Annotated in this window: 40 protein-coding genes, 2 tRNA genes and 1 pseudogene (1 of these 43 running past the window's edge); 28 read left to right on the plus strand and 15 right to left on the minus strand. The window is 71.7% G+C overall.

The window, feature by feature from the left end; genetic code table 11:
• Nucleotides 1-2,376, minus strand: a pseudogene (locus STSP_RS10585) (DEAD/DEAH box helicase); the annotation flags it as partial.
• Nucleotides 2,377-2,626: 250 nt separating this feature from the next.
• Between STSP_RS10585 and STSP_RS10590 the strand changes: the two are divergent.
• Nucleotides 2,627-3,376 carry a ferritin-like fold-containing protein gene (locus tag STSP_RS10590; RefSeq protein WP_067275231.1) on the plus strand — a complete coding sequence of 250 codons (750 nt, stop codon included), beginning with the start codon at nucleotides 2,627-2,629 and terminating at the stop codon, nucleotides 3,374-3,376.
• 110 nt (nucleotides 3,377-3,486) lie between these two features.
• Here STSP_RS10590 and STSP_RS10595 read toward each other — a convergent pair whose 3' ends face one another.
• The 4 genes from STSP_RS10595 to STSP_RS10610 form a co-directional block, all read right to left on the minus strand.
• Nucleotides 3,487-3,750: a hypothetical protein gene (locus tag STSP_RS10595; RefSeq protein WP_067275233.1), complete on the minus strand. Its 264-nt coding sequence runs from the start codon at nucleotides 3,748-3,750 to the stop codon at nucleotides 3,487-3,489.
• Nucleotides 3,751-4,070: 320 nt separating this feature from the next.
• On the minus strand, nucleotides 4,071-4,298 hold the full coding sequence (locus STSP_RS10600) for a DUF3107 domain-containing protein (protein WP_067275236.1): 228 nt from the start codon (nucleotides 4,296-4,298) through the stop codon (nucleotides 4,071-4,073).
• Between the two features lie 177 nt (nucleotides 4,299-4,475).
• A complete protein-coding gene (locus tag STSP_RS10605; RefSeq protein WP_067275238.1) occupies nucleotides 4,476-5,117 on the minus strand; it encodes a TetR/AcrR family transcriptional regulator in 642 nt (213 codons plus the stop codon).
• 221 nt (nucleotides 5,118-5,338) lie between these two features.
• Nucleotides 5,339-5,560, minus strand: coding sequence for a hypothetical protein (locus STSP_RS10610; RefSeq protein WP_067275240.1), 222 nt, complete (start codon nucleotides 5,558-5,560; stop codon nucleotides 5,339-5,341).
• Between the two features lie 142 nt (nucleotides 5,561-5,702).
• Here STSP_RS10610 and STSP_RS10615 point away from each other — a divergent pair, with 142 nt between their 5' ends.
• The 7 genes from STSP_RS10615 to moeZ all read left to right on the plus strand — a co-directional run bounded on the left by STSP_RS10615 (nucleotide 5,703) and on the right by moeZ (nucleotide 15,735).
• A complete protein-coding gene (locus STSP_RS10615) occupies nucleotides 5,703-6,683 on the plus strand; it encodes an alpha/beta fold hydrolase (protein WP_067275244.1) in 981 nt (326 codons plus the stop codon).
• Nucleotides 6,684-7,273: 590 nt separating this feature from the next.
• Nucleotides 7,274-8,770: a DUF3152 domain-containing protein gene (locus STSP_RS10620; RefSeq protein ID WP_107441258.1), complete on the plus strand. Its 1,497-nt coding sequence runs from the start codon at nucleotides 7,274-7,276 to the stop codon at nucleotides 8,768-8,770.
• Between the two features lie 306 nt (nucleotides 8,771-9,076).
• Nucleotides 9,077-11,020, plus strand: coding sequence for a DUF3492 domain-containing protein (locus STSP_RS10625; protein WP_078067057.1), 1,944 nt, complete (start codon nucleotides 9,077-9,079; stop codon nucleotides 11,018-11,020).
• A complete protein-coding gene (locus tag STSP_RS10630) occupies nucleotides 11,017-12,252 on the plus strand; it encodes a hypothetical protein (protein ID WP_232789583.1) in 1,236 nt (411 codons plus the stop codon). The genes STSP_RS10625 and STSP_RS10630 overlap by 4 nt, the downstream gene beginning before the upstream one ends.
• Nucleotides 12,253-12,740: 488 nt before the next feature.
• Nucleotides 12,741-13,706 carry an NAD-dependent epimerase/dehydratase family protein gene (locus STSP_RS10635; RefSeq protein WP_067275249.1) on the plus strand — a complete coding sequence of 322 codons (966 nt, stop codon included), beginning with the start codon at nucleotides 12,741-12,743 and terminating at the stop codon, nucleotides 13,704-13,706.
• Nucleotides 13,694-14,494: a spherulation-specific family 4 protein gene (locus STSP_RS10640; protein ID WP_067275252.1), complete on the plus strand. Its 801-nt coding sequence runs from the start codon at nucleotides 13,694-13,696 to the stop codon at nucleotides 14,492-14,494. Before STSP_RS10635 ends, STSP_RS10640 begins: the two co-directional genes overlap by 13 nt.
• A 62-nt stretch (nucleotides 14,495-14,556) precedes the next feature.
• Nucleotides 14,557-15,735 carry an adenylyltransferase/sulfurtransferase MoeZ gene (gene moeZ / locus STSP_RS10645; protein ID WP_067275253.1) on the plus strand — a complete coding sequence of 393 codons (1,179 nt, stop codon included), beginning with the start codon at nucleotides 14,557-14,559 and terminating at the stop codon, nucleotides 15,733-15,735.
• A 223-nt stretch (nucleotides 15,736-15,958) separates the two neighbouring features.
• Here the strand turns inward: moeZ and STSP_RS10650 are convergent, their stop codons facing one another.
• From STSP_RS10650 to STSP_RS10660, 3 genes are all read right to left on the minus strand, one after another.
• A complete protein-coding gene (locus STSP_RS10650) occupies nucleotides 15,959-17,503 on the minus strand; it encodes an alpha/beta hydrolase (protein ID WP_067275256.1) in 1,545 nt (514 codons plus the stop codon).
• Nucleotides 17,504-17,631: 128 nt separating this feature from the next.
• Complete coding sequence (locus STSP_RS10655) at nucleotides 17,632-19,179, minus strand: alpha/beta hydrolase (RefSeq protein WP_067275257.1); 1,548 nt, start codon at nucleotides 19,177-19,179, stop codon at nucleotides 17,632-17,634.
• Nucleotides 19,180-19,291: 112 nt separating this feature from the next.
• Nucleotides 19,292-22,318 (minus strand): lysylphosphatidylglycerol synthase transmembrane domain-containing protein, encoded by a 3,027-nt coding sequence (locus tag STSP_RS10660; protein WP_067275259.1) that lies wholly within the window; start codon nucleotides 22,316-22,318, stop codon nucleotides 19,292-19,294.
• A gap of 149 nt (nucleotides 22,319-22,467) precedes the next feature.
• Between STSP_RS10660 and STSP_RS10665 the strand changes: the two genes are divergently transcribed.
• The 5 genes from STSP_RS10665 to nudC all read left to right on the plus strand — a co-directional run bounded on the left by STSP_RS10665 (nucleotide 22,468) and on the right by nudC (nucleotide 33,700).
• On the plus strand, nucleotides 22,468-22,830 hold the full coding sequence (locus tag STSP_RS10665) for an MGMT family protein (RefSeq protein ID WP_332835360.1): 363 nt from the start codon (nucleotides 22,468-22,470) through the stop codon (nucleotides 22,828-22,830).
• Between the two features lie 525 nt (nucleotides 22,831-23,355).
• A complete protein-coding gene (locus STSP_RS10670; RefSeq protein WP_078067060.1) occupies nucleotides 23,356-27,279 on the plus strand; it encodes a UvrD-helicase domain-containing protein in 3,924 nt (1,307 codons plus the stop codon).
• A gap of 124 nt (nucleotides 27,280-27,403) precedes the next feature.
• Nucleotides 27,404-31,120, plus strand: a complete 3,717-nt coding sequence (locus STSP_RS10675) for an ATP-dependent DNA helicase (protein WP_067275266.1) — start codon at nucleotides 27,404-27,406, stop codon at nucleotides 31,118-31,120.
• Between the two features lie 27 nt (nucleotides 31,121-31,147).
• Nucleotides 31,148-32,560 carry a dipeptidase gene (locus tag STSP_RS10680; RefSeq protein ID WP_067275329.1) on the plus strand — a complete coding sequence of 471 codons (1,413 nt, stop codon included), beginning with the start codon at nucleotides 31,148-31,150 and terminating at the stop codon, nucleotides 32,558-32,560.
• Between the two features lie 192 nt (nucleotides 32,561-32,752).
• Nucleotides 32,753-33,700, plus strand: coding sequence for an NAD(+) diphosphatase (nudC, locus tag STSP_RS10685; protein ID WP_067275268.1), 948 nt, complete (start codon nucleotides 32,753-32,755; stop codon nucleotides 33,698-33,700).
• A gap of 36 nt (nucleotides 33,701-33,736) precedes the next feature.
• Here the strand turns inward: nudC and STSP_RS10690 are convergent, their stop codons facing one another.
• A complete protein-coding gene (locus tag STSP_RS10690) occupies nucleotides 33,737-33,994 on the minus strand; it encodes a mycoredoxin (protein WP_067275270.1) in 258 nt (85 codons plus the stop codon).
• A 264-nt stretch (nucleotides 33,995-34,258) separates the two neighbouring features.
• Between STSP_RS10690 and STSP_RS10695 the strand changes: the two genes are divergently transcribed.
• From STSP_RS10695 to STSP_RS10710, 4 genes are all read left to right on the plus strand, one after another.
• Complete coding sequence (locus STSP_RS10695; RefSeq protein ID WP_232789584.1) at nucleotides 34,259-36,466, plus strand: ATP-dependent DNA helicase UvrD2; 2,208 nt, start codon at nucleotides 34,259-34,261, stop codon at nucleotides 36,464-36,466.
• 160 nt (nucleotides 36,467-36,626) lie between these two features.
• Nucleotides 36,627-36,950 (plus strand): hypothetical protein, encoded by a 324-nt coding sequence (locus STSP_RS10700; protein WP_067275273.1) that lies wholly within the window; start codon nucleotides 36,627-36,629, stop codon nucleotides 36,948-36,950.
• 173 nt (nucleotides 36,951-37,123) lie between these two features.
• Nucleotides 37,124-37,492 (plus strand): WhiB family transcriptional regulator, encoded by a 369-nt coding sequence (locus tag STSP_RS10705; protein ID WP_067275275.1) that lies wholly within the window; start codon nucleotides 37,124-37,126, stop codon nucleotides 37,490-37,492.
• Nucleotides 37,489-37,812 carry a hypothetical protein gene (locus tag STSP_RS10710; protein WP_067275277.1) on the plus strand — a complete coding sequence of 108 codons (324 nt, stop codon included), beginning with the start codon at nucleotides 37,489-37,491 and terminating at the stop codon, nucleotides 37,810-37,812. The genes STSP_RS10705 and STSP_RS10710 overlap by 4 nt, the downstream gene beginning before the upstream one ends.
• 156 nt (nucleotides 37,813-37,968) lie before the next feature.
• On the opposite strand, the gene STSP_RS10715 is transcribed toward STSP_RS10710, so the two are convergent.
• The gene (locus STSP_RS10715) at nucleotides 37,969-39,369 is read right to left on the minus strand and encodes an ABC1 kinase family protein (protein ID WP_067275331.1); all 1,401 of its coding nucleotides are present in this window, start codon (nucleotides 39,367-39,369) and stop codon (nucleotides 37,969-37,971) included.
• Between the two features lie 41 nt (nucleotides 39,370-39,410).
• Nucleotides 39,411-40,553: a TOMM precursor leader peptide-binding protein gene (locus STSP_RS10720; protein WP_067275278.1), complete on the minus strand. Its 1,143-nt coding sequence runs from the start codon at nucleotides 40,551-40,553 to the stop codon at nucleotides 39,411-39,413.
• Between the two features lie 202 nt (nucleotides 40,554-40,755).
• Here STSP_RS10720 and STSP_RS10725 point away from each other — a divergent pair, with 202 nt between their 5' ends.
• From STSP_RS10725 to STSP_RS10740, 4 genes are all read left to right on the plus strand, one after another.
• The gene (locus STSP_RS10725) at nucleotides 40,756-41,352 is read left to right on the plus strand and encodes a M48 metallopeptidase family protein (protein ID WP_067275281.1); all 597 of its coding nucleotides are present in this window, start codon (nucleotides 40,756-40,758) and stop codon (nucleotides 41,350-41,352) included.
• 271 nt (nucleotides 41,353-41,623) lie between these two features.
• Nucleotides 41,624-43,324, plus strand: a complete 1,701-nt coding sequence (locus STSP_RS10730) for a TerD family protein (protein ID WP_067275283.1) — start codon at nucleotides 41,624-41,626, stop codon at nucleotides 43,322-43,324.
• Nucleotides 43,325-43,335: 11 nt separating this feature from the next.
• Nucleotides 43,336-44,016 (plus strand): AIM24 family protein, encoded by a 681-nt coding sequence (locus STSP_RS10735; RefSeq protein WP_067275286.1) that lies wholly within the window; start codon nucleotides 43,336-43,338, stop codon nucleotides 44,014-44,016.
• 17 nt (nucleotides 44,017-44,033) lie between these two features.
• Nucleotides 44,034-44,789: an AIM24 family protein gene (locus STSP_RS10740; RefSeq protein ID WP_067275288.1), complete on the plus strand. Its 756-nt coding sequence runs from the start codon at nucleotides 44,034-44,036 to the stop codon at nucleotides 44,787-44,789.
• Nucleotides 44,790-44,893: 104 nt separating this feature from the next.
• Here the strand turns inward: STSP_RS10740 and STSP_RS10745 are convergent, their stop codons facing one another.
• Nucleotides 44,894-45,433 carry an NUDIX hydrolase gene (locus STSP_RS10745; protein WP_067275291.1) on the minus strand — a complete coding sequence of 180 codons (540 nt, stop codon included), beginning with the start codon at nucleotides 45,431-45,433 and terminating at the stop codon, nucleotides 44,894-44,896.
• A complete protein-coding gene (locus tag STSP_RS10750; protein WP_067275295.1) occupies nucleotides 45,430-46,905 on the minus strand; it encodes a zinc-dependent metalloprotease in 1,476 nt (491 codons plus the stop codon). Before STSP_RS10750 ends, STSP_RS10745 begins: the two co-directional genes overlap by 4 nt.
• 192 nt (nucleotides 46,906-47,097) lie before the next feature.
• On the opposite strand from STSP_RS10750, the gene STSP_RS10755 reads away from it, so the two are divergent.
• The 3 genes from STSP_RS10755 to STSP_RS10765 all read left to right on the plus strand — a co-directional run bounded on the left by STSP_RS10755 (nucleotide 47,098) and on the right by STSP_RS10765 (nucleotide 50,512).
• Nucleotides 47,098-48,261 (plus strand): SDR family oxidoreductase, encoded by a 1,164-nt coding sequence (locus tag STSP_RS10755; protein WP_078067061.1) that lies wholly within the window; start codon nucleotides 47,098-47,100, stop codon nucleotides 48,259-48,261.
• A 281-nt stretch (nucleotides 48,262-48,542) separates the two neighbouring features.
• Nucleotides 48,543-49,001: a molybdenum cofactor biosynthesis protein MoaE gene (locus STSP_RS10760; protein ID WP_067275298.1), complete on the plus strand. Its 459-nt coding sequence runs from the start codon at nucleotides 48,543-48,545 to the stop codon at nucleotides 48,999-49,001.
• Between the two features lie 419 nt (nucleotides 49,002-49,420).
• Nucleotides 49,421-50,512: a YlbL family protein gene (locus tag STSP_RS10765; protein WP_067275299.1), complete on the plus strand. Its 1,092-nt coding sequence runs from the start codon at nucleotides 49,421-49,423 to the stop codon at nucleotides 50,510-50,512.
• A 49-nt stretch (nucleotides 50,513-50,561) separates the two neighbouring features.
• On the opposite strand, the gene STSP_RS10770 is transcribed toward STSP_RS10765, so the two are convergent.
• Nucleotides 50,562-51,119 (minus strand): PPA1309 family protein, encoded by a 558-nt coding sequence (locus STSP_RS10770; RefSeq protein WP_067275303.1) that lies wholly within the window; start codon nucleotides 51,117-51,119, stop codon nucleotides 50,562-50,564.
• Nucleotides 51,120-51,253: 134 nt separating this feature from the next.
• On the opposite strand from STSP_RS10770, the gene STSP_RS10775 reads away from it, so the two are divergent.
• The 4 genes from STSP_RS10775 (at nucleotide 51,254) to STSP_RS10790 (ending at nucleotide 56,680) form a co-directional block, all read left to right on the plus strand.
• Nucleotides 51,254-54,163 (plus strand): UPF0182 family membrane protein, encoded by a 2,910-nt coding sequence (locus STSP_RS10775; RefSeq protein WP_067275333.1) that lies wholly within the window; start codon nucleotides 51,254-51,256, stop codon nucleotides 54,161-54,163.
• A gap of 46 nt (nucleotides 54,164-54,209) precedes the next feature.
• Nucleotides 54,210-54,283: transfer RNA gene (locus tag STSP_RS10780), tRNA-Met, on the plus strand.
• A 282-nt stretch (nucleotides 54,284-54,565) separates the two neighbouring features.
• Nucleotides 54,566-56,473 (plus strand): SEL1-like repeat protein, encoded by a 1,908-nt coding sequence (locus STSP_RS10785; protein WP_067275305.1) that lies wholly within the window; start codon nucleotides 54,566-54,568, stop codon nucleotides 56,471-56,473.
• A gap of 133 nt (nucleotides 56,474-56,606) precedes the next feature.
• Nucleotides 56,607-56,680 (plus strand) — tRNA-Met (locus tag STSP_RS10790).
• A 63-nt stretch (nucleotides 56,681-56,743) separates the two neighbouring features.
• Here STSP_RS10790 and STSP_RS10795 read toward each other — a convergent pair.
• Nucleotides 56,744-57,671: the 3' portion of an ABC transporter substrate-binding protein gene (locus STSP_RS10795; RefSeq protein WP_067275306.1), read on the minus strand. 209 nt of this gene lie beyond the right edge of the window; only the last 928 of its 1,137 coding nucleotides appear in the window; its start codon lies beyond the right edge, outside the window — the gene reads right to left on this strand; its stop codon occupies nucleotides 56,744-56,746.

The following is a 57,671-nucleotide window of genomic DNA, read 5'->3' on the forward strand; positions in this document are numbered from 1 at the left end:
TCCGCCGTGGTGACCGCTGCCTCCGCGGCCTTGCGGGTGCGGCGCTTCGGTTTGGCCTCCGCCTCCTCGGCGGTTGCCGTGCCGTCCGCCGTGGTGACCGCTGCCTCCGCGGCCTTGCGGGTGCGGCGCTTCGGTTTGGTCTCGTTCGCCTCGGCAGCCGTGGCGCCTTCGGCCGTGGCCACCGTGGCTTCGGCGGCCGCGACGCTCTTGCGGGTGCGGCGCTTCGGCTTGGCCTCCGCCTCCTCGGCGGTTGCCGTGCCGTCCGTCGTGGTCACCGCTGCTTCCGCCGCCTTGCGGGTGCGACGGCGCGACTTCGGCTGGGGCTCGTCCGTCGCCTGGGCGGGGATTCCGGCCTCGACCGTCGCAACCGCATCCGCCGCCGGGGCGGCCTCGGACGCCGTCGCGGTCGCCGGTGCCGTGCCCGCGGCCTTGCGGGTGCGGCGGCGCCGCGGCGTCTCGGTGCTCTCAGACGTCGGCGCGACAGTAGCCGCCGTCGCATCCGACGCAGTGGACTCGGCCGGAGCGGTCGTGTCCACAACCGGCGCCGTCTGCTCGTGCAGCGGCGTGACCGGGGAATCCGCCGCGTCGACACCGACCGCGGCAGCCGACGCCTCGGCCTTCACACCACCGCGGGTACGGCGACGACGGCGCGGCGTACGCGCCACACCCGACGTCGGCTCAGACTCGGTCGCGGAAACCGAAGCGGGAGCCGTCAGGGACGGCTCGGCCGCCTCCGCAGCCGTGGTAGTCGCGGCAGCCGTGGCATCGACCGTGCCGGCAGAAGCGCCGTCCACCGCTGCTCCGCCACGCGTACGGCGGCGCCGCCGCGGCGTACGTGCCGGGCGCTCCCGCTCCCGCTCCCGCTCGGGCTCGCGGTCCGCGGACTGTGCGACTCGGCCGCCGCGCCCTCCGCGCCCACGCGCCCCGCGGCCGCCGGTCTCGCCGAGGTCCTCGATCTCCTCGGCCGCCAGCCCGGCGCGGGTGCGCTCGGAGCGGGGGAGGACACCCTTCGTACCCTCGGGGATCCGCAGCTCCTCGAAGAGGTGCGGCGAGGTCGAGTACGTCTCGGGCGGGTCGTTGAAAGGCAGGTCAAGGGCCTTGTTGATCAGCTGCCAGCGCGGGATGTCGTCCCAGTCGACCAGCGTGATCGCCGTACCGGAGTTGCCCGCGCGGCCCGTGCGGCCGATGCGGTGCAGGTACGTTTTCTCTTCTTCCGGCGACTGGTAGTTGATGACGTGCGTGACGCCCTCGACGTCGATGCCGCGGGCGGCGACGTCGGTGCAGACGAGCACGTCCACCTTGCCGTTGCGGAAGGCGCGCAGCGCCTGCTCGCGGGCGCCCTGTCCGAGGTCGCCGTGCACGGCGCCGGAGGCGAACCCGCGGCGCTGGAGCTGCTCTGCGATGTCGGCCGCCGTCCGCTTCGTACGGCAGAAGATCATGGCGAGGCCACGGCCTTCGGCCTGCAGTATGCGCGCGACCATCTCCGGCTTGTCCATGGAGTGCGCGCGGTACACGTGCTGCGAGATGTTGGCGACCGTCGCGCCCTCGTCGTCCGGCGCGGTGGCGCGGATGTGCGTGGGCTGCGACATGTAGCGGCGGGCGAGGCCGATGACGGCGCCCGGCATGGTCGCGGAGAAGAGCATCGTCTGGCGGCGGGCCGGCAGCATGTTGATGATCTTCTCGACGTCGGGCAGGAAGCCCAGGTCGAGCATCTCGTCGGCCTCGTCGAGGACCAGGCACTTGACGTGGCCCAGGTTGAGCTTCTTCTGGCCTGCGAGGTCGAGGAGCCGTCCCGGGGTTCCGACGACGACGTCGACGCCCTTCTTCAGGGCGTCGACCTGCGGTTCGTAGGCCCGGCCGCCGTAGATCGCGAGGACGCGGACGTTGCGGACCTTGCCCGCGGTAAGCAGGTCGTTGGTGACCTGCGTGCACAGCTCGCGGGTGGGGACGACGACGAGCGCCTGCGGGGCGTCGGTCAGCTGCTCGGGCTGTGCCCGGCCGGCCTCGACGTCCGCCGGAACGGTGACGCGCTCGAGGAGGGGGAGACCGAAGCCCAGCGTCTTGCCGGTACCGGTCTTGGCCTGGCCGATGACGTCGGTGCCGGAGAGCGCGACAGGGAGCGTCATCTCCTGGATGGGGAAGGGGTTGATGATGCCGACGGCCTCGAGGGCTTCGGCGGTCTCGGGAAGGATTCCGAGCTCTCGGAAAGTCGTACGCTGCGTAGTCAGGGTGTTGCCTCTTCTGTGTGGTGCGGTGCGAGGCGAACGCGGGGGTCGTGACCGTGCCGTCTGACGCCGGCCGCCTTTGTGTCGCGGGGCGGACGGCGCGGGACCACTGCCGACGCTCTAGCGCTCGAACCGCTGAGGGCCCCTCCATGGGAAGCCGTACGCACTCTGGCGTACGGCTTGGAGGGCTGTCGGGTCGGAGCCGATCGGGCCACCGACCGGGCATCCTCATGCGTGCAGCCCGTCTGTTTACCGTCAAGATGCGGCGATGAACTCGACGAGCGCATTACCACCATACCCCGGAACGGCGCACACTCGATGGCCGAATTCGTCACGTAGTCGTCATCACAGTGATTGACCAGGGACTTCCGCGCGACGGAAGGCGGACTATTGTGCGCTGCATGACCACGCCTGACAACGCCTCTGACAAAGCCGCCGACGCAGCCGCCGAGCCGACCGGAATCGCAGCCCAGGACTGGGCCCAGGCCTCCGCCGACCCCCAGTACCGCGCCGCGGTCGTCGACCTGCTCGGCGCCCTCGCGTACGGCGAGCTGGCGGCCTTCGAGCGGCTCGCGGAGGACGCGAAGCTGGCGCCGACGCTCGCCGACAAGGCGGAGCTGGCGAAGATGGCATCGGCCGAGTTCCACCACTTCGAGCAGCTCAGGGACCGGCTCGCGTCCATCGGCGAGGAGCCGACCGGGGCGATGGAGCCGTTCGTGGCCGCGTACGAGGGCTTCCACAAGCAGACGGCGCCGTCGGACTGGCTGGAGGGCCTGGTCAAGGCCTATGTCGGCGACTCGATCGCGAGCGACTTCTACCGCGAGGTGGCCGCGCGTCTGGACTCTGACACGCGTGCCCTGGTGCTGGGCGTCCTCGACGACACCGGGCATGCGACCTTCGCCGTGGAGAAGGTGCGCGCCGCCATCGAGGCCGACCCGCGCGTGGGCGGGCGGCTCGCGCTGTGGGCGCGGCGGCTGATGGGCGAGGCCCTCTCGCAGTCCCAGCGGGTGGTCGCGGAGCGCGACGCGCTGTCGACGATGCTGGTGGGCGGCGTCGCGGACGGGTTCGACCTCGCGGAGGTCGGGCGGATGTTCTCGCGTATCACCGAGGCGCACACGAAGCGGATGGCTGCGCTGGGGCTGGCGGCGTAGTCGGTTTCCGGCGCCTAGGGACCGGTCGCTACCGCGCCGGTCCCTAGGCCCTGTCGTCAAACTCCCGTCGTCCGCCCGAAGGGCGGGCCCCGGGAGTTTGACGACAGGGCCTAGGCCGTGGCTGATCGGCGCAGTCCCGACGGGCGGATCAACAGGGAGAGCAGGGCCCCCGCGACGGCCAGTGCGCCGAGGAGCGTGAGCGGCGTGTGGCCCGGGCCCAGGGCGCTGTGCGTGACGAACGCACCGAACAGCGCGGCCACGACACCCGTCGGCAGGACGAGAGTGCGGGCGGGGAGGCGGTGCGGCAGGAGCCGTGTCGCCGCCCAGGCGAGTGCAAGACCGATGACTGCGGAGCCGAGCGCTTCCAACACCATCTGTGGTTCCCTCCCGCGCAGCCATGTCGTGTCGGTCGTAGCCCGTCCTACCCGGGGCGTCCGGAACGCAATCCTCCGCTGAGATGAACATATGGCGCAACCGTGAAGGCGTCGTCGCATATCCGCCGCGCACGCGGCTGCACCCACGGGTGAATCCGTACTCCGTCCGCAGTGTGCGCACCACGAGTCTGCAGCGCACATGACCGAGCGGCCCTCAGTGCAGGCGACACAGGGGTCAGTGCACGCAACACAGGGGTGCGGCCCGGCAGTTGACTGCCGGGCCGCACCCCTGAACTGGTCGCGTTCGCGCCTGTTCGCGCCTAGAGGGCGCTGAAGCCGACCCTGCGGGCGGTCGGCTCGCCGATCTCCACGTACGCGAGGCGGTCGGCCGGCACCAGGACCTTGCGGCCGTGGTCGTCCACGAGGGTCAGCAGCTGGGACTTCCCGGACAGCGCCTCGGACACCGCCTTCTCGACCTCCTCGGCGGTCTGACCGCTCTCCAGAACGATCTCGCGGGGCGCGTACTGCACGCCGATCTTGACCTCCACGGCTATGTCCCTCCGACGGTCAGTGATGTGCGCGGCCGTCCGCGCCGTACCAGCACACATTAGCCCGGTGAGGGGAAGGTCAGCCGCCGGGCGTGCACGCCGGTAGCGAACAGCGGACGGGAACAAAAGCGCGGGCCGGTCGGCGGCGCCGTCAGGAGCGGTCGGCGGGCGGTGCCGTCAGTGGTGCTCGCTGCCGTGCAGCGGGAAACCCGCGATGCCGCGCCACGCCAGCGAGGTCAGCAGCTGCACCGCCTGGTCGCGCGACACGCTGCGGTCGCTGTGCAGCCAGTACCGCGCGACGACCTGCGCCAGGCCACCGAGGCCGGACGCCAGGAGCATGGACTCTCCCCTGGACAAGCCGGTGTCCTCCGCGATGACGTCGGAGATCGCCTCCGCGCACTGCAGCGTGACCCTGTCCACGCGCTCGCGTACCGCGGCCTCGTTCGTCAGATCGGACTCGAAGACGAGCCGGAACGCGCCGCCCTCGTCCTCGACGTAGGCGAAATAGGCGTCCATCGTGGCCGCAACGCGCTGCTTGTTGTCGGTCGTCGACGCGAGCGCGGTGCGCACCGACTCCAGCAGGGACTCGCAGTGCTGGTCCAGCAGCGCCAGATACAGGTCCAGCTTGCCGGGGAAGTGCTGGTAGAGGACGGGCTTGCTGACGCCCGCGCGCTCGGCGATGTCGTCCATCGCCGCCGCGTGGTAGCCCTGCGCGACGAAGACCTCCTGTGCCGCGCCCAGCAGCTGGTTCCGTCGGGCACGGCGCGGCAGGCGCGTACCCCGCGGGCGTGCCGCCTCTGTCTGCTCGATGGCTGTCACGCCGCCTCCCAAGATCGTCCAAGTGCGGTGTGCGCCGCGCCCGCCATCGTACTTTTCGGTAACCCTGGTGTGCGCGGTGCGCGTGCAGAATTTCACGGACCGGACAGGGTCGGAACGGAACATAAACGGCCGGACGGGGGCAAGATCCCCAGAGGACCGGACGCCGGGGGTCTGTCAGCGGCTGTCCGACGGCCGTACCGGTACCGGTCCATGGGCACCGGTCATCGGTAGTCGTCCTCGTCGAGGGCGACCACGCGTGCCTGTTCCACCCGGTCCGCCTCGTTGGCCTGGGCCGGGTCCGAGCCCTGCAGTGAGTCGTCGCGTTCCGGCGCGAGATCCGCGTGCTGCTCGGCGGCGTCCGCCTCCGGAGCCTCGACGTCGATCTCGGGCACGGGTTCCGCGGCGTCCTCGAACGTCTCGGGGTCGGTGGGGTCGACGGTCATGTGTCCTCTTCCCGAGCGGTGCGAGCGCGCTCGTTGTCCGAGTGCTCTCCCTAAGAGCGTAGGAAACACCCGATCTCAGCGCTACGCGATCTGTGACGGCGAACACACAAACAGGTGCGTGATCGTCTCGTAACATTGCCGCATGTCTTCGACCGAGCTGCCGCCTGCCCTCGCCGCCACTGTCACACCGAGAGTGGGCGCTGTCAGGGTCGCGGCCGGCGAGCGGCTCCGCTCGGTGGCTCTCTCGGGGCTCACGCTGAACGTACGCTCGCGGCCGCCGGCCCGCGAGGGACTGCCGCCGGCGCTGTACGTCCACGGACTGGGCGGCTCCTCGCAGAACTGGTCCGACCTGATGCCGCTCCTCGAGGACGTCGTGGACAGCGAAGCCGTCGACCTGCCCGGCTTCGGGGACTCCCCGCCGCCGGACGACGGCGACTACTCGGTCACCGGGCACGCCCGCGCCGTCATCCGCTACCTCGACGCGCAGGCGCGCGGGCCCGTCCATCTCTTCGGGAACTCGCTGGGCGGCGCCGTCGCCACGCGCGTCGCCGCCGTCCGTCCCGACCTGGTGCGGACGCTGACGCTGATCTCGCCCGCCCTGCCGGAGCTCCGGGTGCAGCGCGGCGCGGTGCCGACGGCCCTGCTCGCGCTGCCCGGGATCAGCCTGTTGTTCACCCGGATGACGCGGGACTGGACGGCGGAGCAGCGGGTCCGCGGCGTCATGGAGCTCTGTTACGGCGACCCCGGGCAGGTCTCGGAGGAGGGGTTCCGGGCGGCGGTGGAGGAGATGGAGCGCCGACTCCAGCTCCCCTACTTCTGGGACGCCATGGCGCGTTCGGCGCGCGGCATCGTCAACGCCTACACGCTGGGCGGCCAGCACGGGCTGTGGCGCCAGGCCGAGCGTGTGCTCGCGCCGACCCAGCTCATCTACGGCGGGCGCGACCAGCTGGTCGCGTACCGCATGGCGCAGCGGGCGGCGCGGGCCTTCCGCGACTCCCGGCTGCTGACCCTCCCGGACGCCGGGCACGTCGCGATGATGGAGTACCCCGAGGCGGTCGCGAAGGCCTTCCGGGAACTGCTCGCGGAAACGGACGGGCGGGCCAACGTGAGCGCGGGGAGCTGAGACGGCGCGTGGGACGTCATAGCCGCCGGGGTCCGGTGGACAACCGCCGCGGCCCGGCCGAGACCGGCGGCACCGCCGAGCCACGGACAGCAGACCTCCGGGCAGGCGTCGCCGCGCCGCCGGAGACGGGGCCGCAGACCCGCACGGCTCCCTCGTCGGCTCCCGGCCCGGCGTACCCGACCGTGCCGCAGCGGACGCAGGTGCCGGGGCAGGCCCCGGCACCCTGGCCGGAGGGGACTCCGGCCCAGGGCGTTCCGCCGATATGGGACGGAACGCCCGCACAGGGACTTCCGAGAACGCCCCGGGACGGCACCCCTGGGGGTACCGCCCCGCGGACGGACGACGGCACCACTGGGCGTGGTGTTCCGCGGATGTGGGACGGGACTCCGGCTCGTGGGGTTCCTCGGGTGCCTGAGGGCACGCCGGCGCATGGTGTGCCCCGGATAGCCGACGGCACGACCGCCGCCCATGGCGTCCCAGGCCTGCATGACGGCACGTCGGCCCATGGGTTTCCCCGGGTGCCGGATGGCACTCCGGCTCGTGGGGCTCCGCGGGTGCCTGACGGGACTCCGGCCGGAGGTGGTCCCAGGATGTGGGACGGGACTCCGGCTCGTGGGGTCCCGCGTATGCCTGACGGCACGCCGGCTCGCGGTGTGCCGCGTATGCCTGATGGGACTCCGGTCCATGGGGGGCCTCGGCTTCCGAACGGCGCTCCCGGCCAGGGGGTTCGGGGAGTGCCCGATGGGATACGGGCTCAAGGCGCTCACAGGGCGCCCGGTGGGACCCCGCACCATGGGGTCCCACGGCCGCATGACGGTACGCCCGCGCATGGTGGGCCTAGGCCCCCTGAGGGGACGCCGGCCCACGGCGTTCCGCGGATGTGGGACGGCACGCCGGCGCGCGGGGTGCCCCGGATAGCCGACGGCACGCCCGCCCACGGCGTACCGCACGTGCGCGGTGGGCACCCCCAGGAGGCGGGGGCCGGTGGTGGTGCCCCGAGGGCGGGCGGTGCGTACGCCGGTCCGGTGGCGTCTGCCGGGCCCCGGATCCCGGGGCCGCGCCAGGAGTACCTCGACGCGTTCGACGACGTGGACGTGTTCGCCCCGCGCAACGCCCCCATAGCAGATCCGGCGGCCGGTCCGACGGTGCCCGTCGGCCCCTACACGCCCGTCACCGAGCGGCGCACGCCCGGCGGCGGCGATGAGCCGGCGACGGCCCCGCCAGGCGAACCGGAGGACCCCGACGGCTTCGACGGACCGAAGCGCGCCAAGGAGACCAAGAGCGGCAAGAGCCGTGCCCTGACCGGTGTCGCGGCCGCCGCCGTCACGACCGTCCTCGCCGTGGTCGTCGCCGGACAGGTGGCCGGCGGCCACGACAGCGCCGACACGCAGACGCAGGCCGCTGAGGCCGACCGGAACACCGACGCCCAGGCCTCCCGCTCCGACGGCCGGGCCACGCCGTCCGAGACGGCCACCGCGGTCCAGCTGACGACGTACGCCCAGAAGATGAGCAAGAAGTACGCCCTCGATCCGCAGCTGAAGGGCTCGGGTAAGTTCGAGGTCGTCCCCGGATTCGACAAGGCGCCCGGAAAGGGTCAGCTGTTCCGGTACCGCGTGGACGTCGAGCAGGGCCTCGGCCTGGACGGCGAACTCTTCGCGGAGGCCGTGCAGAAGACCCTGAACGACGACCGGAGTTGGGCCCACAACGGCGGCCGTACCTTCGAGCGCGTCTCATCGGGCAAGGCCGACTTCGTCATCACGCTGGCGAGCCCCGGCACGACAGGGGTCTGGTGCGCCAAGTCCGGACTGGACACGACCGTCGACAACGTGTCCTGCGACTCGGCCGCCACGGATCGCGTCATGATCAACGCCTACCGCTGGGCGCAGGGCGCGAAGACCTACGGCGACCGCATCTACGCCTACCGGCAGATGCTCATCAACCACGAGGTCGGCCACCGCCTCGGCTTCAACCACGTGACCTGCAGCAGGAACGGGACGCTCGCACCGGTCATGCAGCAGCAGACGAAGTTCCTGACGTACGGCGGAATCACCTGCAGGCCCAACCCATGGCCCTACCCCAGCAGTTGAACCGTCCGAGGAGACGGCGGATGTGCAGCGGGAGATGACCGTCACGGCATGTTCCTCTGCCGGCCCGCGATGTGTGGTGCAACGGCCTCCCACGCGGCGGGAATTGGCCATCGTATGACGACGTGTAACCGCATGATCTCCTAGCGCGACGAAACGCGCCCCGTGCGGGAAAGTTACGTCCGTTCACCCCTTTTGGTGGCGCGATGGACAACCGTCCATCGCGCCACCGGCATGTCCGCATACGTTCGTCCTGCTGCGGGCCGCCCGGCCGACGGCGGCCGCCTACGGGAGATCGGGGGTGTACTCGTGCGCATCGGACTACTTACGGAGGGTGGCTATCCGTACATGAGCGGTGATGCCAGGCTCTGGTGCGACCGGCTCGTGCGCGGGCTCGGGCAGCACGAATTCGACGTCTACGCGTTCAGCCGCAGCCGGCAGCAGGAGGACGAAGGCTGGATCGCGCTGCCACCGCAGGTCAACCGGGTGCGGACGGCGTCGCTGTGGTCCGCGGACGGCGAAGGCGTGGCGTACGGGCGGCGCGCGCGGCGGCGGTTCGCCGAGGCTTACGGAGAATTGGCGGCGGCGCTGTGTGCGGGCGGGGCCGGCGCCGCGGGCGCACGTGCGGGTGGCGTGGGGAGCGCGGGGGGCGCACAGGGCGCACGGGGCGCGCGTGGTCACGGCGGGGCCGGGGTGTCGGCTGACGGGTCTGCTGACGGGACCCCCAAGGTTCCGGCGCCGCGTTCGGGGCGCGGATCCGTGGACGCGTCCGAGGGTGCCGACATGTGCGTCGGTGCCGAGGAGGACCGTTTCTGCAGTGCGCTGTACGGACTCGCCGAACTGGCCCGAGACGAGGGCGGACTGGCCACCGCTCTGCGCTCCGAGACGGCGGTGCAGGCCCTCGAGCGCGCCTGCCGGGCGCCCGGCGCACCACGCGCCGCGCAACTCGCCCGGGTGCCCGACCTGCTCGCCGTCACCGCGTACCTGGAACGCGCACTGCGCCCGCTCTCCCTCGACTGGTACGAGGACGACGGGCTCGGCTCGGTCGACCTGTGCCACGCCACGTCCGGCGGCGCGGCCGCCCTGGCCGGACTGCTGGCCAAGGAGTTCGCCGGGGTGCCCCTGCTCGTCACCGAGTACGGCGTGCAGCTGCGGGCGAACTACCTCGCGGCCGCCGAGGAGTACCCGAGTGCGCCGGTGCGCACGCTGCTCGCCGCGTTCCACGGGCGGCTCGCGGCCGAGGTCTACCGGAAGGCCACGCTCATCACGCCCGGCAACACGCACGCCCGGCGCTGGCAGGAGCGGTGCGGCGCCGACCGCGCCAAACTGCGCACCGTCTACCCCGGCATGGAGGCGTCCCAGTTCGCGGAGGTTGGCGAGAGCACCGAGTGCGCCGATCCCGGCACGCTCGTGTGGGTCGGCCGCATCGAGCCCGGCAAGGATCTGGTCTCGCTGCTGCACGCGTTCGCCGAGATCCGCAAGGACGAGCCGAAGGCACGGCTCCGGATCGTCGGCGCGCCCGCCGACGGCGCGGAGGCCGCCACGTATCTCGCACAGTGCCGCGCCCTGGCCGCGCAGCTCTTCCCGGACGAGGCGGAGGGCGTGCACGCGGTCGGCGACAACCCGGTGTCGTTCGAGGAGCTGGGCGCGCCCGAGGTGCCGGATCTCGCGGAGGCGTACGCGGCGGGGAGCGTTGTCGTGCTGTCGAGTGTCGTGGAGGGCTTCCCGATCGGCCTCGTCGAGGCGATGTTCTGCGGGCGCGCCACCGTGTCCACCGACGTCGGCGCCGTTGTCGAGGTCATCGGCGGCACCGGGCTCGTCGTACCACCGCGCAATCCGCGCGCGCTCGCCGAGGCGTGCCTCGCGCTGCTCCGTGATCCCGAGCGACGCGCGCGGCTGGGTGCGGCGGCGCGTGCGCGGGCGCTCGAACTGTTCACGGTCGAGCAGAACATCGCGGCGTTCGGCTCCCTCTATCTGGAGATCGTCTCCCACTGCCCCGTACGCCGTGAGGCCGTGGACGACACCGGAGAACCACTGCCCTTCGGCGTGCCGCCCGAGGCCCATGTGCCGGGCACCTGGACGGCGGCGTCCGAGACCACGACGGGGCGGTCCGGAGAACGACGGGCCGTGGAGCCGGCGTCCGCACGGACGGCGCCGCGCTGGGTGACGCCGACGAAGGCAGGGGCCGGCGCCGGGGCCGGGTCCGCTGCCGGCGCCAGGGCCGCCTTCGTCCCGGGGGAGGGGGCACTGTGAGGACGCAGGGCACGGAAGAGGCCAGGACGCAGGGCACGGAAGATGCGCGGGAGGTCGTCGACGAGGCGGGCGGCTCGGGCTCGTCGGTCGAAGTCAGCGCCCGTACCGAGGTCCGCGCAACCCAGCGCGACGGACGTCAGGACCGGCGCGAGCGGCGGCCCGATGGCGCCCGGCGCCGGGCCGTCGATCCCGTCAAGGGGCTGATGCACCAGCACCGCGAGCTCTGCGAGCGCGCCATTGACCCGCTGGAGATCGCCGCCGGGCTCGAGGCACACGGCGTGACCGACCGGACGGCCGCACGATTCCGGCACAGGGACGTCTTCTCGCTCGCCGAGGAGATGTACGCGCGCGTGCCCCGCGCCGGCGAGCCCGCCGAGCCGCCCGAGACGCGTGGCACCCCCGAGCCGCGCGCCGCGTGGGTCGCGACGGCGCTGCTGCCCGGCGCCGTGTGCGGCCTCGCGGTCGCCGGAATGCACGCCCTCGGCGGCAATCTCCGGCTGGTTGCCGGCATCTTCGGCGCCATCGCCGTCACGGCCGCCCTGTGCGTCGCACTCCGCCATGGACCACTGCACACCCCGGGACGTACGGGAACCGCCACGCGCGCGTGGACGGGCTGGCTCATCCTCTACGCCGTGTGCGGCGATGGGCTGCTGGCGGCCGCCCTCGCGGGCGGGCCCGACGGGCCGTGGCCGCTTGCGACGGCGCCCGCCCTCGGCCTCGCGCTCGCCGTGGCGCCCGCCGCCTGGTGCGCGTATCTCTTCGCTACCAAGGCCCGGAGCAGACTGGCTGTCAGCCGGGGCCTGGCCGAGCTCCGCGCGGCCGTACGGCCCCTGCTGCTCGGCGTCTTCGCCATGTTCCTGACTGTCCTGGCCATTCTGCTCGGGCTGTCGGGGGCGGTTCTCGGCGAGGACGCCGCATACGCGGGAGCCGGTGCCCTAGGGGCGCTGCTGCTGCTCGGGCGCCTCCTCGCCGCGCATGGCGCCGGCCACGTTCAGGCTGCCGTGCTCGGCGCGGCTGCGGGCGCGGAGATGCTGGCCCTGGCGTCGGCGTTCGCGGGGCGCCTCCCCGGCTTCTCGGTCCTGGCCGTGCCCGTCGAGGCCGCCGTCGACGCGGGAGGGCCCGGCCTGGTCCCGGCCGCCGCGTGCGGGGCCGCGGCTCTGGTCCTGCTGGTCCACGCGGTCCGCAGGCTGGCGTGCGCTTCCGCCCATGCGACCCCCGAGGACGCGTCATGAGCCGCCCGCGCGCGATCAAGCCCGCTGCCGAGCCCGCTCTGCGCAGCGCCGGAGGCCGCACCGTCACCGCCGGACGCACCCGCGCCCGCAGCGCCGCCGTTCCGCCGGTGGCCTCGCGGCGCGGGGCACCCGTCGCCCTCGTGCCCTCGGCAGCGCGCGAGGGCCCTGCGCACCGCGAGGCCGTCGACCGGCCCGGTGCCCGGCCTCCGCGCCAGGCCCGCTGCGGCCCGCGGGATCGAGCCCGCTGCGGAGCCCGCTCTGCGCAGCGCCGGAGGCCGCACCGTCACCGTCGGATGCACCCGCGCCCGCAGCGCCGCCGTTCCGCCGGTGGCCTCTCGCGGCGCAGGGCACCCGCCGCCCCCTCGCCTTCCTTTCCGCCCGCGGTGTCCGCACCGCGCGGAACCCGCCCTTGACCCACGGCAAGACCCCGAAGGAGAACACCAGATGACCACCACTCTCCCCGGAGAGTCCGTCCCAGGAGCGGCCCGATGAGGGTGTTGCTGATCGGAGCCAACGGATACCTCGGACGGTTCGTCGCCGACCGGCTGGTCGCCGACCCGGCCGTCCAGCTCACCACCCTCGGCCGCGGCGACGACGCAGACGTGCGGTTCGACCTCGCCAGCGGCAGCCCCGGCGCGCTCACCCGGTTCCTGGACGCCGTGCACCCCGGGGTCGTCATCAACTGCGCAGGCACCACCAGAGGCGGCGCCCGGGAACTGACCCGGCACAACACCGTCGCCGTCGCCACCGTCTGCGAGGCCATGCGCCGCAGCGGCTGCGCGGCGCGGCTCGTGCAGATCGGCTGCGCAGCCGAGTACGGGCCGAGCCAGCCCGGATCCTCCACCGCCGAGGACGCCGTGCCGCGCCCGGGCGGCCCGTACGGCGTCAGCAAGCTCGCCGCGACCGAGCTGGTCCTCGGGTCGGGGCTCGACGCGGTGGTGCTGCGCGTGTTCTCGCCCGCCGGGCCCGGCACGCCCGCCGGATCCCCGCTCGGCCGGCTCGCCGAGGCCATGCGGCGCGCCATGCAGGCCGGCGACGGCGAGCTCAAGCTCGGCGGACTCGGCGTACAACGCGACTTCGTCGACGTACGCGACGTGGCGCGCGCCGTGCACGCTGCCTCGCTGTCCGCCGCGCAGGGCGTTGTCAACATCGGCTCGGGGCGTGCCGTGCGGCTCCGGGACGCCGCCGCGGTCCTCGCGCGGGTGGCCGGTTACGGCGGCGCGCTGCACGAGCTCGACTCGCCCCCGGGTCCGGTGCGACCGGTCCTCGGGCACCCCCGCCCCGACTCCGACCACCCGGCCCCGGCCCCCGCCGCGTTCCCCTATCCGGACGGCTGCGGCAGCTGGCAGCAGGCCGATGTGCGCACGGCGCGCGACCGGCTCGGCTGGCGGCCCCGGATCAACCTCGAGGAGTCCCTCGCCGACATCTGGATGGAGGCGGCATGCCGCATCTGACCAGCCCTGCCGCGGGTACCGCGAGCACGGGCGTACGCATCGGGTTCGGCGTCCCCGGCTACGCCCACCCCCTCGTCGCCCCGGTGGAATGGGCCGAACTCTCCCGTGCGGGCACCCCTCTGGACTGGGTCGTCCTGAATGTCGCGGGCGGCCCGGGCGTATGGCCGGACCCCCACTGCCTGGAGGCCGTGGGCCGGGTGCGGAACACGGCGCGGGCGCAGGCGCGCGATGCCGCGCGGGGCGGGGGCCGTCCTGCGGGCGCCGGACGTGTTCTGGGTCACCTGGACGCGCGGTACGGCGCCCGCTCCTTCGGCGAGCTCGTCTCCGACGCGCACCGCTACCTCGACTGGTACCAGGTCGACGGCTTCTTCATCGACCACTGCCCGACCGAGCACGCCGCGCTGCCGGAGATACGGCGGACGGTCGCCACCCTCCGCGGCCTGGTCGCCGACCCCCACATCGTGTTCGGCCACGGCACGCACCCCTACCCGGGCTACGCCGAAGTCGCCGACCAGCTGGTCACCTTCACCGGACCGTGGAGCGACTACCGTTGGTCGCAGGTGGCCGAGTGGACCGCCGACCATCCGCCCGAACGCTTCTGCCACCTGGTGCACGGCGTGCCCCGCGGCCACCTCGAGGAGGCACTGCGGATCGCTCGCTGGCAGGGCGCATCCACCATCTACTTCACCGACCGCACTCCCCGCGCGGGCTCCGCCGACCCCTGGGCGGGCATGCCCGGCTACTGGGACGCAATCGTCTCGATGCTCGGACCACGTGTCTCGGAATGAAGAAGGGCGTGGCAGTGTTACACGCAGAACAACCTTCCGTAATACCGACCAACGGAGTCCCCGTGTCGCTGCCACCCCTGGTCGAGCCAGCTGCTGAGCTCACCGTAGACGAGGTCCGCAGGTACTCCCGCCACCTGATCATCCCCGACGTCGGGATGGACGGGCAGAAGCGGCTGAAGAACGCCAAGGTGCTGTGTGTGGGCGCCGGCGGCCTCGGATCGCCGGCCCTGATGTACCTGGCCGCGGCCGGCGTCGGCACGCTCGGCATCGTGGAGTTCGACGAGGTCGACGAGTCGAACCTGCAGCGCCAGATCATCCACAGCCAGGCGGACATCGGCCGCTCCAAGGCGGAGTCCGCGCGTGACTCCGTCAAGGGCATCAACCCGTACGTGAACGTGATCCTTCACGAAGAGCGGCTCGAGGCCGAGAACGTGATGGAGATCTTCAGCCAGTACGACCTGATCGTCGACGGCACGGACAACTTCGCGACCCGCTACCTGGTCAACGACGCGTGCGTGCTGCTGAACAAGCCGTACGTCTGGGGTTCGATCTACCGCTTCGACGGCCAGGCGTCCGTCTTCTGGTCCGAGCACGGCCCCTGCTACCGCTGCCTCTACCCGGAGCCCCCGCCGCCGGGCATGGTCCCCTCCTGCGCCGAGGGCGGCGTGCTGGGTGTCCTGTGCGCGTCCATCGGCTCCATCCAGGTCAACGAGGCCATCAAGCTCCTCGCGGGCATCGGCGAGCCGCTCGTCGGCCGCCTGATGATCTACGACGCCCTGGAGATGCAGTACCGCCAGGTCAAGGTCCGCAAGGACCCGAACTGCGCCGTCTGCGGTGAGAACCCGACCGTCACCGAGCTCATCGACTACGAGGCCTTCTGCGGCGTCGTGTCCGAGGAGGCCCAGGAGGCGGCCGCCGGTTCGACGATCACCCCGAAGCAGCTCAAGGAGTGGATCGACGACGGCGAGAACATCGACATCATCGATGTCCGCGAGCCGAACGAGTACGAGATCGTCTCCATCCCCGGCGCCCGTCTGATCCCGAAGAACGAGTTCCTGATGGGCAACGCCCTGCAGGACCTCCCGCAGGACAAGAAGATCGTCCTGCACTGCAAGACGGGTGTCCGCAGTGCGGAAGTCCTCGCCGTGCTGAAGTCCGCGGGCTTCGCGGACGCGGTGCACGTCGGCGGCGGCGTGATCGGCTGGGTCAACCAGATCGAGCCCGAGAAGCCGGTGTACTAGGCCGCGCGTGGCGGCCGCGCGAGCCTGCCGGCCATCGCGCGCCTCGCTTTCGCAAGGGGCCCTGCTCGCATGCTGCGAGCGGGGCCCCTTCCGCGTGCCGAGTCGCGCCGCGGTTCGGCACGCGGGGTCGGGGTGCGCCGCGGTTCGGCACGCGGGGTCGGGGTGCGCCGCGGTTCGGCACGCCGGTCGGGGCGAGGCCCGGACGCAGGTCCGGAGACGCAGGTCAGGAGCAGACCTTGCCGTCCTTCGGCACCGTGCCGTCCAGCAGGTAGTCGTTGACTGTCGTGTCGACGCAGTCGCTTCCGCTTCCGTACGCCCCGTGGCCCTCGCCCTTCCAGGTGAGCTCCACGCCGACGCCGTCGCCCAGCTCGTCGGCCATCTTCCGTGCGCCCTCGTACGGCGTGGCCGGGTCGCCCGTGTTGCCGACGACCAGGATCGGCGCGGAACCCGGGGCACTCACCTCCGGGTCGTCGTGCAGACCCGGCACCGGCCAGTCGTGGCACCAGCCCGCGGTGTCCCAGCCCAGGAACTCCCCGAAGACCGGGGATATCTTCCGGAACTCGGCCAGCCGCTGCTCGGCCTCCTCGGGCGTCGGGCGGTCCTTGCTGTCGAGGCAGGAGATCGCGCGCTGGGAGTGGCTCTGGGTGCTGTAGTTCCCCGACGGGTCGCGTTCGTTGTAGGTGTCGGCCAGCGCCAGCAGCTCCGTGCCGTCGCCCGCCTCCGCCGCCTTCAGGGCGCTGGTCAGCGCCGGCCAGTACGACCGGCTGTAGAGGGTCACGGTGATGCCTATGGTCGCCAGGGACTGGTTGAGCTCACGGTCCGTCGATGTCGGCAGCGGCTTCGCGTCTATCCGCTCGAGCAGATCCACGATCCTCTGGGTGCCCCGCTTCGGGTCCTGGCCGGTGGACCTGAGGTAGTTGTCGAGGGCCCGCTGGAAGCCCCGGGTCTGGTTCTCGGCATGGCCGACCGCGCCGACGCTGGGATCGACCACGGCGTCGAGCACGAGGCGGCCCGTGTTCTTCGGGAACAGGTGTGCGTACACACCGCCCAGCTCGGTGCCGTACGAGATGCCGAAGTAGTGCAGCTTGTCGTCGCCGAGGACCTGGCGCATCAGGTCCATGTCGCGGGCGGCCTCCTCCGTGGAGACGTGCGCCAGCAGCTTCCCCGCGTCGCGCTCGCAGCCGTCGCCGAAGTCGTCCGCGTCCTTGAAATACGCCTTCTCCTCGGCCGCCGAGTCCGGCGTGAGGTCGACCGACTCGGCGGCCTGGATCTCCTTGTCGCTGCGGCAGCGCACGCCCTCGCTGGCGGCGACCCCGCGCGGGTCGAAGCTCACCAGGTCGTACCGCTCGCGCAGCGTCCCGTACTGGTCGGCGAACGACGGGAGCATCCCCACGCCCGAACCGCCCGGACCGCCGAAGTTGAACAGCAGCGAGCCGATGCGCTTTCCCTCGCCGGTGGACCGGGCGCGGATGAGGGCGATGTCGATGGTCTCGCCGTCCGGCTTCGCGTAGTCCAGCGGCACCCTGAGGGTCGCGCACTGCCAGTCGCCGCCGGGAGCGGGGGCGTCCGCGGTGCCCCTGCAGCGGCCCCAGTCGAGCTTCTGCGAGGTGAGGGACGCGGGCAGGTCCGGGCCCTTGGAGCCCGCTGGCGAAGAGGCTGCCGTCGACGGCTTGGAGTCCTCCGTCGCGCCGCCGCCTCCCGCGCCGCCGCAACCGGCCACCAGCAGTGCTGCTGCGGCCAGCGCTGCTGACCGTACGAAGCGCGGCATGGGCACTTCCTTCCCCCTCGACAGCCCCCACGGACGACTTCAGGCCATAGTAGGCAGGCCCACCGACAACGGCAGTCGGGGCCGACGGCAGGCAGTAGTCGACGGCAGGCAGTGGCCGACGGCAGGCGTCACGTGCAGACCGTGCCCGCCTTCGGCACGGTGCCGTCCAGCAGATAGCTGTTCACCGCGCCCGTCACGCAGCTGTTGCCGCTGTCGTAGGCGCCGTGCCCCTGGCCCTTGTACGTCAGCTCCACGCCCACGCCCTTGCCCAGTGCCTGGGCCATCCTGGGCGCGCCCTCGTACGGCGTGGCCGGGTCGCCGGTGTTGCCGATGACCACGATCGGCGCCGCCCCGGCGGCACTCACGTCGGGGTGCTCGGCGGCTCCCGGGACGGCCCAGTCGGTGCAGCCGATCAGGCCCCATGCGAGATAGTCGCCGAACATCGGCGATTCCTTGCGGAACTCCGGAAGGTTCTCCTCGACGTCCGCCACGGTGTAGCGGGGCTTGTCGTCGGAGCAGTTGATGGCGACGTTGGCCGGCACGAGATTGCTGTACTCGCCGTCCTCGTTGCGCCCGGTCAGCGAGTCGGACAGGAACATCAGGATCTGGCCGTTGCCCTCGTACGCCTGCTGCAGCCCGTCGGTGAGGTACTCCCAGAAGTCCTTGGAGTACAGCGCCTGCACGATGCCGTTCGTGGCGGCCGTCTGGGTCAGGTCGCGCGGGAAGATGCCGGGGATCGGCTTGGCCTCCAGGTCCCTCAGCAGCTTCGCGATCCGGTCCTTGACGTCCTGCTCGGTGTCGCCGACCGGGCATTCCTCGACCTTGGACGTGCAGTCCTTCGCGTAGTTGTCGAGCGCGAGCTGGAACCCGCCGGCCTGGGCCAGCGAGCTCTCCTCGGGCGTCAGGGTGGGGTCGACGACGGCGTCGAACACGGCACGGCCGACCCGCTTCGGGAACAGGTGCGCGTAGACACCGCCCAGTTCCGTGCCGTACGAGATGCCGAAGTAGTACAGCTTGTCGTCGCCGAGTACCTGGCGCATCAGGTCCATGTCGCGGGCCGCGTCCGTCGTGCGGACGTGGGGCAGGATCCTGCCGGACCTCTCCTCGCAGGCGGCGTTGAACGACTTGGTGTTGTCGACGAGCGCCGTCCGCTCCGCGGCGTCGTCGGGCGTGCCGTCCGTCTCGAAGAACTCGTCGAGCTGCTCGTCGTCCTTGCACACCACGGGGTCGCTGCGGCCGACGCCGCGCGGGTCGAAGCTCACCAGGTCGTAGCGCGTGCGCAGCTTGGTGTACTGGTCGCCGAAGGCGGGCAGCGTGGTCACGCCCGAGCCTCCGGGGCCGCCGAAGTTGAAGATGAGGGAGCCGATCCGCTTGTCCTTCGGGCCGCTGGCCTGGGCGCGGATGAGCGCGATGCCGATCGTGTCGCCCTCGGGGTCGCTCCAGTCGAGGGGGGCCTTCATGGTGGCGCACTGCCATTCGTCGCCGCCCGGCAGCGGCGAGGGGGACTCGCTGCTGCCCTCCAGCGGCGAGGGGACCGGGCAGGCCTTCCACGTCAGCTCCTGGGCCGTCAGATCCTCGTCCTTCGGAGTGTCGTCGGTGCAGCCCGAGACGGTGGCGGACAACAGGGCGGCGGTGGCGAGCAGGGCAGCAGTACGCAGACGGGCTGGCTTCGGCATGCCTTCATCCTGCGGCGGCAGCGGATCTGCCGCGCGCGGGAGGCGGGCCGTGCGGGTGAGAGAGGGGGAGGCCGTGAGCTCACTCCCTTGTGCGTCGGATCGTCGTAGATCCTCAGAGCGCTTCCTTGCGCGTCAGATAGTTGAAGAACAGCCAGCCCGGAAGCACCGGCAGCCACAGCGTCAGCAGCCGGTACAGCAGCACCGCGGGCGTCGCCACCTCCAGCGGCAGCCCCACCGCCACCAGGCCGAACGTCAGCGCGCCCTCGACTGCCCCGATACCGCCGGGCGTGGGCGCCGCCGACCCCAGCGCGTTACCGGCGAGGAAGACGACGGCGACACTGGCGAGGCTCAGCGACGTCGTCTCGTGGCCGAAAGCCCGGATCGAGGCGTCCAGACACATCACGAAGCACGCGGTCAGCAGCAGGACGCCGCCGACTCCGGTGACCAGCTTCTGCGGCCTCTGCAGTACGTCGAGCATGCGCGGCACGACACCGGCGAACAGCGACCGCACGCGCGTGACCACGAACTTCCGCAGGAACGGGATCGATGTCACGACCAGCAGCAGCACCGCGACCGTCAACAGGCCCGCGATGACCGTGCGGGACGGCGACAGCGAAGGCGTCTTCTCCGTACCCGTCAGATAGCCGAAGGCGAGCAGCAGCAGGATGTGCGATCCAAGGCCGACCAGCTGGGACGCGCCGACGCTCGACACCGCGAGCCCCGGTCGCACCCCGGCGCGCTGCAAGAAACGCGTGTTCAGGGCGACACCGCCCACCGCCGCGGGCGCCACGATCTTCACGAACGACCCGGCGACCTGTGCCGCCACGGCCCTCAGGAACGGCACCCGCTCCGGTACGAAGCCCAGCAGGCTCATGGCCGCCGCGAAGTAGCTGAGCGCCGAGAACAGCACGGCCGCGGCGACCCAGCCCCACTCGGCCTTGGAGAAGAGCGTTCCGACCGGGACGTGGGTCAGCTGCGACAGCAGGAAGTACGCACCGATCGCCCCGGCGATGAAGCTGATCAACGTGCGCGGCCTGATCCGCTCGAGGCGGGCCGGTTCGACCGGCGCCTGCGGCCTGATGAGCAGCACCTGGTGGCGGATCAGGGTGAGCAGATCCTCCTCGCGTGCCTCCTCCAGGGCTTCGTCGATCGCCCGCTTCTCGGCCCGTTTCGCCGCGCGGACCGCGTGCTTCTCGGCTCGGGCGCCCTCTTTGCCGGACCGTTTGTCCAGCACGACACGGTCGCCGGCGGCCTCCGTCTCGTCCGGCTCTGCCGCCTTGCCTGCCGCGGACGCTTCCAGGACGGCCTCGCGTTCGCGCTGCGAGCGCTCGCGGGCCAGCCTGCGCAGCGTCGCGCGCGTGGTGCGGGTCAGCGCGATCGGCTGCAGCATCGGCAGGCAGTCGGCGACCGCGTCCGGACCCAGCACGGCGACCGCCGAGGCCACCGCCCGTTCGGCGCCGACCCGCAGACCGAGCGTGGTGAGGAGTTGCGCGATGTCCATGCGCAGCACCAGGTCGCCGGCCGCGATCTCGCCACCGCGCAGATCGGTGAGCATCACCTTGCCGGAACGGTCCACCAGGATCGCGTCGCCCGAGAGCCGCCGGTGCGCGATGCGCCGCGACTGCAGCGCCTTCACCTGGCGCCAGGTGTCGTGCAGCAGCGCGTCGGTGATCTCCTCGTCCGGCACCGTGTCGAGCGTGCGGCCGCCCAGATGCTCGTAGACGAGGATCACCGCGTCCGGGCCGAGCTCGGACGTCGCGATCAGCCGGGGGGCGTTGGCGCCGGCCGCGATCGCCGCGTACGCCAGGAGCGCCTCCTGCTCCAGGGCCTGGCGCAGCGACTGGAGGCTGCTGCGGGTCGTGATGCCGCGCAGCGTCAGCCTGCGCCATACGCGGTAGAAGAAGCCCTGCGCCTGCTGCTCGCGGTCGACCACCGTGACGTCGAGGGGCGGGCCGTCCTCCAGCGTGACGAAGTAGCGGCGGCCGCGATCGCCGTTCTCCGACGCGGCGTCCGGGGGCTCGACCCGGGCCGCGCTGACCGGGCGGAAGCCGACGTGCCGCAGGCCTGCGAGCAGTGTCTGGCCGGTCGGCCGGATGTTCGGGGAACCGACCGCGTACAGCGTTCCGTACGCCACGGTCCAGCCGATCAGCACCGTCAGGAGGATCGAGAACGCCGTCGTGTAGCCCGTGACCAGCATCGAGAAGGCGTCGAGCACCACCACGACCCACAGCACCGCCCGCCAGCGCGGTCTGCGGGACATGCCGACGGCCGTCATGTACGCGATGACCGGGGCGAGATAGCCGTGGACCGGGTCGGTCAGGGCGTGTATGTCGCCTGGCGAGGGCTGAGTGAGCGCGTCCTGGATGGAGTCCGGCGCGGCCTTCGCCACCCACAGGTCGGTGGCGAGCGTCACGCCGTGCGCGAGGACCGCCGCCAGGACACCGTCCGCGATGCGCAGGCCGTCCCGTTTGATCAGCCGCTCGATCGCGAAGGCGACCGGCACGAGAAGGATCGCGATGCTGGACGCCAGACCCGCGATCTTGATCAGCAGATCGGGCGCCTGGCCGGTGCCCTTGTTGATGTCCTGCTCGAGGCCGGACGTGGTGCCGTGCGCGAACCCGGCGATCGCCAGCAGCACGACGATCGCCAGGATGCCCACGAGCACCCGCATCAGGTCGGACGGACGGTGCACGCGCGCGGGGAGCAGCGGTTCGTCGCCCTCGACCTGTTCGGCGTGGGGGCCGTGAGCTTTCTTCAGGTCCGACTTCCCGCTCGGCGCGGCGGCTTCTGCGGGGGGCGGGCCGGTGTCCTGGCCGGTGGCATGGTCGGTGTGCTGGCTCGTGGCACGGCCGGAGTCCTGACCGGCGGCATGGTCAGTGTCCTGGCCCGCGTCGCGGGCGGGGTCCTGGGCAGTGTCCTGGTCGGGGGCGCGGCCGAGGTCCTGGGCAGCGTCCTGGTCGGGGTCCTGGGCGGCGTCCTGGTCGGGGGCGCGGTCCGAGGCCTGGTCAGTGTCCCGGCCGGTCTCCGGGCGCGAGGCAGCCGCAGAGGTGCCCGCCGTCTCATCGGGGTGCACGCCCTGCTGCTCCGTCGTCTCTTCCTGATCTCGTATCACCAGACACCGCCCGCACGATGGTGGCATGCCCCGCCGACAGACGTGGGCATCAGGGTGCATTGCGAGGAAGCCCGGCCCCGCCCGAACGCCCGCACCTGCCGCTCGGTGCTCGCGCCGGAACGCTCCGTCAGTGCTCGGTCGCGGAGTCGGTCGCCGTGTCGGTGGCGTGCGGCAGGATGGGTCGGATGAGCGAGGAGAGCCCCCCGGCGGAGGAGCTGCCGGAGTACGCGGAGCGGGTCCTGGAGGTCGCCGAGCTGATCCCGGCGGGCCGCGTGATGACGTACGGCGACGTGGCCGAATGGCTGGCGGAGGCCGGGCCGCGCCAGGTCGGCCGTGTGATGGCCCTCTACGGAGGCGCCGTGCCGTGGTGGCGCGTGGTGCGCGCGGACGGCGTCCTGCTCCCCGGCCACGAGCTGGAGGCGCTGGGGCACTACCGCGCCGAGGGCACGCCGCTGCGTGAGGCCGGCAACTCGGCGGACGGACAGCTGCCGCGTATCGACATGAGGCGCGCCAGATGGGATGGCGAGGGAGGGCCGTAGGGCGGTCGGCGGCGCGGTGGTGATGTCGGCTGCCTCTGCCACGACACGACCCCACGCGCGCGTGGAGGTGCGGCGGACGCCCCCGGCGGCTCCTCCGAGGTCGGCTCCTCCGAGGTCGGCTCCTCCGAGGTCGGCTCCTCCGGGGTCGGCTCCTCGGGGGTCGGCTCCTCCGGGGTCGGCTCCACGGCCGTCGGCTCCACGGCCGTCGGCTCCACGGCCGTCGGCTCCACGGCCGTCGGGTCCACGGCCGTCGGGTCGCGGTGCTCCCCGGGACAGGGAACCGGGGGACACGGGCGGGTTCACACCAGAAAGCTTCCGGCATTCCGGCGCGGCGCGGAGGCCCTGTGGCCCGTACGAGGGAAGCCGGGCGCCTCCGCAGACCGCGTTACCTTCGATGTCTGGGCCGCAGGGACTCCCCTCTGCCCGCGACGGAGGGGGCTCTGCGCTCACCCCCGTCGACTCAGCAACCGCTCCGCCCGCGCGGCTGCTCGACAACCAGCACACCCACCAGGACCGGCGAACCACGTGAGCTCCTCTTCTTCCACCCGGCACCTGTCGCACCCCCAGGTACGACAGGGGACCCGCGGTGCGTACCGACTGGTGCGTACCCCGCCGGTGCCGGTGGATCCCCCTCGTCTGGACGCACGACAACGCGCGGTGGTTGACCATCCGGGCGGTCCCCTGCTCGTCCTGGCGGGACCGGGCACGGGCAAGACCACCACACTGGTGGAGGCCGTCGCCGCGCGGATCGCGAAGGGCACCGACCCGGAGCGCATCCTGGTCCTGACCTTCAGCCGCAAGGCGGCCGTGGAGCTGCGCGACCGCATGGCGCTGCGCATCGGAGCCGCACGCGCCCCGCAGGCCACCACCTTCCATTCATTCTGCTACGCACTCGTCCGGGCTCATCAGGACGCCGAGATGTTCACCGAGCCGCTGCGGCTGCTCTCCGGACCCGAGCAGGACGTGACGGTGCGCGAGCTGCTGGCCGGCCAGGCTGCTCTCGCGCAGGAGGGCCTGGCCCACGTCCGGTGGCCGGACGAGCTGCGCGCGTGCCTGACCACGCGGGGTTTCGCCGACGAGGTGCGCGCCGTCCTGGCCCGCAGCCGCGAGCTCGGCCTGGGGCCGGACTCGCTGGCCGCCTTCGCGGCGCGCATCGGCCGCCCGGACTGGGGTGCCGCGGGCGCGTTCCTCGCCGAGTACCTCGACGTACTGGACATGCAGGGCGTCCTCGACTACGCGGAACTGGTGCACCGCGCGGTGCTGCTCGCCCGGAGGCCCGAGGTCGCCGACCAGCTGTCGGCGCGCTACGACGCGGTCTTCGTGGACGAGTACCAGGACACCGATGCCGCACAGGTACGGCTGCTGGTCGCGCTCGCCGGGAACGGCGGAGGGCCCTCTGCACGCGAGGGCGCACGCGCGCGTGGGACCACGGTGAGCCGGGCCGGCGCACCGGGAGCCGGCGCGACAGGAGGCGGCCGGACACTCGTCGCGTTCGGTGATCCGGACCAGTCGATCTACGCGTTCCGGGGTGCCGACGTGAACGGCATCCTGGACTTCCCGGAGACCTTCCGGCGCGCGGACGGCACACCCGCGCCCGTCGAGGTGCTGCGCACCTCCCGGCGCTCGGGTTCTGGACTGCTGGCGGCCACCCGGCTGCTCGCCCAGCGCATGCCGCTGCCCCGCCTGCCCGCCGACAGGGTGCGCGCCCACCGCGACCTGGCCGCGGTACGGGACGGCGGCCGCGTCGAGGTCTACACGTATCCGACGCCCGGCACGGAGCTGGACAACATCGCGGACATCCTGCGCCGCGCACACCTGGAGGACGGCGTTCCCTGGGGCGACATGGCCGTCCTGGTGCGCGCCGGATCCCGCACGATCCCCTCGGTACGCCGGGCCCTGACCTCGGCGGGCGTCCCGCTCGACATCGACGGCGATGACCTCCCACTCCGCCATGAACCGGCCGTCGCACCGCTGCTCACCGCCCTCAGGGCGGCGGCGACGGCCGCGCTGGCGCCGGGGGAGCCCGGCACGCCCCAGGAGCCGCTCGACGGCGACGCAGCGGGGGGCTCGGCCGAGCCGAAGGCTCCGTCCGAGCCGGGCGCAGACGCCGGGGTGGCGGCGGGGGAGCCCGGCTCGCCCCAAGAGCCGCGTGACCGCGACGCACTGGAGCGCTCGGCCGAGCCCGAGACTCCGTCCGAGCCGGGAGCAGGGGCCGGGGAGGCCGGGATGGCGCCCGGTGCGCCTCCGCAGCCGCATGACGAGGCACCTGAGCGCTCGGCTGGGCACGCTCCTGAGCGCTCCGCCGGGTCCGAAGAACCGCCCGCGGCTGGGCGCGCGGGCGGACCCGCTCCTGTGCGCGTCGCCGGTCCCCCGCCTGAGCGTTCGGCCGGTCCCGGAGAACCGCCCGCGGCTGAGCGCTCTGCCGGTCCCGCTCCTGAGCGCTCGGCCGGGCAGCCCGAAGAACCGCCCGCGACGGGGGTAGACAGCGGGCCCGGCGAGCCTCTCGCGCCCGACGCAACCGACGCGCCCAGGCTCGGTGGAGCCGACGCGGCCACGCTCAGCGCCCCCGGCACCCGCTGGCTCGACACCGAGACCGCGCTCACCCTCCTCACCTCCCCCCTGGCCGGCATGGACGCCGCCGATCTGCGCCGCCTGGGGCGCGCCCTGCGGGAGGAGGAGCGGGCCGGCGGCAACCACGCGCCGCCGCCCTCCGACGAGCTGCTCGCGCGCGCCCTCGCGGAGCCCGAGCGGCTCGCCGCGCACGACCCGTCGTACGCGCGCGGCGCCCAGCGGCTGGGCGCCCTGCTGCGCACGGCGCGCGAGCTCCTCTCCGGCGGTGGCACCGCCGAAGAGGCCCTGTGGGAGCTGTGGGACGGCACTCCGTGGCCGCAGCGGCTGGAGCGGGCCGCACGCCGCGGCGGCGCCGCCGGACGCAACGCGGACCGCGACCTCGATGCCGTGTGCGCGCTGTTCGCGACGGCCGCGCGTGCCGAGGAGCGCACCGGCGGCCGCGGCGCCCTGAACTTCCTCGAGGAGATCGAGGCGCAGGACATCGCCGCCGACACGCTCACGCGCAGGGCGGTACGGCCCGACGCCGTACGCCTCATGACCGCGCACCGCTCCAAGGGCCTCCAATGGCGTCTCGTCGTCGTCGCGGGCGTCCAGGAGGGCCTGTGGCCGGACCTGCGCCGCCGCGGCTCGCTCCTGGAGGCCGACCGCATCGGACGCGACGGCCTCGCAGAGCCGCTCACCCCGGGCGCGCTTCTGGCAGAGGAGCGCCGGCTGTTCTACGTGGCCGCCACGCGCGCGCGTGAACGCCTCGTCGTGACGGCCGTGAAGGCCCCCGCGGACGACGGCGACCAGCCCTCCCGCTTCCTCACCGAGCTCGGTGTCGAACCCAAGGACGTCACCGGCCGCCCCCGCCGCCCGCTGTCCGTCGCGGCCCTGGTCGCCGAGCTGCGCGCCACCACCGTCGACCCGCGGGTCTCCGATGCGCTGCGCGAGGCGGCGGCCCGGCGCCTCGCCCGGCTCGCCGCACTCACCGACGCCGACGGCCGGCCCCTCGTACCGTCGGCGCACCCGTACCGCTGGTGGGGCATGTACGAGCCCACGGAGAGCAAGGTGCCGCTGCGGGACCGCGACAAGCCCGTCGTGCTCTCCGGAAGCGCCCTCGACCAGCTCGCCAACACCTGCGCCCTGCAGTGGTTCCTCGGCCGCGAGGTGAAGGCCGACGCACCCGCGACCGCCGCCCAGGGCTTCGGCAACGTCGTGCACGTCCTGGCCGACGAGGTCGCCTCCGGCCGCACCCCGGCCGACCTCGCCGTGCTCATGGAGCGCCTCGACTCGGTGTGGGACGCGCTCGCTTTCGACGCACCTTGGAAGTCCGCGCAGGAGAAGGAGCACGCGCGCGTGGCGCTCGAACGCTTCCTCCAGTGGCATGTGACGGACCGCGGAGGCCGGGCCCCGGTCGCGACCGAACACGACTTCGACGTGACCCTTGAAGCGGGCCCTTACGAAGTACGCATCCGGGGCTCCATGGACCGCGTCGAACAGGACGCGGAAGGCCGCGCCTACGTCGTCGACTTCAAGACCGGCAAACAGGCACCCACCGGCGCCGAGGTCGCCCGCCACCCCCAGCTCGCCGTCTACCAGCTGGCCGTACGCGAGGGCGCCGTGGACGACGTCTTCGACGGCGCACGCCCCGAGCCGGGCGGCGCGGAACTCGTCCACCTGCGCCAGGGCGCCGCCAAGAAGGACGGCGGCGAGGCCCACCCCAAGGTCCAGACCCAGGAGCCGCTCGCCGGCGACTGGGTCGGCGACCTGCTGGCCACCGCCGCAGGCAAGGTCCTCGACGAACGCTTCACGCCCACCACTGGCCAGCACTGCACACACTGCGCGTTCCGCGCCTCGTGCAGCGCCCGCCCGGAGGGACGGCACGTGGTCGAGTGACGACATACCGTCACAGTCCGTCAGCGGAGTGACCAACCGCACCACACGTGCTGACCTGCGCTGATTCCATCAGCGGCGGCCGATGCGGCACCCGCTGTCAGCGGGCGCCGCTAGCCTCTCTGAGGTGCCGGCCCGTATCACCGACCCCGAGCAGCTCAAGGAGCTCCTCGGCATTCCGTTCACCCCGGAGCAGACGGCGTGCATCACCGCACCGCCCGCTCCGCAGGTGATCGTGGCCGGAGCCGGATCGGGCAAGACGACCGTGATGGCGGCACGCGTGGTGTGGCTCGTCGGCACCGGACAGGTCGCCCCCGAGCAGGTCCTCGGCCTCACCTTCACCAACAAGGCCGCGGGTGAGCTCGCCGAGCGCGTACGGAAAGCGCTGGTCAAGGCAGGGGTCACCGACCCCGATGTGATCGACCCGGACAATCCGCCGGGCGAACCCGTCATCTCCACGTACCACGCCTTCGCGGGCCGCCTGCTGACCGACCACGGGCTGCGCATCGGCGTCGAGCCGACGGCCCGGCTGCTGGCCGACGCCACCCGCTTCCAGCTCGCCGCACGCGTACTGCGCGAGGCCCCGGGCCCCTATCCGGCACTGACCCGCTCCTTCTCGCACCTGATCAGGGATCTGCTGGCGCTCGACGCGGAGCTCGCCGAGCACCTCGTACGCCCCGAGGAGCTCCGGGCGTACGACACCGAACTGCTGAACACCCTGCAGCGCGCCAAGCTCACCAACGCCGACCTGCGGAAAGTGCCCGAGGCGGCCGAGGCCCGCCGGGAACTGGCCGAGCTCGTGGTGCGCTACCGCGCGGCCAAGCGCGACCGCGACCTGCTCGACTTCGGCGACCAGATCGCCCTCTCCGCGACGCTCGCCCGCAGCCGGCCCGAGGTCGGCGCGATCCTGCGCGACGAGTTCCGCGTCGTGCTGCTCGACGAGTACCAGGACACATCCGTCGCCCAGCGCATCCTGCTGGCCGGACTCTTCGGCGGCGGCACCGGCCACCCCGTGACCGCCGTCGGCGACCCCTGCCAGGCGATCTACGGCTGGCGCGGCGCCTCCGTCGCCAACCTCGACGACTTCCCCGAGCACTTCCCCGGCGCCGACGGACGCCCCGCTGCCCGCTTCGCGCTGAGCGAGAACCGCCGCAGCGGCGGCCGTCTCCTCGACCTCGCCAACGGCCTCGCCGAGCCGCTGCGCGCGATGCACGCGGGCGTGGAGGCCCTGCGGCCCGCGCCCGGCGCCGAACGCGACGGCATCGTGCGCTGCGCCCTGCTGCGCACCCACGCCGAGGAGATCGACTGGCTCGCGGACTCCGTCGCCCACCTCGTAGACACCGGCACAGCCCCCGGCGAGATCGCCGTGCTGTGCCGCACGGCCGCCGACTTCGCCGAGATCCAGGGCGCCCTCGTCGCACGCGACATCCCCGTCGAGGTCGTGGGCCTGTCCGGACTGCTGCACCTGCCCGAGGTCGCCGACCTTGTCGCCGTCTGCGAAGTCCTCCAGGACCCGGGCGCCAACGCCTCCCTCGTACGGCTGCTGACCGGCCCCCGCTGGCGCATCGGCCCCCGCGACCTCGCCCTCCTGGGCCGCCGGGCCCGCCTCCTCGTCGCGCACGCACGCGTGGCGGACGAGGACGACCCCGACCGCCGGCTCGCCGAAGCCGTCGAGGGAGTCGACCCGGCCGAGGTCATATCGCTCGCCGACGCCCTCGACACGTTCCTGGAGACCCCCTTCGACGCGGACGGCGCGGCGGCGGACGACGACGGGCTGCCCTTCTCGGCCGACGCACGCGTGCGTTTCGCGCGCCTCGCCGCCGAACTGCGCGACCTGCGCCGCTCCCTGTCCGACCCGCTCATGGACGTACTGCACCGCGTCCTGGCCGTCACCGGCCTCGAGATCGAACTGTCCGCGTCGCCCCACGCGCTGGCCGCCCGCCGCCGCGAGACCCTGTCGAACTTCCTGGACATCGCCGCGTCCTTCGCGGCCAGCGAGGGCGAGGCCGGTCTGCTGGCGTTCCTCGGCTTCCTGCGCACCGCCGCCGAGTACGAGAACGGCCTCGACAACGCCCTGCCCGGCGGCGAGAACACGGTCAAGGTGCTGACGGCGCACAAGTCCAAGGGCCTGGAATGGGACGTGGTGGCCGTCCCCGGCCTGGTCACCGGCACCTTCCCCAGCACCCAGGGCCGCGACAAGTGGACCGCACAGGGCAAGGTCCTGCCACACACCCTGCGCGGTGACGCGGCGACGCTGCCCGACGTCGAGGCATGGGACAAGGACGGCTTGAGGGCCTTCCACGAGGCGATGAAGGACCACCAGCGCACCGAGGAACTCCGCCTCGGCTACGTCACGTTCACCCGCCCCCGCTCCCTCCTGCTCGCCTCCGGCCACTGGTGGGGCCCGTCCCAGAAGAGGCCGCGCGGACCGTCGGACTTCCTGCAGGCCCTGCATGATCACTGCGCGGCAGGCCACGGCGAGATCGAAGCATGGGCCGACGCACCCGAGGAGGACGAGGAGAACCCCGCCCTGCGGCAGACGGGCACCGACCAGGCCTGGCCGCTCCCGCTGGACGAGGCGGCAACGGCCCGCCGCCGCGCTGCTGCGGCGACCGTGCTGGCGCACCTGGAGGAGCCTGCGGACCCCGTGGCGTACACAGGCACCACCGACGCCGCCCGCGCTCACGCCGAGTCGCACCCCTCGGCGTACGGCACCCCACACGCGTACGACGCCGCAGCCGCGCACAACGACCCGGACTGGCCCCCTCCGCCCGAGGACGACGAACCCCCGTACGAGGCGGGGGACTTCCCTGAGGACGTCGAGCCCCCGTACGACGGGGACTTCCCGGAGGACCTCCCCGAGGACCTCCTCGAAGACCTCCCTGCCGAGGACGCAGCCGACTGGGACTCCTGGACGCCCCAGCGTCCCACCGCCCCCGGCCGGCCAACCGACTCCCAAACCGCCCCCCACGCGCGCGTGCCGCACCAGTCGCCGTCCCCGGACGGCCGCCCGCACCCCGCCGCCGCAGACGCCGACGCCGACGCACTCACCCCCGAGGAAGCCCGCACCGTCGCCTCCTGGGACCGCGATCTGGACGCCCTCACGGGGGAACTCCTGCGTGCCCGGGAAGCCGTCAGCGACGTCCCCGTGCCGCCCTCGCTCACCGCATCGCAGCTGCTGCGCCTCGCCGCCGACCCGGACGGCTTCGCGCAGGAACTGGCACGCCCCATGCCCCGCCCGCCCCAGCGCGGCGCGCGCCGCGGCACCCGCTTCCACGCCTGGCTGGAGACCCGCCTCGACGCGCTGCAACTGCCGATGCTCGACCCGGAGGAGCTCCCCGGCAGCGACGCCGAGATCGCCGATGAACGCGACCTGGAGGCGCTCAAGGAGGCCTTCGAGCGCACCCCGTACGCGCACCGCACCCCGTACCGCGTCGAAGTACCCGTCCAGCTGGTCATCGCCGGCCGCGTCATCCGCGGCCGCATCGACGCCGTCTACAAGGACGGCGACGGCGACGACGCCACGTACGAGATCATCGACTGGAAGACCGGCCGCACCCGCACGCGCGCGGGGGGCGACCCCGTCGCCGACCCGCTGCAGCTCGCGGTCTACCGCCTGGCCTGGGCCGAGCAGCAGGGCGTCCCGCCCGAATCCGTACGGGCCGCGTTCGTCCACGTACGCAGCGGGGAGACCGTCCGGCCCGACCGTCTTCCCGGCCGCCCCGAGCTGGAACGCCTCCTGCTGGCGCAGCCGGAGCCGCAGAACCCGGCACCCGGGCCTGCGCAGCCGCAGGGCGCGGCCGCCGAGGAACCGCCGGACCATCCCGCCCACGTGGGCCGATAACGTCGTGAGGCCGATAAGGTCGTGACCATGAGCAAGCCCGTTGACAGTGCCGTCAGCGCCGTCCGCGCGTACGTCCAGCACCACCGTGAGGCCTTCCTCGACGACCTCGCCGAGTGGCTGCGCATCCCGTCCGTGTCGGCCCAGCCCGACCACGCCGGCGATGTACGGCGCAGTGCCGACTGGCTCGCCGCGAGGCTCAAGGAGACCGGCTTCCCGGTCGCCGAGATCTGGGACACCCCCGGCGCACCGGCCGTCTTCGCCGAATGGCCCTCGGACGACGCCGCAGCGCCCACCGTGCTGGTCTACGGCCACCACGACGTGCAGCCCGCCGCCCGCGAGGACGGCTGGGACACCGACCCCTTCGAGCCCGTCATCCGCGGAAACCGCCTCCACGCGCGCGGGGCCGCCGACGACAAGGGCCAGGTGTTCTTCCACACACTCGGCGTGCGCGCCCACCTCGCCGCCACCGGCCGCACCGCACCCGCCGTCCACCTCAAGCTGCTCATCGAGGGCGAGGAGGAGTCCGGCTCCCCGCACTTCCGCGCCCTCGTCGAAGAGCACGCGGCCCGCCTCGCCGCCGACGCGGTGATCGTCTCCGACACCGGCATGTGGTCCGAGACCACACCCACCGTGTGCACCGGCATGCGCGGCCTCACCGACTGCGAGATCCAGCTGAACGGCCCCGACCAGGACATCCACTCCGGCTCGTTCGGCGGCGCCGTACCGAACCCCGCCACCGCCGCCGCCCGCCTCGTCGCCGCGCTCCACGACGAGCACGCGCGCGTGGCCATCCCCGGCTTCTACGACGGCATCCAGGAACTCACCCCGCGCGAACGCGAACTCTTCGCCGAACTGCCCTTCGACGAAGAGCAGTGGCTGCGCACCGCCAAGTCGCACGCCACCCACGGCGAGGCCGGACACACCACACTCGAGCGCATCTGGGCCCGCCCCACCGCCGAGGTCAACGGCATCGGCGGCGGCTACCAGGGCCCCGGCGGCAAGACGATCATCCCGTCCTCAGCGATGCTGAAGCTCTCCTTCCGGCTGGTCGCGGGTCAGGACCCGGGCCACATCGAGAAGGCCGTACGCACCTGGGTCGCCCAACAGCTCCCCGCCGGCATCCGCCACGAGATCACCTTCGGCGGCGCCACGCGCCCGTGCCTCACACCCCTGGACCACCCCGCCCTCCAGTCCCTCGTACGCGCCATGGGGCGCGCGTTCGAGCAGAAGATCCTCTTCACTCGCGAGGGCGGCTCCGGACCGGCCGCCGACCTGCAGGACGTGCTCGCCGCGCCCGTCCTCTTCCTCGGCATCTCCGTGCCATCGGACGGCTGGCACGCGCCCAACGAGAAAGTCGAACTCGACCTCCTCCTCAAAGGCGTGGAGACCTCCGCATACCTGTGGGCGGACCTCGCAGAGAACTGGCGCCATGCGGGCTGACCCTCCCGCGGACCGCCCCGCATACCGCCGAAGCCAACCCCCGCGCCCCCTGACGCAGGCCCAACCGGCCACGCCAGGCACACTGGGAGGACACTTCCGCACACCCACGGCCCATCGCACCCCGGCCCGCCGGACCTCCTGCTCAACCGCCGCGCAACACCACCCACACCACCGGGGGAGTTGGAAGCACCTGTGACCATCTGGACTGACCGCACCGGCAACCGCCCGCTCGCCCTCACCGCGCCGAGCGGCATCGACCGCGCCGCCCACCACCGCCTCGACGAGGCATGGCTGGCCGCGGCGTGGAGCCACCCGACGACCCGCGTCTTCGTCGTCTCCGGCGGCCAGGTGCTCATCGACGAGACCCCCGACGGCACCACGGAACTCGTCACCACCCCCTCCTTCGAAGCCCCCCTCACCGAAGCCCACCGCTACTTCCTCGGCACCGACGACGACGGCGTCAGCTACTTCGCCCTGCAGAAGGACTCCCTGCCCGGCCGCATGGACCAGTCCGCACGCCCCGCGGGCCTCCGCGAAGCGGGCCTCCTGCTGTCCCCCCGCGACACCGGCCTCATGGTGCACGCCGTCGCCCTGGAGAACTGGCAGCGCCTCCACCGCTTCTGCTCCCGCTGCGGCGAACGCACCGTCATCGCCGCCGCCGGCCACATCCGCCGCTGCCCCGCCTGCGGCGCCGAACACTACCCACGCACCGACCCCGCAGTGATCATGCTCGTCACCGACGACGAGGACCGCGCACTCCTCGGCCGCCAGGTCCACTGGCCGGAAGGCCGCTTCTCGACCCTCGCCGGATTCGTCGAACCCGGCGAGTCGATAGAACAGTCGGTACGCCGCGAGGTACTCGAAGAGGCAGGCATCACAGTCGGCGACGTCGAATACGTCGCAAGCCAGCCCTGGCCCTTCCCCTCCAGCCTCATGCTGGGATTCATGGCCCGCGCCACCTCATCCGAGATCGACGTCGACGGCGAGGAGATCCACGAGGCGCGCTGGTTCTCCCGGGAAGAACTGCGGGCCGCCTTCGAGTCCGGGGAGGTCCTGCCCCCCTACGGAATCTCAATAGCGGCCCGCCTGATCGAGCTCTGGTACGGCAAGCCCCTGCCGACAAGGCCCGGCACCGTCTAGCACGGCCGGGCCGACGCCGGGTCGGGGCAAGGCCCCTCAGACGCCGAGCGCCTGCTTCACCTGCGCGAGGCTCGGGTTCGTCATGACCACCGGCTCACCACCGGAGACCGGAACGATCGAGACGGTGGGAACCGTCTGGTTTCCGCCGTTCGCCTTCTCCACGAACGCCGCGGACTCCGGGTCCTGCTCGATGTTGATCTCCGCGTATGCGATGCCCTCACGGTCCAACTGGCTCTTCAGCCGACGGCAGTAACCGCACCACGTCGTGCTGTACATCGTCACAGAACCCTGCATGTCTTCGCGCTCCCTAGTGGTGTCGCTCGATGATCGGTCGCAGTGACAGAACGTACGTGACAGGGGCAACCATTCCCGCCGGCTGCCGCATGTGCGTCACATCGCGCACGGTGTGACACGGACCGCACGAAACATGACCTGCAGCGCACGCATGAGGACGTGCAGCGCAGGCATGAGGACGCGCAGCACGCATTAGTACGACTGCAACCGCCCCCCTGTGGACAACCGGCTCACGGGCCTCCGGGGACCTGGCAGCATGGCGGGGTGACACCAGCAACGCACTCCACCCTCTTCCCGCAGGCTCCGGACAGCGCCGACGCCGTACTCGACGGGCTCGACCCCGAGCAGCGTGAGGTCGCCACCGCCCTGCACGGACCGGTGTGCGTACTCGCCGGAGCAGGCACCGGCAAAACCCGGGCGATCACCCACCGCATCGCCTACGGCGTCCGCGCCGGAATACTGCAGCCGTCCAGCGTCCTCGCCGTCACCTTCACCAACCGCGCCGCAGGCGAGATGCGCGGCCGCCTCCGCCAGCTCGGCGCCGCCGGAGTCCAGGCACGCACCTTCCACTCCGCCGCCCTGCGCCAGCTCCAGTACTTCTGGCCGAAAGCCGTCGGCGGACCACTGCCACGACTCGTCGAACGCAAAATCCAGCTCGTCGCTGACGCCGCAGCCGCCTGCCGCATCCGCCTCGACCGGGGCGAGCTCCGCGACGTCACCGCCGAGATCGAATGGTCCAAAGTCACCCAGACCGTCCCCTCGGACTACCTCGCGGCCGCCGCCAAAGCCGGCCGCGACGTCCCCCGCGACCCCGCCGAGATCTCCCAGCTCTACGCCACCTACGAAGACCTCAAACGCGAGCGCTCCGTCATCGACTTCGAAGACGTCCTCCTGCTCACCGTCGCCATCCTCCAGGACCGCCACGACATCGCAGACCACGTCCGCAGCCAGTACCAGCACTTCGTCGTCGACGAATACCAGGACGTCAGCCCCCTCCAGCAGCGCCTCCTCGAACTCTGGCTCGGCGACCGCGACAGCCTCTGCGTCGTCGGCGACGCAAGCCAGACCATCTACTCCTTCACCGGCGCCACCCCCGACCACCTGCTGAACTTCCGGACACGCCACCCCGGCGCCACCGTCGTCAAACTCGTCCGCGACTACCGCTCCTCACCACAGATCGTCCACCTCGCCAACGGCCTGCTCTCCCACGCCCGCGGCCGCGCCGCCGAACACCGCCTCGAACTCATCTCCCAGCGGAAACCCGGCCCCGAACCCGTCTACACCGAGTACCTGGACGAGCCCGCCGAAGCCGAAGGCGCCGCCCACCGCATCCGCGACCTCATCGCCTCCGGCGTCCCCGCCAGCGAAATCGCAGTCCTGTTCCGCACGAACAGCCAGTCCGAGACGTACGAACAAGCCCTCGCGGACGCCGGCGTGCCCTACCAGCTGCGCGGCGCCGAACGATTCTTCGAACGCACCGAAGTACGTGAAGCAGGCGCCGCCCTGCGCGGAGCCGCCCGCTTCGGCGCCAACGACACCCTCCTCGACGACGCCGTCGACCTGCCGTCCCAGGTGCGTGCCGTGCTCTCCACCAAAGGCTGGACCACACAGCCACCAGCCGGCTCCGGAGCCGTCCGCGAGCGCTGGGAGTCCCTCGCCGCCCTCGTACGCCTCGCCGAGGACTTCGCCCGAGCCCAGCCGTCAGCCACCCTCGGCGACCTCGTCGCCGAACTCGACGAGCGCGCAGCCGCCCAGCACGCCCCCACCGTCGAAGGCGTAACCCTCGCCTCCCTGCACGCCGCAAAAGGCCTCGAATGGGACGCCGTGTTCGTCGTCGGCGTAGCAGAAGGCATGATGCCGATCACCTACGCCAAAACGGACGAACAGATAGAGGAGGAACGACGCCTCCTCTACGTGGGCGTCACCCGGGCACGACAGCACGTGTTCCTCTCCTGGGCACTGGCCCGCTCACCCGGCGGCCGCCCGAACCGCCGCCCCAGCCGCTTCCTCGACGGCCTGCGACCAGGCTCATCCACCACCGCGCCCCGCGGTCCGGGTGCACCCGTCGGCGCGGGCGGCATCGAACACGGATCCAGGAACATCGCCACCACGGCCGCACGACCCCGGCGCGGGCCCCGGACACCCGCCCGCTGCCGCGTCTGCGGCCGCACCCTCACCGACGCCGGCGAAATGAAGCTGATGCGCTGTGAGGACTGCCCCTCGGACATGGACGAGGGCCTCTACGAACGACTCCGCGACTGGCGCGCCGACGAAGCCCGCCAGTTGGGGCAGCCCGCGTTCTGCATCTTCACCGACAAGACACTCATGGCCATCGCTGAGGCCGCACCGGACGGGGAGGCCGAGCTGGCGCGTATCCCCGGCGTCGGAGTGCGCAAACTCAACCGGTTCGGAGCCGATGTGCTGGCCATCTGCGCAGGTGAGACCCGTGACAGCCACGACGAAGAAGGCTGACCGAAACTCGTCGGAAAAATAGTTTGCGCATGCCCCAGCAATCCCCATAGGTTCTTAGGCACGGACACGGCGGCTTCTCGAAGCCCCGGATCCGTGCTGTACTTGAAAGCCCCGGGCCGGTCCTGACCGGTCCCCAAGACGCCGAGAGGAGGCGATTGAAGTGATCAGCATCAACACCAGCTCCATCAGCACCGCCAAACTGACCGATCGCTCGGTCGTCGCCTCCTGCCTGCTCGGCCTCTCCAACCTGGGCACCGGTCTGTCCGGCATTACCGCCGTGCGTCCGGCGTCCTCCATGCCTCTCTCGGGTCTTGAGATCCGTGAGCGCAATGAGCGACCGACCCAGGCACCGGAAGCAGTAGCAGCAGTGGCACAGGCGTCCGCCTATGCCTTTGCGGCGGCCGGTGCCGGATCCCGCAAGACGACGCAGCACCACACGATGTGGGCCTTCCGTGGGCTCGAACCCTGGAGTGATCCAGCCTGATACGCCATCAGGCCAGGCGCCTTCAGGGCCGCGGAACCCCATCCGGGATCCGCGGCCCTTCTGTTTGCCCCCAACGGGGATGACGGAGCGAAGGGGCCTCGGGACAAGGAAAGACCCGGTACCAGCCGCCACCCGGCCAACAGGCCGGAACGACCAGACGAGGAAGACCAACCGTGCAACTCGAAGCGCGCGCCCCGTCCGTACCGCCTTCACAAACGATCACCCCGCCCGGCCTCACGGAGGACTCCGCCTTGACCCCGCTCACCGCGCTCACCGCGCTCGACGACGCCATCGAGAACCTCGGCGTACCCGTCCCCTGCCGCTCCTACGACCCGGAGGTCTTCTTCGCCGAGTCGCCGGCCGACGTCGAGTACGCCAAGTCCCTCTGCCGCACCTGCCCGCTCATCGAGGCCTGCCTCGCCGGCGCCAAGGAGCGGCGCGAGCCCTGGGGCGTCTGGGGCGGCGAGCTCTTCGTCCAGGGCGTCGTGGTCGCCCGCAAGCGGCCGCGTGGCCGCCCGCGCAAGAACCCGGTCGTCGCATGAACGCCACCGGAACGATCGACCGCCCTCACACGCACGACCCCCAGAAGCAGGCCCCGATGACGACGTCCACCAACGAGCCCATCGGCTCCGCGACCCCAGACTCCACCACCACCGGCGCGACCGACTCGCGTCAGAACAGGACCCGAGAGATGCAACTCATCCCAGAAGCCCTGGCCCGTGCGCATATGCACGAGCGCCTGCGTGAGGCCGAGGCGGAACGCCAGGCCGTGCGCCTGGCCGCCGCCCGGCGGATGCAGCGCCGCGCCGAACGCGCGTCGCTCCGCGCCCGCCGCGCCCTGGCCATGGCGGTCATGCAGTAACGGCAGCAGCCGGGCACCACACGCAGATGTGCTCCTCGCGGGGGCCGGTCCGACAAGGACCGGCCCCCGCAGTGCGTGGCCGGCGAACCCTGCGGCGCCTCCGGGGGCCCTCCCCCTCCCCCTCCCACCCCTCCCGCCCACCGGCCCCCAACGTGGTCACGCCTCAGCCGCAGGCTCCTCCTCAGCGAAGTCGGCGCAGTCGTCCGCGGTATCCGCGTCGCCCGTCAAGGGCTCCTCCTCGGCGAAACCCGGCAGCCACGCCTCGAGCTCGTCCCTCAGCCGGACCCTGGCGCCCAGCTGGCACAGCACGCCGATCGTGCTCAGCGTCACCCGGTGGATCAGCAGATACGACGGTGGCAGGTTCAGCTGCTTGCCCAACTGATAGGCGGGCGACCGGGGATCGGCGATGCGCCCGGCCTGGCTGCGCATCCAGCCACGGGTGAACTCGAACTCCTCGACCTGCGCCGGCTCGATGATGGGCAGCAGATAGTCGAGCACCGCCTCCGGGTCGAGCTCTACCTCGTCCTTGACGAAGCCTTCCTCGCAGAGCATCTCGTAGACCGCCTCGGCCCGGCCGTCGAGTGCCATGCGCAGCGAGTCGCCGATCGTGGACGGCAGTCCCCCGGGCAGCCGGTCCACCGTGCCGAAGTCCAGTACCCCCAGCCGCCAGTCGTCGTTGTCGCCGGGCAGCAGCCGGAAGTTGCCCGGGTGCGGGTCCGCATGCAGAAGACCGGTGCGCGCGGGTCCCGAGAAGAGGAAGCGGGCCAATAGCTGACCTGCCCGGTCGCGCTGCTCGGGGAGGCCGTCGGCGATCACCTCCGACAGCGGTATCCCGTCGATCCACTCGGTCACCAGCACCTGTTCGCACTGGTGCACCACCGCGGGCACCAGCACATCAGGGTCGTCCGCGAACTCTTCGGCATGGACCTGCTGGGCCTGTGCCTCCATGCCGTAGTCGAGCTCCTCGGACACACGGTCGCGCAGTTCCTCGATGAGCGGCTTGACGTCCACGCCCGGAATCAGCGGCCCCAGCAGCCGTGCGAAGCGGCCGAGTTGCGTCAGGTCGGACAGCAGCGCCTCGCCGGCGCCTGGGTACTGCACCTTGACGGCGACTTCGCGCCCGTCGTGCCACACGGCCCGGTGCACCTGGCCGATCGACGCGGCCGCGGCCGGCTTGTCCTCGAACTCCAGGAACCACTCGCGCCACTCTTCGCCGAGCCGCTCCTCCAGTACGGAGTGCACGGTGCGGGTCGGCATCGGGGGAGCCGCGTCCTGAAGTTTCGTCAGCGCGGCGCGGTAGGGGCCGGCGATCTCCTCCGGCAGCGCGGACTCGAAGACGGACAGGGCCTGCCCGAACTTCATGGCTCCGCCCTTCAGCTCCCCGAGGACCTTGAACAATTGCTCCGCGGTGCGTTGTTGCAGCTCGCGGCCCACGATCTCCGCCGACTTGCCGCCGATCCGCTTGCCCAGCCCCCACGTGGCGCGCCCGGCGAAGCCGAGCGGTAGCGCGGCGAGCTTGGCGGTACGGGTGACCGCCTTCCGGGGAAGATCAGACATGCGCCCCTCCAAGTCCCAGACAGCCGTACCCTGTGCGGCGGTCACCCGGCCATTGTCTCGTGCCGCTCCCCGTCATCCGAGGTCTGTTCACTCATACCTTGCTCGACGGCCCCGCACGGGCATGCGGGGTGCGGCCACACGGGTCGCGGGTGCCAGTCGAGTCCTGGCAGGGACGCCTCCCATCGGGCTCCGGTGCTCGCCGGCGCGCCTCCGTCCAGAAAGGCAAGGGCGTGTGCCGCCGCCAGACCTGCGACCGCCGTCGCCAGAGCGGTGTCGCAGGCGGTGACATGACGCTGCTGCCCCGAGCGCCACTGCGCCAGCAGACGAGGCCAGGCGGGATCCCGGTCCGTGCGTCCCTGCAACAGGCAGCCCGCACAAGCCGTCGTGCCGGGCAGTACCAGAGGGCCGACCACGCCGGTTGCCTCCACCACTCCTGCGTAGAGGTGAGGCGTCCCCGAGGAGATGAGCGGTTCTGCCGCGGCCGGGTCGGGGGCATGGGCGGCCAGGCCGTCCCGCGGGGCGAGGATGACCAGGGACAGCCCGGGCTCGCCTGCCGTGGTCTTCCGGGACTTGTCTCGGCGGGGTGGGCGGTCAGGGGCTGCTCGTCGTACGGCCTGGCGTGCGGCGTCCGTCCTGCGGTCGCCGACCGATTCGGCAGGCAGGCCGCCCGGTGCCAGATCCCACGGTTCGACGCATCCGATGTCCTGAACATCGATGTGGCCCACACCGGCTGCCGCAAGGACGGAGGCGATGATGGTCCCCACCCGGCCGGCGCCCTGGATCTGCACGCGCAGGGTGCGACGCGCCGCCAACGTCTTCATCGCGCCGCCCGGTTCGGGTGTGACGACCGAGAGCGATGCCAGGTCGGGCTGCAGGCGCTGGAGGGCGCTCTCCCGCTTGCGGAGGTCCTCGGCGGTGGGGCCACCGCCTGTCGCATCGTCCAGGAGCCCTGCTGCCGACAGGCGCTCGACGAGCCTGTCCACATGCCCGTCGGGCAGGCCTGTGCGGCGGCCTTCGTCGCGCAGCAGCTCGAGTCCGCGGGTTCCGTCGAGCAGGTTCAGGAAGCTGGCGGTGGCCGTGTCCACCGGGCCGAGGAGGACCGCGTGTGCGGGTGTCACACCGCACTGCACGGTGTGGCGGTCGCGCCAGCCGCGCCGCAGCGCGGGTTTCAGGATCGGATGCATGACGTCCCCCGTTGCCGACTGGATTTCCGGGTCTCTGCCGGTCGCTGTCGGTCGCCAGCATGCAGGGGCGGAGCGGAGGGATGCGCGGAGTTATCCACAGGCGCGGGGATTAGTCGTATTAATCAGGTGTTCGAGGAGTGGATCGGTGGCGAACCCTCCGGGAGGCAGGACTTCCCGCACTCTGAGCGGGTAACGTCGGGGCGTGTCCGCCGACCCCTTGCACCGCGCCGGAAGCCATCAGCGCAGCACGACCAGCCCGCCGTCAGGCGGCTCGCGGGCGGGCGCAGTCGAGGTCCGCCGGAGCGCTCGCCGACGCAGAACGGTTTCCGCATACCGCGAGGGCGACCGCACCGTCGTACTGATCCCCGCCCGCATGTCCGAGGCGGAGGAGCAGCGCTGGGTCAGGGTCATGCTCGACAAACTCGCGGCCCAGGAGAGCAAGCGGGTGCTGGGGGATGCCGAGCTGACGGAGCGTGCCCAGCGGCTGTCGGACCAGTACTTCGACGGCCGGGCCCGGCCCGCCTCGGTCCGCTGGGTGACCAATCAGAACACCCGCTGGGGCTCCTGCACACCGGCGGAAGGCAGCATCCGACTCTCCCACCGGTTGCAGGGTATGCCGGAGTACGTCGTGGACTACGTCCTTCTCCACGAGCTGGCGCATCTTCTCGTCCCCGGACACGGTCCGGGGTTCTGGCAGCTGCTCGAGGCGTATCCGCGGACGGAGCGGGCCCGGGGCTATCTCGAAGGCGTGGTTGCGGCCGACCGGCTGCCGCACGTCCCGGCCGCACGCGGCGAATGACCACTGCGCGCACACGCGGCGAATGACCGCTGCACGCACACGCGGCGAATGACCGCTGCACGCGCAGCGAGTGACGCGCGCGCGGAGCGACGTACGCGCCAGGAGCGACGCATGCACGCGCGCGTGGCGTGACGCATTGACGCGGGAAGACTCCCGCCGTGTCCGGAGCGTTGATTCTGTACCGGGTCTGTACCGGCTTCGTCCGTTGTCGGTGTTTGCGGCTAGCCTGGCGCGACGCAGTCAATTTCGGGATGGGGGACGGTCGTTACGCATGGCCAGGGAATTCCAACGCGGCCACAAGGCCCGGATCAGTGACCTCACCGCGGGGACGGATCTGTACGTAGGCGTGCAGATCTCAGGCCCCGGGCTGACGTTCGACATCAGCTGCTTCGGCCTTGATGCCAACGAGCAGCTTTCGGACGACCGCTATTTCGTCTTCTTCAACCAGCCGAAGACCCCCGAGGAGTCGATTCAGCTGCTCGGCGCGCAGGCCGGCGACACCGAGTCGTTCCGCGTCACCCTCGACCGCATACCGGCGCACATCCACAAGCTCTCCTTCACCGCGACCATCGACGGCGCCGGCCAGATGTCGCAGGTCGGGCCCGGTTACATCCGGATCGTCGCGGGAGGCGAGGAGGTCGCGCGCTACGCCTTCAGCGGCGCCGAGTTCTCCACCGAGCGCGCCGTGATGCTGGGCGACTTCTACCTCAAGGACGTGTGGCGGTTCGCCGCCGTCGGGCAGGGCTTCGACGGCGGACTCGAGGCCCTGCTGAAGAACTTCGGCGGCGAGGTGGCGGAGGAGGAGCCGGCGGCACAGCAGCCCCAGGCGGGCGGTGCCCCCGGTTTCGCCCCACCTGCGCAGGCCGCCGCCCCTGCGCCCTCGTTCGCGCCGCCCGCCCAGGCTTCCGCGCCGCCCGCGTTCGGCACTCCGGCCGCGCCCGCGCCCGCCCCCGAGCCCGCCGCACAGGGATTCGCTCCGCCTCAGGCACCCACACCGCCCCCAGCTCCGGCGCCCTCGGTGCACGCCGCGCCGACCGTCGCCGCGCCGCTGGCCCCACCGGGTGCCGGTACCGTGCCGCCGCCGGCGGCCCCATCGCCGTACGGACAGCCTGCCGGGCAGCCCGGGCCGCCGCCCGGATACCCGCAGCCGCAGGCTCCGACGCCGCCTCCCGGCTACGGTCAGCCGCCCCACGCACCGGCCCCGCCGCCCGGCTACGGCCAGCCGCCGGGCGGCCAGCTACCCGGCCAGCAGGGCGCCCCGTCCCCGTACGGAGCACCGCAGGGAGCCCCTCAGGCGGCAGCGCCGGTCGCTCCAGGCGTGGCCGCCGGACTCGAGGCCTTCCGCGAGAAGCCCACCGGGCAGCGCTGGACCCAGCAGAACAAGAAGATGATCCGCGTCGACCTCGGCATGGGGGACACGCCGGTCCTCGCCCGGCAGGGCAGCATGGTGCTCTACCAGGGCAAGGTCGACTTCAGCTACAAGGGCGCGGGCTTCGCGGGCCGCATCGTGGGCAACGCCACCGGCCAGGAGATGCAGCTCATGCGCTGCACGGGCCGCGGCCAGGTCTTCCTCGCCGAGAACGAGACCCAGCTGCACCCCATCGAGCTCCAGGGCGACGCCATCTGCGTATCGGCCGAGAACGTCCTCGCCTTCGACGAGCCGCTCCAGTACGAGGTGCGCAGGATTGAGGGCCACGGCATCCCCGGCGGCGCGCTGTTCGTCATGCAGTTCCAGGGCACCGGCACCGTCGTCGTGAAGACCCACGGCACCCCCGTCGTGCTGCCCGTCACGCCGACGACGTTCGCCGACTGCAACGCCGTCGTCGCCTGGTCAGCGGCCGCGCAGGCCATCGTCTCCAGCCAGGTGCGCATGCGCGCGGGCGCCTACGCGGGGGCCAGCGGCGAGAGCGTGAACCTCCAGTTCCGCGGCGCGCCCGGCAACTTCATCGTCGTCCAGCCGTACGAGGTCTGAGGGAGCCCGTCATGAACAAGCAGCTCGCGGGCTACGCCCCCGCACCCGTCGCCGCCCGCATGGAGAACCACGGCAACAACATCCTCAAGGTCGCCATGCAGACCGGAAACGACCTCCTCGCGCGCGTGGGCTCGATGATCGCCTACGAAGGGTTCGTGCAGTACGAGCCGAACCCGCCGGCCGTACGGCAGATCGCGCGCGACTGGATGACCGGCGAGGGCGCCCCCCTGATGAAGTGCTCCGGAGACGGCCTGCTCTACCTCGCCGACTACGGAGCGGATGTCGTCGTCATCAACCTGGGCGGCGACGCGATATCGGTGAACGGCAGCAACCTCCTCGCCTTCGACGCGAGCCTCCAGTGGGGCGTCGAACGCGTCAAGGGACTCGCCAAGTTCGCCGGCCAGGGCCTGTGGAACGTCAAGATCTCCGGCAACGGATACGTCGCGCTGACCTCGCGCGGCAAGCCCATCGTCGTCGACTGCGGCCGCGGCGAGGACGAGACGTACGTCGACCCCGACGCGCTGGTCGCCTGGTCCCCGAACCTCAAGGTGAAGGGCAAGCGCAGCTTCAGGGCGGGCGCGCTCGTCGGACGCGGCAGCGGCGAGGCCTACCAGATGGGCTTCTCGGGAGAGGGCATCGTCGTCGTACAGCCCAGTGAGGACAGCACCGACCGCCTCCGGATCCGGGGCTGAGGGGGAACGAACACACCATGCAGAGCCCGCTTTTCGCGCACACAGAGCAGCAGACCCAGGAGCGGTACACCGTCCAGAACCCGCAGATGCTGCGGGTCGCCCTGGAAGGGCACGACGACGTCCTGGCCCGCAAGGGCGCCATGGTCGCCTACCAGGGCCTCGTCGAGTTCGACGCCGAGTACCAGAGCAGGCAGCAGCGGCGCGCCCGCGCGAACACCGGCGAGGGCCTGGACCTGATGCGCTGCCACGGCCAGGGCACCGTCTATCTCGCCAACCTGGCGCAGTACATCCACGTGGTGGACGTGGAACAGGACGGTCTGACCGTGGACAGCAGCTACGTCCTCGCGCTCGACTCGTCGCTCACCCACCAGGTCATCGCCGTGGACAGCCAGTACGGCATCTCCGGCTCCGGCAAGTACCAGCTCAACATCACCGGCCGGGGCAAGGTCGCCCTCATGACCTCGGGCCGGCCGCTGATGCTGCAGGTCACGCCCAACCAGTACGTCAACGCGGACGCCGACGCCGTCGTCGCGTGGTCCACCAGCCTGCGGATCCAGATGCAGGCCCAGACGCACTCATCGGGCGTGTGGCGGCGGCGCGGCAACACCGGCGAGGGCTGGGAGCTGAGCTTCATGGGCGAGGGCTTCGCGCTGGTGCAGCCCAGCGAACTGCTGCCCCCGCAGAACGCCGTCATCGGCCAGGGCCTGCGCGCCCAGTACGGGATGGGCCAGCACGGAGCGCGCGGCCAGAACCAGGGCAACGCCTGGAACTGACCTGCAAGGACCAAGCATGTGTAAGGGGCGGCTGCCCATGGCGGCCGCCCCTTACACGACGGTGCCCTCGACCCCGTCACACAGGCGTCGGCGCCCCTGCGAGGTCACACCGGAAGGCGCTCCAGCGTCGCCTTCACCAAACGCACAACAGACTCGTCGGCGACGTCGGCCACCTCGTCGTATCCGAACCAGCGCAGGTCCAGTGACTCGTCGCTGATCGCCTCGACAGCCCCGGCAGGGGCGAGCGCCGCGTACTGCACATCCAGATGCCAGGCGCACGGCGTCAGATGCCGGTCCAGGCGCACCGGGCCCCCGCCGAGCAGGGTCAGCCCCGGGACGCCCGACTCCTCCGTGGCCTCACGCAGCGCCGCGTCCGCGAGCGTCGCATCGCCCGGCTCGCAGTGGCCGCCCATCTGCAGCCACATGCGGAGCTTCCCGTGGAGGGTGAGCAGCACGCGCTCGTGCTGCGGGTCGATCACCAGGGCGCTCGCCGTGATGTGCCCGGCCGAGCAGGCCTTCCACATCCCGTCCGGATACGCCCCCAGGTGATCGAGATACGTCTGGCGCAGCTCTGCCTGGTCCTCGGGAACCTCGCGGCCTTCGTAGCGCTCCAGTACGAGGACGGCGTCGTCGTGAAGGCTCACTTGCCGTCGTCGCCCTCACGGTCGTCGCTGCCGGTGCCCTCGGACTCGTCCTTCTTGACGCCTTCGGGCTCGCCCTTGCGGAGGTCGGTCTTGTCGGACGCGCCGCCCGCGGCCTCGCCGAGCATCTTGTCCAGCTCGGAGAAGTCCAGGTGCTCGCGGTGCACGAAGCCGTCCGGATCGTCCAGGTCGGTCGCGGTCGGGAGCATGTCCGGGTGGGCCCACAGGCCGTCCCGGCCGTCGACCCCGCGCGCGTCCGTCAGCGAGGCCCACAGCCGGGAGGCGTCGCGCAGCCGGCGCGGGCGCAGCTCGAGCCCGATCAGCGTCGCGAACGTCTGCTCGGCGGGGCCGCCCGTCGCCCGGCGCCTGCGCAACGTCTCACGCAGCGCGTTCGCCGACGAAAGGCGCGGCTTCGCCGCCTCGTGCACCACGGCGTCCACCCAGCCCTCGACCAGCGCCAGCGCCGTCTCCAGACGGGCCAGCGCGGCCTTCTGCTCCGGGGTGTCCTCCGGCTGGAACATGCCCTGCTGCAGGGCGTCCTGCAGCTGCTCCGGGTTCTGCGGGTCGAGCTGGCCGACGACGTCTTCCAGCTTCGCCGTGTCCACCTTGATCCCGCGCGCGTACCCCTCGACCGCACCGAACAGATGCGAGCGCAGCCACGGCACATGCGCGAAAAGCCGCTGGTGGGCCGCCTCGCGCAGCGCCAGATAGAGCCGGACCTCGTCCTTCGGCACGCCCAGGTCCTTGCCGAACGCCTCGATGTTCGCCGGCAGCAGCGCGGCCTTCCCGGCCGGGCCGAGCGGCAGACCGATGTCGGTCGAGCCGACGACCTCGCCCGCCAGCACACCCACGGCATGCCCGATCTGCGTGCCGAACATGGCGCCGCCCATGGAGCGCATCATGCCGAGCAGCGGGCCCGCCATGGCCTGCATCTCCTCGGGCAGCACATCGCCCATGGCCGCGCCGACGCGCTCGGCGACCGGGTCCACCAGGTCCTTCCACACCGGGAGGGTCGCCTCGACCCACTCGGCGCGGCTCCAGGCCAGCGCCGAACCCGCCCCGGAGGGCAGAGACGTCACATCGTCCAGCCACAGGTCCGCCAGGCGCACGGCCTCCTCGACGGCAGCGCGCTCGGCGGGGCCGACGCTCGCGTCCTTCGTGCCGTCGGGCGAGCCCTGGGCGACCGTCTGGCGGGCGATCTGCTTGGCCATGTCCCAGTTCACCGGGCCGCCCTCGTACGAGAGCATCTGGCCCAGCTGCTGGAAGGCGGCGCCGAGGTCGGACGGGTTCAGCGACCCGAACATCGCGGCGAACGGATTGTCCCCGCCCGGGCCGCCTGCGCCGGGCAGACCGAAACCGAAGGGGTTGGCAGGTCCCTGGCCACCACCGCCGCCCTGCTGGTCCTTCTTCTTGCCCTCGTCGCCGTTCTCCGGCTCCTCCGGCGGAAGGCCGAATCCGAATGGGGTGTCACTCACGGGATTCCTCGGCTTGTTAGGCCGCCGGTACGACACCGGCGGCGGCTGCCCGAACTTCACCACCCAGCGTAGACACCATGACGGGATCGGGCCTCAGTGCTTCGCCGACGGGGGGCCTGCGGCAGGATGGATCCCACCTGGTACGTGCGCGTCATTCACGAACGTACTGAAGACAACCGCTGGAGACGCCCGGTGAGTTCCCCAGATCCGCAGGTTCGCGCACCGCGAAACCCATCAGCCCGCCCGTCGCCCGACCGCCACCCCTCGACGACGGCGCTTCGGGCCGCCGAGTCGGTCGCCGCGCGCGGGCCCGTCGTGGCGGTCACCGGCGCCGCGTCCGGCGTCGGGGCGCTGCTGACCGAGCGTCTCGCCGCCAGCGACGACATCAAGCAGGTCGTGGCCATCGACGAACGCCGCGGGGAGTGCGCGTCCGCCCAGTGGCACATCCTCGACGTACGGGACCCGGCGATCGCCGAGCGGCTGCGCGGCGCGGACGTCGTGGTGCACCTCGCCGTCGACCTGGACCTGGGAACCGACCCGGCCGCCCGTACCGCCTACAACGTGCGCGGCGCCCAGACCGTGCTCACCGCCGCGGCCGCCGCCGGCGTCCACCGCGTGGTGCTGTGCACCTCCGCCATGGTCTACGGGGCGCTGCCCGACAACGAGCTGCCGCTCTCCGAGGACGCGGAGCTGCGCGCCACCGCCGAGGGCACCGGCGTCGGCGACCTGCTCGAGATCGAGCGGCTCGCCCGCCGCGCGCCCCGGGCGCATCCCGGGCTGAACGTCACCGTGGTGAGGCCCGCCGTCCTGGTCGGCGATACGGACACGGCGCTCACCCGCTACTTCGAGTCGCCCCGGCTCCTCGTCGTCGCAGGCTCCCACCCCGCGTGGCAGTTCTGCCACGTCGAGGACCTGTGCAGCGCCCTCGAGTACGCCGTCCTGGAGAAGGTCGACGGCGAGCTGGCCGTCGGCTGCGACGGGTGGCTGGAGCAGGAGGAGGTCGAGGAGCTCAGCGGGATCCGCCGTATGGAGCTGCCGTCCGCGGTCGCCCTGGGGGCCGCCGCACGGCTGCACCGCATCGGGCTCACGCCGTCGCCCGCGGGCGACCTCGCGTACACGATGTATCCGTGGGTCGTCAGCGTCAGCCGGCTGCACGACGCCGGGTGGCGGCCGCGGTGGACCAACGAGGAGGTCCTCGCGGAGCTGCTCGAGGAGGTCGCGGGGCGGCACACCGTGGCCGGGCGGCGGCTTGGGCGCAAGGACGCGACCGCGGCGGGGGCTGCGGGGGCGACGGTGGCTCTGCTGGGGGCGGCTGCGGTGGTTCGGCGGGCTCGGAAGGCTCGGCGGCGGGGCTGAGCGCCCCGCCAAGCCCCGGTCTTCGGGGCTTGGCGCCCCTGCCCTGTCCATGCGGACGTCTCACGCGCGCGTGGCGGTGCTTTTGGGCTGCGCCCTGCCTCGTCCGCGGTGGGCTTATCACGCGCGGTGACCGCCGTCGGGGGCTGTGCCCACCCGTTCCGCCCTGCGGAACGCCTGCCCACAGCGGTGGGGGTGCCTGCCCGCAGCGGTAGGGATCTCTGTCCGCAGTGTGTGTGCGGGGCGGCTGCCCCTGTGGTGGGGGTGTGGGGCACCATGGGGCTATGGCACGCACCTATGACCATCCCGGTGAGCAGGCCGGGCAGGATCCCATCCGGCTTCTTGCGCTTCGTGACGCTCCGCTCTCCGTCGATGAGGTGTTCCGGGCCGCCGGTGACGATGCCGCGGGGGGTACCGCGCTCTTCGTCGGGACCGTGCGCAACCACGACGGCGGCTCCGACGTCGACGCGCTCGGATACTCCAGCCATCCGACCGCCGAGGCGGAGATGCGCCGCATCGCCGAGAAGATCGTCGCCGAATACCCGGTGCGTGCCCTCGCCGCCGTCCACCGCGTCGGCGACCTGAGGGTGGGCGACATCGCGGTCGTCGTCGCCGTCTCCTGCCCACACCGGGCAGAGGCCTTCGAAGCATGCCGGAAACTGATCGACGACCTGAAGCACGAAGTTCCGATCTGGAAACATCAGAAGTTCTCGAACGGGACAGAAGAGTGGGTGGGGGCGTAGCACCGTCGTTTCGCCGGTGAGGCCGAAGTCCCTACTTACCGAAAAGCATTCCAGTTGCGTAACCGCACCCCCGCCAGGAGCGTTGACGGTGCGAATGGTTAATCTGCTGATCGGCTGCTCATAGGCTGTTGATCAGCTGCCGATCAGTCGTTTGCGGTTGCTTGTGGGGTTGGGAGGTCGGCATGGCGGCGCTCGCGTGGTTGCTGATTCCGCTTGTGGCCGCGATCGGTGCGGGCCTATGGGGCAGCTGGGCCACCAGGCACCGCAAGACGGGGGACGGCCCGGAGCTCGCCGGGTATGAGCGCTTCCGGCAGGCGATGGAGAGGTCCCACTCAGGCCCCGACGCCGCCTGACTGCCTCGAGCCCCTTACGGACGGCCCCGGAAGTGCACTGACAGACCCGTCCCGTACTGTCGTTCCATGCCACGCCGCACTGCGACGATGCTCGCCTCCACTCTGATGCTGATCGCGCTGCTCTGCGCGGGAGTGCTCATCCAGGTGCCTTACTCGGAAATGACCCCGGGTCCCACGGTGAACACGCTCGGCGATCACGACGGCGAGCCGGTGCTGCACATCTCCGGCCACAAGACGTACCCGACGACCGGCCACCTCAACATGACGACGGTCAGGGTCACCAGCGCCGACTACAACATGAACCTCGTCCAGGCCGTCTACGGCTGGCTCGCGCACGACAGCAAGATCGTTCCGCACGAGACCCTCTACCCGGACGGACAGACGGAGGAGCAGTCGACGCAGGAGAACGCCGAGGAGTTCAGCCAGTCCCAGGAGAGCGCCAAGGTCGCCGCCCTGAAGGAACTGGACATCCCCGTGAAGTCGTGGGTGATCGTCGAGTCGGTGCTCAAGAACAGCCCGGCCGTCGGCAGGCTGCACGCGGGAGACGTCATCAAGGCCGTCGACGGCACGAGCGTCAAGCAGCCGCAGGACGTCGCCGAACTCGTCACCAAGCACAAGCCCGGCGAGAACGTCGTCTTCACCGTCGTCCCCGCCAAGGAGCAGGCCGCCGCAGAGAAGGACGGCAAGGAGGCGACCCGCACCCAGCAGGTGACGATCATCACCAAAAAGGCGGACGACGGCGACCGCGCGATCGTCGGCATCCAGGCCGGGACGGATCACACGTTCCCGTTCACCGTCGACATCAAGCTGGCCGACGTCGGCGGCCCCAGCGCCGGTCTGATGTTCGCGCTCGGCATCTACGACAAGCTGACGCCGGGAAGTCTCACCGGCGGCACGTTCGTCGCGGGCACCGGCACCATCGACGACAGCGGCACGGTCGGCCCGATCGGCGGGATCCAGATGAAGACGGTCGGCGCCCGAGCCAAGGGCGCGCAGTACTTCCTCACCCCCAAGGACAACTGCGCCGCGGCCGCCAGGGACGTCCCCGAGGGGCTCACGCTCGTGAAGGTCGACACCATCGACGACGCGCTGAACTCCCTCGAGGACATCCGCGAGGGAAAGACGGCCGACCTGCCCCGGTGCGCCACCAAGGGGTAGCGCCCGGGACAAGACCGGGTCATTCAGGGGTACGGCTTCAGGGTGCGGCCTAGTCCTCGAAGGTCGCCGCCAGCGCCTCGGCGAGGCCCGGCACCAGGTCCGAGCCCGTGAGCACCTCGGTCGACGCATCCTTCTCACGCAGCCGCAGCGCCGACTCACGCTCCCCGTCGCGCAGCACCGCGACCGTCATCCGCACCTCCTGCCGCTCGGGATGCGCAGCCACCCACTGCGCGAGCGATGCCTCGTCCAGGTCGTCCGGTACGGAGGCCTCCGCGGACGCCGGCAGCATCAGCCGCTCCACGGACAGCGCGCAGCCCACCACGGCGTCGGGCCAGGCGATCGTGCCGAGGAAGTCGTCCAGCGGGCTGTCCGCCGGAAGCTCCTCCTGCTCGATGGGGGTGAAGGAACCGGCGGACGCATCATCGGCGAGGCCGAGGCGCTCCGCGAGCCCCGGCTCCTGGGAACGCAGCTGAACGGTGTCGACGAGCGCGAACAGCCGGGCCGGCTGATCCCAGCCGAGCCCCGCGACGTACTCGTCGATCTCGAGGACGGCACGGGTCAGCGGACCGGCCGCCATGGGGGTGCCTGAGGAGGCGGTGTTGGACATGGTCACAATCCTGCCTCGTTCTGCCCCGGAAGCGGGAACTGAGTAAAGCATCAGTAAGTTGCATAGGTGTGGCCCGGCGATCGCGGGGCCCAGAGACCGACAGCGACTTCGAGGTGCGCACCTTGGCTTTCCAGATGCCGGACCGCGGCGGAGGCCCGACAGGGCAGCGGATGAGAGTGGGCCGACCGTCCCGGCGTGTCCGGACCCTGCTCATGACACTGGGCGTGCTGGCCGCCTTGGCCATGGCGTTCGTCATGTTCGCAGGGTTCTGGACGGACTGGCTCTGGTACCGGTCCGTGAAGTACTCGTCCGTCTTCACGACCACCCTGTGGACCAAGATCGGACTGTTCTTCGTCTTCGGCTTGCTCATGGCGCTGGCCGTCGGCGTGAACATCTGGCTGGCGCACCGGCTGCGGCCTCCGCTGAGCGCCATGTCCATGGAGCAGCAGAACCTCGACCGCTACCGCATGGGCATCGCCCCGTACAAGAAGTGGCTCCTGCCCTCGATCGCCGCGCTGGTCGGGCTGATCGCGGGCGCGTCCGCCGCCGGTCAGTGGCGCACCTGGCTGATGTGGGTCAACGGCGTGCCCTTCGGCCAGAAGGACCCGCAGTTCAACCTCGACGTGTCGTTCTACGCGTTCGACCTGCCGTGGTACCGCTTCCTGCTGGGCTTCGGCTTCGCCGCCGCGGTGCTGTCGCTGATCGCCGCCGCCCTCACGCACTACCTGTACGGGGGGCTGCGCATCACCAGCCCCGGCGCGCGCGCCACGGCCGCCGCCACCGGCCACCTGTCCGTGCTGCTCGGCCTCTTCGTCGCGCTCAAGGCCGTCGCCTACTGGCTCGACCGGTACGGCCTGGCGGTGAAGTCCAGCGACTTCAAGGCCACGGACAACTGGACGGGCCTGAGGTACGTCGACGCGAACGCGTACCTGCCGGCCAAGACGATCCTGTTCTGCATCGCCGTGATCTGCGCGCTGCTGTTCTTCGCCACGCTGTGGCGGCGCACCTGGCAGCTGCCGCTGATCGGCTTCGGTCTGCTCGTGCTCTCCGCGATCCTCATCGGCGGGCTGTACCCGGCGATCGTGCAGCAGTTCCAGGTCAAGCCGAACGAGCAGGCCAAGGAGACCCCGTACATCGAGAAGAACATCGAGGCCACGCGCAAGGCGTACGGCATCGACGGCGTGAAGGTCGACGAGATCTCGGGCACGGGCGACAGCGGCAACGCCGAGCAGCAGCGTGATCAGGCCGACTCGGTCGCCAGCTACCGGCTGAACGACCCGAACGTGGTCTCGCCGACGTTCCAGCAGCTGGAGCAGGAGCGCAAGTACTACCAGTTCCCCACCACGCTGGACGTCGACCGGTACAAGGGCCAGGACACGATCATCGGTCTGCGTGAGCTCAACCTCGAGCGCGTCGACAAGAAGAACTGGATCAACCAGCACTTCATCTACACACACGGGTACGGCGCGATCGCGGCCAAGGGCACGGAGATCCAGCCGGGTTCCGAGGGCTCGCCGGCCTTCACCGAGCAGGGCCTGCCCACCACCGGCACCTTCAACAAGGGCTACGAGCAGCGCATCTACTTCGGCGAGAAGACGACCCAGTACTCGATCGTGGGCGGGCCCCAGAAGGAGCTCGACTACGAGGAGGCGGGCGGCCAGAAGACGTACCAGTACCGGGGCAAGGGCGGCATCGACCTGTCGAACCCGCTGAACCGCGCCGCGTACGCGGCCGTGTTCAGTGAGCCGCAGATGCTGTACTCCGGTGCCATCGGCGAGGGCTCGAAGATCCTCTACAACCGCACGCCCAAAGAGCGCGTCGAGGCGGTCGCTCCCTGGCTGACCATCGACGGCGACGCCTACCCGACCGTCATCGGCAAGCGGGTCGTATGGGTCGTCGACGCGTACACCACCACCAACGGCTATCCGTACGCATCGCGCACGACGCTCGGCACCACCACCACGGACGCGCTCACGAACGACGACAGTCAGCGCACGCTGGTCGCCCAGCAGAACCAGGTCAACTACATCCGCAACTCGGTCAAGGCGACCGTCGACGCGTACGACGGCACCGTCAACCTCTACACGTGGGACGACAAGGACCCGGTCCTGAAGACGTGGAAGAAGGCGTTCCCGGGCACGGTGAAGGCGAAGTCCGACATCCCGGCCGAGCTGAAGGAGCATCTGCGCTACCCGCAGGACCTGTTCAAGGTGCAGCGCGAGCAGCTGGGCGTCTACCACGTCACCAACGCCGACCAGTTCTACAACGCGAGTGACGTGTGGCAGGTGCCGAACGACCCGACGAGCGGTGACCGCGTCGCCGTACCGCCGTACTACCTGTCGCTGAAGATGCCCGGCGACGACCAGCAGAGGTTCTCGCTGACGACCACCTTCACCCCGAGCGGACGGCCGAACCTGGCCGCGTACATGGCGGTGGACGCCGATGCGAACAGCGCCCAGTACGGCACACTGCGGCTGCTCAGGGTCACCGGCGAGTCCGAGGTGGACGGACCGGTGCAGTGGCAGAGCAAGCTGAGCTCGATCCCGGCGGTCCAGGAGTTCACGCGGAACGCGGAGACGTCGAAGTCGAACATGATCTTCGGCAATCTGCTCACGGTGCCTATGGACAACGGCTTCCTGTACGTCGAACCGATCTATGTGCAGGGCAGCAACGCCGAGTATCCGCTGCTGAAGAAGGTCGCCGTGTCGTACGGAGGCAAGACGGCCTTCGAAGACACACTCGAACAGGCGCTCAACACGGTCTTCGGGACCGAGGGCGCCGTCACCAAGCCGCCGGAGGAAGGGACGACCCAGCCTCCGACGAACGAGAACCCGACGGTGCAAGAGGCGCTCAACGATGCGCAGAAGGCCTTCGAAGCCGGCCAGGAAGCCCTCAAGAAGGGCGACTGGGAGGCGTACGGCCAGGCGCAGAAGGACCTCGAGGACGCACTGAAGCGCGCGGAGGACGCACAGTCCAACGCCGACACGTCGGGCGACAAGTCCGGCGACACCGCCGGTGACCAGAGCAGCGGAGACAGCACGTAACCGAGGGCGGCTCCGTCCCGCGTCGTGATACGGTTTCAGAACACGACGCGGGGTGGAGCAGCTCGGTAGCTCGCTGGGCTCATAACCCAGAGGTCGCAGGTTCAAATCCTGTCCCCGCTACTGAAGTCGAGGGCCCGGATCCATTCAGGATCCGGGCCCTCGCCGTGTTTGCGCTCGCCGACCCGGTGCCGTGGCCGGCAGCGGTCCCGGTCCGCAGCCCCCGTCCGTGACGTCACGCGTCAGTGCGGTTGACGACTGACGCTTGTACGAAGACTGCTCCAGCCGGTGGGAGTTGGAGAATCTGTGTTTCACTTGTCTCTCTGTGGGCATGTCGACAAAACGCTGAAGTGACCTCAATGGCTGCGGTATACCAGGTGTACCCAGGTTGCAGGTGGTGCGACGATGGACGTTATGGGGGACAAGGCAACTCTGTACGGGACGGGGCGGTTTGTGCACGCGGCCGACCGGGACGAGACCGGTGCGGCCGCCGAGGAGGCGCGCAGGCGGCTTGCCGCCGAGCGCGGCGAGGTCGAGGCGATGAGCGTGCTCGGCGCCATGCTGCTGCGCCGCGGCGACCTCGACGGCGCCGAACCCCAGCTGCGCGCCGCCACCGCGGCCGGTGACCGCGCCGCCGCCAACAACCTGGGCGTCCTCCTGCACCAGCGCGGCTACGCCGACGAGGCGGCCGGATGGTGGCGTATCGCCGCCGTCGCGGGTTCCGCGCCCGCCGCGCACGCGCTCGGCCGGTACCACCGCGAGCGCGGCGACGAGCCCGCAGCCGAGTACTGGCTGCGCCAGTCCGCCGAACAGGGCCATGTCCTCGGCGCCTACGCCCTCGCAGACCTCCTGGAGCACCGCAGCGACCCTGACGCCGAGACCTGGATGCGGGCCGCCGCCGACCGCGGCCACCGCGAGGCCGCGTACCGGCTGGCCCGGACGCTCGACCGGCGCGCCGCACAGGAGCACGGAGACGGCGCGCTCGCGGGCCTGATCCCGGCGCAGCGGGCAAGCGCGGACGGCAAGCCGCAGGCGACCCCAGGGGACGCCGCGCCCGACGGCGACGGCGCCAGGCCGGACGAGGACGGTGCGCCTGCGCCGACCCTCGCCGACGAGGCCGAGCAGTGGTACCGGCAGGCGGCAGCGCGCGGGCACCGGCGCGCCGCACTGCAGCTCGGCGCGATCCTCGAGAAGCGGGGCGAGCTGAAGGAGGCGGGACGCTGGTATCTGACGTCCGCCAAGGACGGCGAACCCCGTGCCGCGTGCGCGCTCGGCTTCCTGCTGCGCGACGCCGGCGACGAGGAGAACGCCGCCGTGTGGTGGCTCAAGGCCGCCCAGGAAGGCGACGGCAACGCCGCCAACGCGCTGGGCGCACTGCATGCCGAACGCGGCGAGTCCCAGACGGCCGAGCGCTGGTACCGGGCCGCCATGGACGCGGGCGACGTCAACGGCGCCTACAACCTCGCCCTGCTCTGCGCCGGCCAGGGCCGCACCGCCCAGGCCGAGCAGTGGTACCGGCACGCCGCCTACGCGGGCCACCGCGAGGCCGCCAACGCGCTGGCCGTGCTGCTCCTGCAGGGCGGCGACGCGGCCGGCGCCGAACCGTGGTTCTCCAAGGCCGCCGAGGCGGGCAGCGTGGACGCCGCGTTCAACCTCGGCATCCTCTGGGCGGGCCGCGGCCAGGAGGCCGGCGCGCTGCAGTGGTACGAGCGGGCCGCGGCGGCCGGGCACACCGAGGCCGCCCTCCAGGCCGGCATCGCCCGCCTGCGTGAAGGCGACGAGCGGACCGCCGAGCGCCATCTGCGGTGCGCGGCAGGCGGGGGCAGCGCGGAGGCGGCGTACCGGCTCGCGACCCTCCTGGACGCGCGGCGCCCGCCGGCGAAGGCCCACGAGCTCGGTGAGCCGGCGACGGAGAAGACGGAGTGCGAGGAGTGGTACGAGCGGGCCGCCGAGCAGGGGCACCGGCGTGCCCAGGTGCGGGTCGGCATGCTCGCCGCCGCGCGCGGCGACGTGGTGGAGGCGGCGCGCTGGTACCGGGAGGCGGCCGAGGCCGGCAGCCGGAACGGGGCCTTCAACCTCGGGCTGCTGCTCGCCCGCGAGGGCAGCGAGCCGGAGGCCGCCCTGTGGTGGACGCGAGCGGCCGACGCCGGGCACGGGCGGGCAGCGCTCCGGCTCGCCTTGCTCTACGCGCGTCGGGGCGAGCTGGTGGAAGGGCAGCGGTGGTGCGACCGGGCCGTTGAGCTCGGGTCCGGAGAGGTTGCGGAGAGGGCTGCGCGGTTGCGTGACGCGCTCCGGCAGGAGCTGTCGGCGTGAGCGGGTCCGGGGACGGGATGCGCCACCGGATCCGCCGACCGGGTCCGCCGACCGGTTCCGCCGACCATCGGGCCCTCGTCCTGATAGCGATTTGCTCTTACGCGTCGGGCTCACGTAATGTTGGGTTCACCGACGCGGGGTGGAGCAGCTCGGTAGCTCGCTGGGCTCATAACCCAGAGGTCGCAGGTTCAAATCCTGTCCCCGCTACTGAATCGGAAGGCCCGGATCCTCAGGATCCGGGCCTTCCGGTTTTTCTCGGTGAGCAGCTGGCTACGGCTTGTGGCCGACGGCCTCCTCGTACAGGGCGCGGTTCACCGCCTTCTCCTCCGGCACGGGGTCGCCCTCAGAGACGCCTGCCGCGGCATACGCGGCCTGCAGCCGGTCCGTCGTACCGGAGCGGATCTCCCAGTCCATGCGGAGCGACGGGGTCGATTCCAGCACGGCCTCGTCCGTCTTCAGCAGCTTCGCCAGCTCGGCGACGAAGGCCTCGTCCGACTTGTAGTCGCCGGCGAAGTAGGTGTTCACCGTGCGGATGTAGGCGCGCAGCAGGGCCACCCCCGCGTCCACGTCCTGCGTGAGCAGGTTCGGGCCGAAGAGCATCCCGCCGAGCGGCTCGCCGGGCGGCTGGCCGCCCAGGAACGCGTAGCGGTCGTCGCCGTCGACCTTGCGCCACACCGGATCGAGCAGCCAGGCCGAGTCGACGCCGCCGTTCTGCAGCGCGGTCAGGACATCGGCCGAGCCCAGCTGCTGGAACTGGATCTTGTCGAGCCCGCCGCCGTGCTTCTCCAGCGCCTTGTTCATCGGATACGCGATGACGGAGCCCTTACCGATCATGGTGCCGAGCTTGCGGCCCGCCATCGGCACGCGGTCGGCGCTCTCGCCCTCCTTCAGCCGCACCCACAGGCCGCTCTTCGACTCCGGGTCGGGCGAGAAGTTCCCGGCCACCCACTTGATGTTGAAGCCGCCGTTGATGCCGTTCATCACGGCGGCCTCGGGCGCCGCCCACTGCGCGTCGATGTCGCCCTTGGCAAGGAGCGGGAGGGCGTCCGGGGTCGGCAGCACCTTGAGTTCGACGTCCAGGTTCTCCTTGGCGAACTCGCCCTTCTCCAGGGCCACCTGCAGCGGCGCCACGTACTCGGCGCTCAGGGTGCCGGTGGCGATCGTCAGCTTGCGCTTCTTCGCGAGCGGCTGCGCGGCG

This window comes from Streptomyces jeddahensis, assembly GCF_001642995.1.
GTDB classification, from domain to species: Bacteria; Actinomycetota; Actinomycetes; order Streptomycetales; family Streptomycetaceae; genus Streptomyces; species Streptomyces jeddahensis.

What these genes read in the sequence shown, in the direction of transcription:
- STSP_RS10710 (WP_067275277.1), top strand. Translation starts at nt 37,489, where the DNA reads ATGAACGCCACCGGAACGATCGACCGCCCTCACACGCACGACCCCCAG.
- STSP_RS10775 (WP_067275333.1), top strand. Translation starts at nt 51,254, where the DNA reads ATGCCGGACCGCGGCGGAGGCCCGACAGGGCAGCGGATGAGAGTGGGC.
- STSP_RS10650 (WP_067275256.1), bottom strand. Translation starts at nt 17,503, where the DNA reads ATGCCGCGCTTCGTACGGTCAGCAGCGCTGGCCGCAGCAGCACTGCTG.
- STSP_RS10680 (WP_067275329.1), top strand. Translation starts at nt 31,148, where the DNA reads ATGAGCAAGCCCGTTGACAGTGCCGTCAGCGCCGTCCGCGCGTACGTC.
- STSP_RS10715 (WP_067275331.1), bottom strand. Translation starts at nt 39,369, where the DNA reads ATGTCTGATCTTCCCCGGAAGGCGGTCACCCGTACCGCCAAGCTCGCC.
- STSP_RS10665 (WP_332835360.1), top strand. Translation starts at nt 22,468, where the DNA reads ATGGGTCGGATGAGCGAGGAGAGCCCCCCGGCGGAGGAGCTGCCGGAG.
- STSP_RS10740 (WP_067275288.1), top strand. Translation starts at nt 44,034, where the DNA reads ATGCAGAGCCCGCTTTTCGCGCACACAGAGCAGCAGACCCAGGAGCGG.
- STSP_RS10735 (WP_067275286.1), top strand. Translation starts at nt 43,336, where the DNA reads ATGAACAAGCAGCTCGCGGGCTACGCCCCCGCACCCGTCGCCGCCCGC.
- STSP_RS10615 (WP_067275244.1), top strand. Translation starts at nt 5,703, where the DNA reads ATGTCTTCGACCGAGCTGCCGCCTGCCCTCGCCGCCACTGTCACACCG.
- STSP_RS10660 (WP_067275259.1), bottom strand. Translation starts at nt 22,318, where the DNA reads ATGCCACCATCGTGCGGGCGGTGTCTGGTGATACGAGATCAGGAAGAG.
- STSP_RS10610 (WP_067275240.1), bottom strand. Translation starts at nt 5,560, where the DNA reads ATGACCGTCGACCCCACCGACCCCGAGACGTTCGAGGACGCCGCGGAA.
- STSP_RS10765 (WP_067275299.1), top strand. Translation starts at nt 49,421, where the DNA reads ATGCCACGCCGCACTGCGACGATGCTCGCCTCCACTCTGATGCTGATC.
- STSP_RS10590 (WP_067275231.1), top strand. Translation starts at nt 2,627, where the DNA reads ATGACCACGCCTGACAACGCCTCTGACAAAGCCGCCGACGCAGCCGCC.
- STSP_RS10785 (WP_067275305.1), top strand. Translation starts at nt 54,566, where the DNA reads ATGGACGTTATGGGGGACAAGGCAACTCTGTACGGGACGGGGCGGTTT.
- STSP_RS10770 (WP_067275303.1), bottom strand. Translation starts at nt 51,119, where the DNA reads ATGTCCAACACCGCCTCCTCAGGCACCCCCATGGCGGCCGGTCCGCTG.
- STSP_RS10720 (WP_067275278.1), bottom strand. Translation starts at nt 40,553, where the DNA reads ATGCATCCGATCCTGAAACCCGCGCTGCGGCGCGGCTGGCGCGACCGC.
- STSP_RS10690 (WP_067275270.1), bottom strand. Translation starts at nt 33,994, where the DNA reads ATGCAGGGTTCTGTGACGATGTACAGCACGACGTGGTGCGGTTACTGC.
- STSP_RS10730 (WP_067275283.1), top strand. Translation starts at nt 41,624, where the DNA reads ATGGCCAGGGAATTCCAACGCGGCCACAAGGCCCGGATCAGTGACCTC.
- STSP_RS10635 (WP_067275249.1), top strand. Translation starts at nt 12,741, where the DNA reads ATGAGGGTGTTGCTGATCGGAGCCAACGGATACCTCGGACGGTTCGTC.
- STSP_RS10620 (WP_107441258.1), top strand. Translation starts at nt 7,274, where the DNA reads ATGTGGGACGGGACTCCGGCTCGTGGGGTCCCGCGTATGCCTGACGGC.
- STSP_RS10595 (WP_067275233.1), bottom strand. Translation starts at nt 3,750, where the DNA reads ATGGTGTTGGAAGCGCTCGGCTCCGCAGTCATCGGTCTTGCACTCGCC.
- STSP_RS10655 (WP_067275257.1), bottom strand. Translation starts at nt 19,179, where the DNA reads ATGCCGAAGCCAGCCCGTCTGCGTACTGCTGCCCTGCTCGCCACCGCC.
- STSP_RS10760 (WP_067275298.1), top strand. Translation starts at nt 48,543, where the DNA reads ATGGCACGCACCTATGACCATCCCGGTGAGCAGGCCGGGCAGGATCCC.
- STSP_RS10640 (WP_067275252.1), top strand. Translation starts at nt 13,694, where the DNA reads ATGCCGCATCTGACCAGCCCTGCCGCGGGTACCGCGAGCACGGGCGTA.